This window comes from Streptomyces sp. NPDC002623, assembly GCF_053592635.1.
Map to the genome: position 1 here is coordinate 1 of NZ_JBSFWB010000027.1, position 56,465 is coordinate 56,465.

The 56,465-nt window shown below is 71.7% G+C and carries 51 protein-coding genes and 3 pseudogenes (1 of these 54 running past the window's edge); 25 read left to right on the top strand and 29 right to left on the bottom strand.

Annotated elements, in window-relative coordinates; translation table 11 throughout:
- The 5 genes and pseudogenes from ACWD4O_RS35820 to ACWD4O_RS35840 all read right to left on the bottom strand — a co-directional run.
- Positions 1-392 (bottom strand): annotated as a pseudogene (locus tag ACWD4O_RS35820) (fumarylacetoacetate hydrolase family protein); the annotation flags it as partial.
- Between the two features lie 223 nt (positions 393-615).
- Positions 616-918, bottom strand: coding sequence for a DUF4193 domain-containing protein (locus ACWD4O_RS35825; RefSeq protein WP_451286452.1), 303 nt, complete (start codon positions 916-918; stop codon positions 616-618).
- Positions 919-1,029: 111 nt separating this feature from the next.
- Entirely contained in the window at positions 1,030-1,395 is a 366-nt protein-coding gene (locus ACWD4O_RS35830; protein WP_451286453.1) for a hypothetical protein, read from the bottom strand.
- 88 nt (positions 1,396-1,483) lie between these two features.
- Positions 1,484-3,448: a primary-amine oxidase gene (locus ACWD4O_RS35835; protein ID WP_451286455.1), complete on the bottom strand. Its 1,965-nt coding sequence runs from the start codon at positions 3,446-3,448 to the stop codon at positions 1,484-1,486.
- Positions 3,449-3,488: 40 nt separating this feature from the next.
- On the bottom strand, positions 3,489-4,646 hold the full coding sequence (locus ACWD4O_RS35840) for a serine hydrolase domain-containing protein (protein ID WP_451286457.1): 1,158 nt from the start codon (positions 4,644-4,646) through the stop codon (positions 3,489-3,491).
- A gap of 236 nt (positions 4,647-4,882) precedes the next feature.
- Here ACWD4O_RS35840 and ACWD4O_RS35845 point away from each other — a divergent pair, with 236 nt between their 5' ends.
- The gene (locus tag ACWD4O_RS35845; protein ID WP_451286459.1) at positions 4,883-5,473 is read left to right on the top strand and encodes a TetR/AcrR family transcriptional regulator; all 591 of its coding nucleotides are present in this window, start codon (positions 4,883-4,885) and stop codon (positions 5,471-5,473) included.
- On the opposite strand, the gene ACWD4O_RS35850 is transcribed toward ACWD4O_RS35845, so the two are convergent.
- From ACWD4O_RS35850 to ACWD4O_RS35880, 7 genes are all read right to left on the bottom strand, one after another.
- A complete protein-coding gene (locus tag ACWD4O_RS35850; protein ID WP_451286461.1) occupies positions 5,474-5,635 on the bottom strand; it encodes a hypothetical protein in 162 nt (53 codons plus the stop codon).
- Between the two features lie 155 nt (positions 5,636-5,790).
- Complete coding sequence (locus ACWD4O_RS35855) at positions 5,791-6,927, bottom strand: hypothetical protein (protein ID WP_451286463.1); 1,137 nt, start codon at positions 6,925-6,927, stop codon at positions 5,791-5,793.
- Positions 6,924-7,232: a helix-turn-helix domain-containing protein gene (locus ACWD4O_RS35860; protein ID WP_451286465.1), complete on the bottom strand. Its 309-nt coding sequence runs from the start codon at positions 7,230-7,232 to the stop codon at positions 6,924-6,926. The genes ACWD4O_RS35855 and ACWD4O_RS35860 overlap by 4 nt, the downstream gene beginning before the upstream one ends.
- On the bottom strand, positions 7,229-7,969 hold the full coding sequence (locus tag ACWD4O_RS35865) for a hypothetical protein (protein WP_451286467.1): 741 nt from the start codon (positions 7,967-7,969) through the stop codon (positions 7,229-7,231). The genes ACWD4O_RS35860 and ACWD4O_RS35865 overlap by 4 nt, the downstream gene beginning before the upstream one ends.
- A 244-nt stretch (positions 7,970-8,213) precedes the next feature.
- Positions 8,214-9,011, bottom strand: coding sequence for a hypothetical protein (locus ACWD4O_RS35870; RefSeq protein ID WP_451286468.1), 798 nt, complete (start codon positions 9,009-9,011; stop codon positions 8,214-8,216).
- Between the two features lie 110 nt (positions 9,012-9,121).
- Positions 9,122-9,823, bottom strand: a complete 702-nt coding sequence (locus ACWD4O_RS35875; RefSeq protein ID WP_451286470.1) for a Crp/Fnr family transcriptional regulator — start codon at positions 9,821-9,823, stop codon at positions 9,122-9,124.
- A 149-nt stretch (positions 9,824-9,972) separates the two neighbouring features.
- Positions 9,973-14,439, bottom strand: coding sequence for a hypothetical protein (locus tag ACWD4O_RS35880; RefSeq protein ID WP_451286472.1), 4,467 nt, complete (start codon positions 14,437-14,439; stop codon positions 9,973-9,975).
- A gap of 612 nt (positions 14,440-15,051) precedes the next feature.
- Here ACWD4O_RS35880 and ACWD4O_RS35885 point away from each other — a divergent pair.
- From ACWD4O_RS35885 to ACWD4O_RS35900, 4 genes are all read left to right on the top strand, one after another.
- Positions 15,052-17,046: a serine/threonine-protein kinase gene (locus tag ACWD4O_RS35885; protein ID WP_451286473.1), complete on the top strand. Its 1,995-nt coding sequence runs from the start codon at positions 15,052-15,054 to the stop codon at positions 17,044-17,046.
- 913 nt (positions 17,047-17,959) lie between these two features.
- Positions 17,960-18,952 carry a dihydroxyacetone kinase subunit DhaK gene (gene dhaK / locus ACWD4O_RS35890; RefSeq protein WP_398424870.1) on the top strand — a complete coding sequence of 331 codons (993 nt, stop codon included), beginning with the start codon at positions 17,960-17,962 and terminating at the stop codon, positions 18,950-18,952.
- A 70-nt stretch (positions 18,953-19,022) separates the two neighbouring features.
- Entirely contained in the window at positions 19,023-19,622 is a 600-nt protein-coding gene (dhaL, locus tag ACWD4O_RS35895) for a dihydroxyacetone kinase subunit DhaL (RefSeq protein ID WP_450949888.1), read from the top strand.
- A gap of 11 nt (positions 19,623-19,633) precedes the next feature.
- Entirely contained in the window at positions 19,634-20,044 is a 411-nt protein-coding gene (locus tag ACWD4O_RS35900; protein WP_451286476.1) for a PTS-dependent dihydroxyacetone kinase phosphotransferase subunit DhaM, read from the top strand.
- Positions 20,045-20,051: 7 nt separating this feature from the next.
- On the opposite strand, the gene ACWD4O_RS35905 is transcribed toward ACWD4O_RS35900, so the two are convergent.
- Positions 20,052-20,702 (bottom strand): TetR/AcrR family transcriptional regulator, encoded by a 651-nt coding sequence (locus ACWD4O_RS35905; RefSeq protein WP_451286478.1) that lies wholly within the window; start codon positions 20,700-20,702, stop codon positions 20,052-20,054.
- 174 nt (positions 20,703-20,876) lie between these two features.
- Here ACWD4O_RS35905 and ACWD4O_RS35910 point away from each other — a divergent pair, with 174 nt between their 5' ends.
- Positions 20,877-21,638, top strand: coding sequence for an SDR family NAD(P)-dependent oxidoreductase (locus tag ACWD4O_RS35910; RefSeq protein WP_451286480.1), 762 nt, complete (start codon positions 20,877-20,879; stop codon positions 21,636-21,638).
- Positions 21,639-21,819: 181 nt separating this feature from the next.
- On the opposite strand, the gene ACWD4O_RS35915 is transcribed toward ACWD4O_RS35910, so the two are convergent.
- Complete coding sequence (locus ACWD4O_RS35915) at positions 21,820-22,626, bottom strand: glycoside hydrolase family 75 protein (RefSeq protein WP_451286481.1); 807 nt, start codon at positions 22,624-22,626, stop codon at positions 21,820-21,822.
- A gap of 397 nt (positions 22,627-23,023) precedes the next feature.
- On the opposite strand from ACWD4O_RS35915, the gene ACWD4O_RS35920 reads away from it, so the two are divergent.
- Both ACWD4O_RS35920 and ACWD4O_RS35925 read left to right on the top strand, forming a co-directional pair.
- Positions 23,024-24,007: a fibronectin type III domain-containing protein gene (locus tag ACWD4O_RS35920; RefSeq protein ID WP_451286484.1), complete on the top strand. Its 984-nt coding sequence runs from the start codon at positions 23,024-23,026 to the stop codon at positions 24,005-24,007.
- Between the two features lie 184 nt (positions 24,008-24,191).
- Positions 24,192-24,731, top strand: coding sequence for a hypothetical protein (locus ACWD4O_RS35925; RefSeq protein WP_451286486.1), 540 nt, complete (start codon positions 24,192-24,194; stop codon positions 24,729-24,731).
- Here ACWD4O_RS35925 and ACWD4O_RS35930 read toward each other — a convergent pair.
- From ACWD4O_RS35930 to ACWD4O_RS35945, 4 genes are all read right to left on the bottom strand, one after another.
- Complete coding sequence (locus ACWD4O_RS35930) at positions 24,728-25,291, bottom strand: PadR family transcriptional regulator (RefSeq protein ID WP_451286488.1); 564 nt, start codon at positions 25,289-25,291, stop codon at positions 24,728-24,730. The two genes, ACWD4O_RS35925 and ACWD4O_RS35930, sit on opposite strands and share 4 nt — an antisense overlap.
- A gap of 32 nt (positions 25,292-25,323) precedes the next feature.
- Complete coding sequence (locus tag ACWD4O_RS35935) at positions 25,324-27,339, bottom strand: FAD-dependent oxidoreductase (RefSeq protein ID WP_451286490.1); 2,016 nt, start codon at positions 27,337-27,339, stop codon at positions 25,324-25,326.
- 99 nt (positions 27,340-27,438) lie between these two features.
- Entirely contained in the window at positions 27,439-27,807 is a 369-nt protein-coding gene (locus ACWD4O_RS35940; RefSeq protein WP_451286492.1) for a hypothetical protein, read from the bottom strand.
- A 127-nt stretch (positions 27,808-27,934) separates the two neighbouring features.
- On the bottom strand, positions 27,935-28,846 hold the full coding sequence (locus ACWD4O_RS35945; RefSeq protein WP_451286494.1) for a hypothetical protein: 912 nt from the start codon (positions 28,844-28,846) through the stop codon (positions 27,935-27,937).
- A 244-nt stretch (positions 28,847-29,090) separates the two neighbouring features.
- Between ACWD4O_RS35945 and ACWD4O_RS35950 the strand changes: the two genes are divergently transcribed.
- Together ACWD4O_RS35950 and ACWD4O_RS35955 are read left to right on the top strand one after the other, a co-directional pair.
- Positions 29,091-31,157 (top strand): SpoIIE family protein phosphatase, encoded by a 2,067-nt coding sequence (locus ACWD4O_RS35950; RefSeq protein WP_451286496.1) that lies wholly within the window; start codon positions 29,091-29,093, stop codon positions 31,155-31,157.
- Between the two features lie 125 nt (positions 31,158-31,282).
- A complete protein-coding gene (locus ACWD4O_RS35955) occupies positions 31,283-32,011 on the top strand; it encodes a hypothetical protein (protein WP_451286498.1) in 729 nt (242 codons plus the stop codon).
- Here ACWD4O_RS35955 and ACWD4O_RS35960 read toward each other — a convergent pair.
- The gene (locus ACWD4O_RS35960; RefSeq protein WP_451286500.1) at positions 32,004-32,843 is read right to left on the bottom strand and encodes a putative protein N(5)-glutamine methyltransferase; all 840 of its coding nucleotides are present in this window, start codon (positions 32,841-32,843) and stop codon (positions 32,004-32,006) included. The genes ACWD4O_RS35955 and ACWD4O_RS35960 overlap by 8 nt on opposite strands.
- A 260-nt stretch (positions 32,844-33,103) precedes the next feature.
- Here ACWD4O_RS35960 and ACWD4O_RS35965 point away from each other — a divergent pair.
- A pseudogene (locus tag ACWD4O_RS35965) lies at positions 33,104-33,538 on the top strand (MarR family winged helix-turn-helix transcriptional regulator); the annotation flags it as partial.
- Here the strand turns inward: ACWD4O_RS35965 and ACWD4O_RS35970 are convergent.
- Both ACWD4O_RS35970 and ACWD4O_RS35975 read right to left on the bottom strand, forming a co-directional pair.
- Positions 33,505-34,266: a GNAT family N-acetyltransferase gene (locus ACWD4O_RS35970; RefSeq protein WP_451286502.1), complete on the bottom strand. Its 762-nt coding sequence runs from the start codon at positions 34,264-34,266 to the stop codon at positions 33,505-33,507. The pseudogene ACWD4O_RS35965 and the gene ACWD4O_RS35970 sit on opposite strands and share 34 nt — an antisense overlap.
- Positions 34,263-35,195 carry an NADP-dependent oxidoreductase gene (locus ACWD4O_RS35975; protein ID WP_451286504.1) on the bottom strand — a complete coding sequence of 311 codons (933 nt, stop codon included), beginning with the start codon at positions 35,193-35,195 and terminating at the stop codon, positions 34,263-34,265. The genes ACWD4O_RS35970 and ACWD4O_RS35975 overlap by 4 nt, the downstream gene beginning before the upstream one ends.
- Before the next feature lie 207 nt (positions 35,196-35,402).
- Here ACWD4O_RS35975 and ACWD4O_RS35980 point away from each other — a divergent pair, with 207 nt between their 5' ends.
- From ACWD4O_RS35980 to ACWD4O_RS36000, 5 genes are all read left to right on the top strand, one after another.
- Complete coding sequence (locus ACWD4O_RS35980) at positions 35,403-36,008, top strand: sulfite oxidase-like oxidoreductase (RefSeq protein WP_351911991.1); 606 nt, start codon at positions 35,403-35,405, stop codon at positions 36,006-36,008.
- Complete coding sequence (locus ACWD4O_RS35985; protein WP_451286506.1) at positions 36,001-36,783, top strand: ferredoxin reductase; 783 nt, start codon at positions 36,001-36,003, stop codon at positions 36,781-36,783. The genes ACWD4O_RS35980 and ACWD4O_RS35985 overlap by 8 nt, the downstream gene beginning before the upstream one ends.
- 132 nt (positions 36,784-36,915) lie before the next feature.
- Positions 36,916-37,503, top strand: a complete 588-nt coding sequence (locus ACWD4O_RS35990) for an Rv1733c family protein (RefSeq protein ID WP_451286508.1) — start codon at positions 36,916-36,918, stop codon at positions 37,501-37,503.
- A 107-nt stretch (positions 37,504-37,610) separates the two neighbouring features.
- A complete protein-coding gene (locus ACWD4O_RS35995; protein ID WP_451286510.1) occupies positions 37,611-38,579 on the top strand; it encodes an acetylxylan esterase in 969 nt (322 codons plus the stop codon).
- Between the two features lie 110 nt (positions 38,580-38,689).
- On the top strand, positions 38,690-39,856 hold the full coding sequence (locus ACWD4O_RS36000) for a serine hydrolase domain-containing protein (RefSeq protein WP_451286512.1): 1,167 nt from the start codon (positions 38,690-38,692) through the stop codon (positions 39,854-39,856).
- 70 nt (positions 39,857-39,926) lie between these two features.
- Here ACWD4O_RS36000 and ACWD4O_RS36005 read toward each other — a convergent pair whose 3' ends face one another.
- The 4 genes and pseudogenes from ACWD4O_RS36005 to ACWD4O_RS36020 form a co-directional block, all read right to left on the bottom strand.
- Positions 39,927-40,652 carry a class I SAM-dependent methyltransferase gene (locus ACWD4O_RS36005; protein WP_451286650.1) on the bottom strand — a complete coding sequence of 242 codons (726 nt, stop codon included), beginning with the start codon at positions 40,650-40,652 and terminating at the stop codon, positions 39,927-39,929.
- Between the two features lie 720 nt (positions 40,653-41,372).
- Positions 41,373-41,870: pseudogene (locus tag ACWD4O_RS36010) on the bottom strand (histidinol dehydrogenase); the annotation flags it as partial.
- Positions 41,871-41,932: 62 nt separating this feature from the next.
- Positions 41,933-42,865: a VOC family protein gene (locus ACWD4O_RS36015; RefSeq protein ID WP_451286514.1), complete on the bottom strand. Its 933-nt coding sequence runs from the start codon at positions 42,863-42,865 to the stop codon at positions 41,933-41,935.
- Positions 42,862-43,830 carry a fumarylacetoacetate hydrolase family protein gene (locus ACWD4O_RS36020; RefSeq protein WP_451286516.1) on the bottom strand — a complete coding sequence of 323 codons (969 nt, stop codon included), beginning with the start codon at positions 43,828-43,830 and terminating at the stop codon, positions 42,862-42,864. The genes ACWD4O_RS36015 and ACWD4O_RS36020 overlap by 4 nt, the downstream gene beginning before the upstream one ends.
- A 253-nt stretch (positions 43,831-44,083) precedes the next feature.
- Here ACWD4O_RS36020 and ACWD4O_RS36025 point away from each other — a divergent pair, with 253 nt between their 5' ends.
- From ACWD4O_RS36025 to ACWD4O_RS36060, 8 genes are all read left to right on the top strand, one after another.
- Positions 44,084-44,380 carry an antibiotic biosynthesis monooxygenase family protein gene (locus tag ACWD4O_RS36025; protein WP_451286518.1) on the top strand — a complete coding sequence of 99 codons (297 nt, stop codon included), beginning with the start codon at positions 44,084-44,086 and terminating at the stop codon, positions 44,378-44,380.
- Between the two features lie 43 nt (positions 44,381-44,423).
- Positions 44,424-45,548 (top strand): FAD-dependent monooxygenase, encoded by a 1,125-nt coding sequence (locus ACWD4O_RS36030; RefSeq protein WP_451286520.1) that lies wholly within the window; start codon positions 44,424-44,426, stop codon positions 45,546-45,548.
- Between the two features lie 56 nt (positions 45,549-45,604).
- Positions 45,605-46,612 (top strand): amidohydrolase family protein, encoded by a 1,008-nt coding sequence (locus ACWD4O_RS36035; protein ID WP_451286522.1) that lies wholly within the window; start codon positions 45,605-45,607, stop codon positions 46,610-46,612.
- Positions 46,609-47,577 (top strand): cyclase family protein, encoded by a 969-nt coding sequence (locus tag ACWD4O_RS36040; RefSeq protein ID WP_358806970.1) that lies wholly within the window; start codon positions 46,609-46,611, stop codon positions 47,575-47,577. Before ACWD4O_RS36035 ends, ACWD4O_RS36040 begins: the two co-directional genes overlap by 4 nt.
- Before the next feature lie 8 nt (positions 47,578-47,585).
- Complete coding sequence (locus ACWD4O_RS36045; protein ID WP_451286524.1) at positions 47,586-48,950, top strand: FAD-binding oxidoreductase; 1,365 nt, start codon at positions 47,586-47,588, stop codon at positions 48,948-48,950.
- A gap of 3 nt (positions 48,951-48,953) precedes the next feature.
- Positions 48,954-49,910, top strand: a complete 957-nt coding sequence (locus ACWD4O_RS36050) for a fumarylacetoacetate hydrolase family protein (RefSeq protein ID WP_451286526.1) — start codon at positions 48,954-48,956, stop codon at positions 49,908-49,910.
- Between the two features lie 148 nt (positions 49,911-50,058).
- Complete coding sequence (locus tag ACWD4O_RS36055) at positions 50,059-51,033, top strand: LysR family transcriptional regulator (RefSeq protein ID WP_451286528.1); 975 nt, start codon at positions 50,059-50,061, stop codon at positions 51,031-51,033.
- Positions 51,034-51,071: 38 nt separating this feature from the next.
- Positions 51,072-51,896: an SDR family NAD(P)-dependent oxidoreductase gene (locus ACWD4O_RS36060; protein WP_451286530.1), complete on the top strand. Its 825-nt coding sequence runs from the start codon at positions 51,072-51,074 to the stop codon at positions 51,894-51,896.
- Here the strand turns inward: ACWD4O_RS36060 and ACWD4O_RS36065 are convergent.
- The 4 genes from ACWD4O_RS36065 to ACWD4O_RS36080 form a co-directional block, all read right to left on the bottom strand.
- Positions 51,886-52,776 (bottom strand): hypothetical protein, encoded by an 891-nt coding sequence (locus ACWD4O_RS36065; RefSeq protein WP_451286532.1) that lies wholly within the window; start codon positions 52,774-52,776, stop codon positions 51,886-51,888. The genes ACWD4O_RS36060 and ACWD4O_RS36065 overlap by 11 nt on opposite strands.
- A gap of 128 nt (positions 52,777-52,904) precedes the next feature.
- Positions 52,905-54,434 carry an MFS transporter gene (locus ACWD4O_RS36070; protein ID WP_451286534.1) on the bottom strand — a complete coding sequence of 510 codons (1,530 nt, stop codon included), beginning with the start codon at positions 54,432-54,434 and terminating at the stop codon, positions 52,905-52,907.
- Positions 54,431-54,856: a VOC family protein gene (locus ACWD4O_RS36075; RefSeq protein WP_451286536.1), complete on the bottom strand. Its 426-nt coding sequence runs from the start codon at positions 54,854-54,856 to the stop codon at positions 54,431-54,433. The genes ACWD4O_RS36070 and ACWD4O_RS36075 overlap by 4 nt, the downstream gene beginning before the upstream one ends.
- A 6-nt stretch (positions 54,857-54,862) precedes the next feature.
- Positions 54,863-55,633 (bottom strand): SDR family NAD(P)-dependent oxidoreductase, encoded by a 771-nt coding sequence (locus ACWD4O_RS36080; protein ID WP_451286538.1) that lies wholly within the window; start codon positions 55,631-55,633, stop codon positions 54,863-54,865.
- Between the two features lie 456 nt (positions 55,634-56,089).
- Between ACWD4O_RS36080 and rho the strand changes: the two genes are divergently transcribed.
- Positions 56,090-56,465, top strand: the beginning of a protein-coding gene (gene rho, locus ACWD4O_RS36085; RefSeq protein ID WP_451286540.1) for a transcription termination factor Rho. It continues 767 nt past the right edge of the window; the window shows 376 of its 1,143 coding nt (coding positions 1-376); the start codon lies at positions 56,090-56,092; its stop codon lies off the right edge, out of view.

The following is a 56,465-nucleotide window of genomic DNA, read 5'->3' on the forward strand; positions in this document are numbered from 1 at the left end:
TAGTGCATGTCCCACTTCATCTCGTCGGTCGAGCCGTCCTGCACGACCTCGCCGTTGACGTAGGTCCGCAGCCGCTTGCCGTGGAAGTCCCAGTCAGTGACCAGTCCGGGGCCGAGCGGGCACAGGGTGTCGGAGCCCTTGACCCGGAGCATGGAGCCGGCGTCGGTGTCGCGGAAGTCGTGCAGGCCGTAGTCGTTGGCGATGGTGTAGCCGGCGATGTACTCCCCCGCCTCCTCCGGTGAGATGTTCCGCGCGCTCTTGCAGATGACGATGGCGATGGCGACCTCGCCCTCGCCCTCGTAGTTGAGCCACTTGCAGCCCTCGGGGCGCACGATCGCGCCCGGTCGGCACGGCGTCTGCCTCTGGGTGGGAACCGCACCTGTCCCCAGGCCTTTTGGCGCAAGCACGTCGACGGCTGAAGAGGGGCGAGCGGGCCGGGGGACCGGGGGACTGCTCGCTCGCCAGGTCATGGAGTCCGGCGCGCGATTGGGGCGTTGCCGACGGTCCCGTTTCCGACCGGGCTTCAGGACGAGCGCGCTCGTGAGTGCAGCACGCGTTCTTCTGGCTCTCTGACGGGGATCGGTGGAAGGTACCGGGGCGGTGGTCGCCGCGACGTCAGGTGTAGTCGCAGTCGCGGCAGATTGACGTCGTGCCGCTTCCACCGGCCAACTGACTGCGGTGGCACACCAGGAAGCAAGTCGCGCAGATGAATTCGTCCTCCAGCTGCGGCAGCACCCGGACGACCAGCTCCTCGCCGGAGAGGTCGGCGCCGGGCAGCTCCAGACCTTCGGCAACCTCGAACTCGTCGAGGTCGACGCCGGAGACAGCGGGGGCGGCGTTGCGCCGGTTCTTGAACTCCTCGATGCTGTCGGAACTGACGCTGTCGTTGGTGCGTGGGGTGTCGTAGTCGGTTGCCATGCCACTTTCCCTGTCTGAGGGCTCATGCGTGCTGCTGGTTCATGCGGCGCTCAGCGTCACGCGCATGCGGAATCCGAAGCGGGGGTGATCCCGTCATGCCGACTGGACGCCTCATCCTCGGCGAGTGCTCTCGGTCTGCCAGTCCGGTGCGAGTTCTGAGAAGAGACCGACCACTGCTGCGAAGAGCTCCGCCACGGCTAGGGCGAGGGCCGCGTGCATCAGCGTCAGGTCGTCGCCCTGGTGTGGAAGATGGTTCATATGGCTCATCCGGTCCGGCGCGGACTCGGGCGACCACCACAGGACGTGGACCGTCAGCATCGCGGCATTGAGCAGCATCATGATCAGCCACTCGTGCGGCCCCGACGACCGCCACAGCATGGCCGCACAGCCGAGACACCCCAGGGCGAGCAGCAGGGCGACGGCGGACATGTAGGTGTGCTGACGCAGCATGGCCGCGTGGACCAGGGCGGAGATCACGGCGACGCTTGCGGTCGCTCGCCGGAAGATTCCGAAGGCGGTGGTTGCACGGCACGTGGTCCGGCGTCCTGTGGTGGCCGTCATCGCCTCACGACCCGTGGCAGTGGGAGGTCGTGCCGCGCGGGGCGTCGAGTGCGGGGTTGCGGTCGAAGAAGCCGACCGGCTTGAGCTTGAAGCCGGTGTAGTCGACGGGCATGACCGGCCAGTCCTCGGGGCGCGGGAAGTGGGTGAGGCCGAAGGTGTGCCACAGGACCACGTCCTCGCCGTCCAGCGGGCGGTCGCCGGAACCGAAGGCCGCCACGCCGTCGTCGCCGGTGCTCTGGTTGACGACCTCGCCGGCCGGCCACTTCTGTGCCGGGTCGTACTGCGTGACCCACAGGTGTTGGGTGGCGAAGGCACCGCGCTGGGCGATCACGCTGGACGGGTCGGCCAGCAGGGTCGGCTGCCCTTCCGGGAACAGGGCGTAGGCCACGTCCTCCCCGAGGCGGTTCTGCCTGTCGGGGTTGCTGACCAGCCAGGTGCGGGAGCGCAGGTTGTCCGCCTCGCGGCGCGCATCGGCTTCGGAGGTGAGACGGGTGCGGGCCTGGCGGAAGCCGCTGCCGTGCGGGTTGGTGTCGCTGACCGGGAGCCGTACGGCGTCGACCTCGTCGACGGCCTGACGGGTCCCGTCGACGGCCATGTCGAGGCGGGCGCAGAACAGGTGCTGGTGGAAGGGAGCGCCCAGGCCCGGGGCCAGCTGGGTGGAGAAGCCCTCGGGGCCGGTGTAGGCGGAGGTGAAGACGATGCCCGTCGCCTTGGCCTGCAGTTCCACGGTCCCGTCGAGGTACAGGGACCAGTAGAAGCCGTAGTCGTAGTTGCCGATGGTGAGGAAGAAGGAGATGACCAGGCGGCGCGAACGCCGGGTCTCCGCCATGCCGTTGAACATGTCGGTGTGCTTCCACAGCACGCCGTAGTCCTCTTCGTGCAGGCAGATCGCGTTCCTGAGGACGCGAGGGCGGCCCTTCTCGTCGCTGATGGTGGCGTCGAAGTAGGTGATCTCGCCCAGGCAGTCGCAGCCCAGCTCCAGGGAGTTGGTGTAGCGGCCGAACATGTACTCGCCCTGGTCGAAGTAGTTGATCCAGTAGCGGGACGGGGACGGGTCGCCGTAGGGGACGACCATCTCGGGGATCGAGGCCCGGTGCACGACGGGCCGGACCTCGCCGCCGTCCTTGAATCCGAGCTGGTGCAGGACGAGCCCCTCGCGGACGTCGAAGGTGAAGCGGAAGGACCAGTCCGCCCAGGTGATCAGGTTGCCGTCGACGGTGAAGCTCGGGCCGTCCGGCTGGGTGATCTCCAGCGCCCTGAGGTCAGTCCGCTCGGGTGAGGCGTGCGGTGCGGCGTCCCACTCGCCGCGCTCCATCGGCACGGCCAGGTCGGCGTTGTCGACGACCTTGAAGACCTCGCGTGCGGTCAGGTCGACGTAGGCGCACACGCCGTCGATGGGATGGGCCCACGGCAGGTCGGTCGCGTCGAGCTGATAGAACGCCAGCACGCGGCAGACCCGCCGGCCCTTCTCGTCTTCCAGGCCGAAGTTGCCCGCGGACAGCGGGACGGCGCGGACCTTCTCCGGGTCCAGGCCCCGCTTGCCCATCGCCTCGCGCCACTCCCCGCTGCCGAGCAGCATGGCCTCGATGTCGTCGAACTCCTCGTCGAGGATGGGCGCTTGGCCCTCCGCCACCGAGTCCAGCGTCCTGGACTCGACGATCTCGCCGGTCTCGCCGGTCTCGCCGGAGGTGACGTCGGCGGTGGCGACGGTGCCGACACCAGTCGTCCGGTCCAGCAGGATCATGTTCACCCTGCGGCGTACGGCGTCGCCGTCGCGGTGAGCGAGGATCTCGGGCTTGGCGGCCTCTTCCAGTCCGACGTACACGAAACGCGTGGTGTCCGTCGTCAGCCCGGCGCGCTCGGCGGCCAGGCGCGCGGTGTCGATCTCCTCGGCGGTGAGGAGCGACAGGGGGTGCGTGACCGGCCCGGACGTACCAGTACGGTCGGTGGATGCAGTGGCGTGGGTCATGGCGCTTCTTTCCCCGGGGTTGCGAGACATGAGGAACGACTCAACTGCCGTGCTGGGCGATCGCCCGCAGGAAGGCAATGGTTTCCATCTCGCGGTTGGTGGATTCCTCCGTGGAGGTTCCGTACCTGCGGTTGGCGGAGAGCTTGACGATGGTGGTGCCGACCGTGGGGTCGACGTAGACGAACTGGTTGTAGACGCCGATCGCGCTGAACTCGCCGCGGTCACCGTCAGGCAGCCACCACTGGTAGCCGTAGCCCATCTGGAAGTGGTGTCCGCCGACGATCGGCTTGCCTGCCTCCAGGTGCGGGGCGGCCACAGTCACCGAGTCACGCACCCATTGCGCCGGGACCAGCTGCTCGCCCTGCCATACACCGTCGTTGCGGTACAGCTCTCCGAGCTTGGCGTAGTCGCGTGCGGTGAGGTTGAGCCCGGCGTAGGCCACCTCCGTGCCTGCGGGGTCGAGCGCCCAGTAGCCGGGGGACTGCATGCCGAGGGGCTCGCACAGCTTCTCCTGCATGTAGTCGGCCACAGTGCGGCCGGTGGCCGAGGCCAGCAGGGCGCCCAGGATCTGTGTCTCACCGGAGTTGTAGCGGCAGATTGTGCCCGGCGCGGTCTCGCGCACCATGCCGGCGACGAATTCGTTGAGGGTGCTGCCGATGCCGACAGTGGCCATGGTGAGGAGGAAGATGTCCGAGTTCGGGTCGTTGTAGTCCTCGTTCCAGCGGGCGCCGGACGACATCCTCAGGACGTTTTTGATGGAGACGCCGTCGTACGCGGATCCGGGCTGCACCGGCACGTAGGTGCTGATCGGTTCCTCGATGCTCGCGATGTGACCTTCGGCGATCGCGATGCCGACGAGCGCCGAGATGAAGCTCTTGCCCACCGACATGGACAGCCACGGGATGTCCGGTCCGCCGGTAAGGGCGTAACGCTCGTAGCGGACGGTACCGTCGATCAGCACGAGCAGCGCCGCCGTGTCGGTATCGACCATGAACTCCTCGCCCGAGCGGGAGGTGCCCTCGTACTCGAACGTCTCGGGCAGGGCGATCGGGGCCCTCTGCGGCCAGCTGCAGGGCTCTGACGATGCGGCCATCTCACGTGTATCCACCAGTTCGTTCATCCGGCAGAAGTTCTCGTGTTGCGGCGCGCCGGTAAACAGTCCGAACTCGCCCAGGTTCCGGGACATCTGATCGGTCATCGTCGTCCTTCTTTCGATGAGGAGAAGGGAAATCAGCACCGAGTGGGGAGGGGAGCCGCCAACCCGGTTCACGGGAGCTCTCGCGCCGTTGCAAGAGGCGCCGATACGGGCGGGCAGAGATCGCTGACATGGGTGGATTGCAGGCCCGATACGCGGAAAACTAGCAGTACCAATCGGTTAGGACAACCGACTGGTACGCTTAACTTCACCGTAACGCGCAGTGAGGACTGGTGGCGATGACCGACAAACGGGTCGACGGACGGACGCTCCGTTTCCAGCACCGGCGGCCGGAGCTCCTGGCCGCGGCGACCGAGTACGTCCTGGCCCACGGGGTCACCGACCTGTCCCTGCGTCCGGTGGCCCAGGCGCTGGGCGTGACCCACGCGACGCTCCTGCGGCACTTCTCGTCGAAGGACGAGCTGATCATGAGCGTCCTGGAGAAGATCCGTACCGACCTGGCGGACCTGATGAACTCCGACAAAGAGTTCCGTGCAGCGGGCTCGACGGCCGAGCTGGTGAGGGCTGTGTGGCGACGCCTGTGCGAGCCCCAGGAACAACGCCAGTTCCTGCTCCTGTTCGAGCTGGTCGGTCACCACGGCTGGAAACCCGAGGGTGACCGGGACCTGGCCCAGTCGATCATCAGCGGCTGGCTCGACGTCCTCGCCGAACGGCTCGTCCAGGACGGCTGGCCGGCAGAGGATGCTTCCGCCGTGGCCACGCTCATGCTCGCCCAGGTGCGGGGGCTCCAGCTCGACCTTCTCGTGTCCGGTGACCGCGACCGGGTGGACCGGGCGATCGATTTCTCGCTGCGGATCCTGGAGAGGTGATCAGGCGGCCTCGGGAACGGGTGGCGCGACGGCGTCCTCGGTGTCCTGCGGGCGTCGACTGAGCGCGAGGAGCGCGCCGATGGTGAAGGTCGCAACAGTCATGGTGCCCAGAACGGTCGCCAGCACCGTCGAACCATCGATCAGCAAGAACTTGACTGCCACAAGGAAGCTGCCTCCGTGAGATTCCGCAGCGCACAGGGGCGTCACCATCATCCCTGACGGCCACAGAGATGCACCGGCACCGCCTTGGACGACACCATCTGCTGCGGACACAGGACCCGGGCCTCTGAGGAGGTCCGGGTCCCTGCGAAGCAGTGTCATGCGTTGTCACTGCGAGCCAATGCGCGGGCCTTGGCCGACCACTCCCCCATTCTCGTGATGGCGGCGGTCAGTTGGGTCACCGCCGAGGAGATCTCCTTCACCGGCTTGCGGAGGTGCCGGCTCACCCGGACCATGGCGCCCGCCGACGCGCCGAAGGAGCCGATCTGTGCCAGGCTGTCCCGCGCGGCCTCATCCAGCGACATCAGCTGCTCCAGGAACGCCACCGCTCCCTCGCCTCGCTCGTCGGGTGGCGTCATCTCGATGAGCCCCAGCACGGCCCGCACCCCACTGTCAAGCTTCACCATCCGCTCCCCGAACGCGGCGGCGATGATGTTCAGTTCGCCCGCCGGTGCGCTGATCGTCTCCGCGTACCGGGCGATGGCGGCGAGCCGCGCGCTCGCGGGAGCGTCGGCCTGGGTCAGTTCGAGCATCTCGGTGGCGGAGCGCTCGGTCAGGACTGCGATCGTCTCGATCGTCTTCGTGATCGCCTCCATGTCGGCGGTCGTCTCGTCCAGCCCGTCCTCGATCACAGCGAAGTCGTCGAGCAGACCGGGCAAATCCATGTCCTCCCCGTTCTCCCCGTCGCTGACCTCTGAGGCGGAGGCCGGTCCGTCACCGGTCTGGAGTCCGCGCAGTACCCGTGCCGGTGTGAGGAGCTCGAAGCCGTCGCGGAGCCCGGCCTCCAGAGCGCTCTCGATCTCCTTGCACGCTCCCGCCAGATGACTGCGCGTCCGCTGGTAGCGGATGGTCCTGATCGAAGCGATGTCGAAGGGCAGCTGCCCGGCCTCCCCGATGTGGATCGTCGGCTTGCCGGTGATGTGCCGCAGCCCCAGCTCGTACATCACGTTGGGGTTGCCACCGCTGACGTCCGCGACGACCAGGTCGGACTCGACGACGTGCCGACAGATCTGCTCGTTGATGTCACCGGCGTGCGCGATGCCGTCCGCGCGCACGGCGGTGATCCCGTACTTCTCGCAGGCGGGGGCGATCACCTGCTCGAAGATGCCGAGGTGGTGCTCGTACGCCTCACGCTCGGGGCTGCCGTGCGCGGCGTGCGGGTCGCCGATGGGGCCGACGACGAAGCACCTCCGAGGCTGGTCGGACTCCTGTCGGAGCGTCTGTGACGTGATCATGCGGGAACCTCCGATGCGTGGGGGCGGATGTCGTCGGGCCGGGCTGCGGGCGGGGCGTCGTCCTCCAGGGGGACGGCGTACACCGGACGCTCCTCGATGCCGAGGGTGCGCAGCAGATATGCGGTGGGTATGCGGTAGCGTCCGCCGACCCGCAGCACGGGGCACGGGAATGCGCCGAGTCGGATCAGCTTGTACGCCGTCGCGGGGCAGATACCGAAGGCGCGGGCGGCTGTGCGCAGATCGACGCTCAGGGGCAGGTCGAAGGCTTCCGCGAAGCCGAGCGGTGGTCCGGACCGCCCGCTCATCGCCGGGCTCCCGCGGGGCGCAGGACCAACGTGCCGATGAGGTCGGCCTCCTCGTGGCGGCGGGCCCGGAACACCAGGTCGTGCAGGCGGGTACCGGTGCGCCGGCCGCCTTGCCGGGAGCATGGCTCGGCGAAGCGGAGCGTGGCGTACAGACCCTCGCGGCGAGGCGGGGGCGTGATGTGCAGTTCCCATCCCTCGGGCGGGAGGGGCCGTTCCTCCAGGGAGGCAGTGGCGTTGCGGGCCTCGGCAAAGGCGCCGACGTCGACGACGGGGACCTCGCGGGTCACGCTCTTCGCATAGGCCCACATCTGATTCACCGCCTCCTTGATCAGGCGGCCGCCCGTGTCCGGGCCGTCCGGGTCCGCCGTGTCGAGGGCGGCGAGCACGGCCAGCACGGCCTCCGACTCCAGATCCGCCCGGTCGATCCGCCAGAGGCGCAGGATCCGGTGCAGGTTCCGGTACAGCCCGGGGAGGGCAAGCCAGAGCACGAGCAGCCGTCCGGTGCCGTCGCCATTGCGCGGCTCCCGCCGGGCCTGGGCGACTGCCTGTCGCCAGACCGCCGCGCCCAGCACCGCGTCCCGTCGCGATCCGTAGAGCGCCCTCCTGCTCTCCTCCGGGGAAAGCAGGATCGGACAGGAGCCGACGTGCACCGTGAGGGACGGCCACGTGCCGCCCGGCGCTCCGAGGACGCCCCGGTCGATCCGGGCAAAAACGCCCCCGGGTCCGGTCAATGTCATCTCTTCTCCTTTCCGGCCTCATCGGGCCGGAGGTGCGCCAGTGCTGCGGCGACTCGCTCGCAGGCACGTGCGAGGTCGGTCAGGGCCGACTGCGCCGTCCCGTTCCGAAGCCGGGACCGTGCGGCAGGCGAGGCGGGCGGGTGGAAGTGAATGCCGCCGTACACGGCATGGCCGACATTCACCCCGTAGTCCGCCCACTGGCTGTCGCCCCGCTCGCGCCAGGACCGGGTCTGGTGGGGGGCCGTCACCTGGCGAGCCCGGGACCAGTCGGCGGAGGGGGCACGGGCAGGCCGACGGTGAGACCGCCGACGACGTCCCGGCCGACGGCGGCACCCTGGTGGACGTACTGGGACAGGGCCACCCGGCTCGGGGCGTCGCCGTCCGACGGGGGCTCCGGTGTCGGCTCCGGCTCCTGTGCCACGGCCGACCGCACGTCGTCCGGCGCGTGGCCCGGCACGCGGATCCAGCCGTAGCCGCCGAACTCCTTCACCTGTACATGGGCCCGCGCGTACTGCGCGGGGTCGAGGTCCGGCCGTCCGGACCGCACGACATCCTGGTAGAGCTGGTCCGACACGATGACCGCGAGATCCGCCGCGGTGAGGGTGGCGAGTACGGCCCGGAGCTGGGGTGCGTTGACGTAGCGCGCCACGGCGACCGGGGCCGGACCGGCGTGGCCGAGAGCGGCGTCCGCGACCACGCCCGTGTCCACGGCCATCCGCAGCCTGATCCGCTCGGCGGCCGGGCGGGCATTGCGGTCTCCGAGGCGGACCGCCAGGTGGTGGACGAACGGGCCCAGCACGGCGTCCTCCGGCGTCGCCTCGGGGAGGACGGCGAACTCCAGATCGCCCTGCGGCTGACGCTTCCAGGCTGCCCGGTCCAGCCTGGTCAGCGCCGCCGCCTCGTCCAGCAACCGGACCAGCTCGGACTGGACGGCTGACTGCGTCCGGGTGTCGAGACGGCTGTACTGCTCCACGTCCACGGCCAGGCACAGCCGGCGGTGCGGCAGGCCGTCAGGCGGCCGGCAAGAAGAGATCCCTTTCACGACAACTCGCCACCTTCCAAGAGGGGTTGGGTGCGGTGCACGCCAACTGTGAGAGGAAGGGGCAAGGCCAGCCAAGTAAGCCGCATCAATGCGGTTTACTTGCCATGACCCTAGATGTCCGAGACACCCAGCCGGGCTGCCTTGCGCAGGCGGGCCAGGTCCCGCACGTATGTCTTCCGGAGGCCGGTGGTGATGATGTCCTTGTCCCGCAGCTCCGCAAGTGCTTTGTGCACGCTGCGCGTTCTGGCTCCGGTGAGGGCGGCGAACTCGGGCTGGGACAAGTTCACGTCGATGCGCAGCGAGTTCCGTTCGGGCTGCCCGTACGTGGCAGCCAGTTCGACGAGGACACGCGCCAGTCGGACCGGGACCGGGTATCCGCGGAATTCGAGCCGCAAGCGGTCGGATCGGCGCAGTCGGCCGCAGACCATCTCGATGAGCGAGAGAGACATCTCGGGATGGGCGAGGAGGAATGCCTCCAGCTCAGGTCTCGGGACGACAGTGGCGACCACATCGCCACAGGCAGTGACCGTGGCCGATCGCGGTCCGACGCCCATAGCCGCCACCTCGCCCACGACATCCCCGGCGATCCTGATGTCCATGAGCGACACCCGGTCACCGTCCAGCCGGGCGGTCACCTTCACCAGGCCCTCGTGGAGGACCACCAACTCCTGTGCCTGATCGCCCTCGTGGATGAGTACGTCTGCCACGGCGTAGCGGCGTCGAGCACCGAGCCGGGTGAAGGCCGCGCGTGCTTCAGGTGACAACGTGTCGAGGAAGGCCGCGCGACCGTTGGGGTTCGAGCCGTGCATCATCTACACAGCACAGCACTCGACCACCGCAGTGGCGAACGTTTCCGCCCGGTCCGCCGGTGCGCCGGACACACGCCGGGGCGCGCGGAGGCGCACAGCCGGAGCACCCCTCGTACTTCACGTGGGGCGAAACCGGGAAGGTCCGGTCGCGTTCAGGGCCGGTCGGAGTCGTTGATCGCCTTGGCCACGCCGTAGGACCCGAGGAGCAGCAGCCGGTCCAGGAGGTCGAGGATCTCGGACCGGCGCGCGGGAGACGTGGCCTGGACGTAGGCACGAACCAGCAGGCGACCGATGTGGCGGGCGTCGGCCGCGGCACCGCGGGCCAAGTCGGCCGAGGCGGATCCGAACACCGTGACGAAGCGCTGCACGCACGTCAACACCAGTTCGTCGACCCGGTCAGGGGCGTGTTCGAGCGTGATCAGCAGTTGCGGCAGGGCCGACTCGAAGGCGTGGGAGTCGATCAATGCGGTCAGTGTCCGCCGGTAGGGCCTCAGACGTCGACCGCGCAAAGCAGCAGCCACCGCAGCAGCGGCCTCCCACACGTCCTCCTCAGGGTCGTGGAAGAACCGGACGAGCGCGTGGTGGGCAAGCGCCGCGTCACCGGTGTTCAGCAGGCGCTGGGCGCACACGTCTGCAGCTCCCTGCCGCTGCGCCGGGTCGTTGCCGGCGAGTACCTTCGCCAGCAGGTCCGGCATCTCCCACTCCATCGCTGCCAGCGCGGCGACCCGCCCGCCGACCCGGCGCACCGACACCACCGGGGAGCACAGCATCCGTTCCGTCAGCGGTCCGGCCGACGCCGGGTCTCCGTGCATCAGGGCGACGGCCAGGCGGGGCACGTACGGTGACGCCAACAAGTGGTCGGGGGCCTGGACGAGCACCGCGAAGGCGTCAGCGGCCGCCGGACGGTCGTGACGGATCGCCGCACGCAGCACGTGGGCCACACAGGCCCGGACGTCGAGGGAGGGGTCGGCTGCCAGCCGGCCGAGGTGAGGGACGACCACAGCGGCGCGAGACCCGTCCGCGTCGTGGACGAGCACATCGCCCAGGATCTCGGCCGCACTGCCCCGTACCGTGTTGATCCCGGCGGTGAGCAGGTCGCGCGTCACGTCGTTCCCGTGCTCGCCGGATGTCTGCGCGCCGGACAGGTCGTCGGCCTCGCTCGGCTCACCGGAATCGAGAGCGCGACTCAGGAGCGCCTCCACCAGGTCGAGCGGCACGTGGTCGAGGTACTTCCGCAGGGCATGCCCCAGCCACCGGTCCTGCGCCGGCCTGCCCCTGGCGGCGAAGTGGCGCACCGCCGCGAAGACAGTCTCCGGGTCGTCGTACTGCTCGGCCTCCCCGAGGCCGAGGAGCAGCGATGCACCGTAGGCCGGGTGGGTCCCAGCGTCGATCCGCAGGGCGAGCCGCGCGAACCGGCCGGGGTCCGCCACCGTCATGCTCCGCAGCACGTGGGACAGCTCGCGCGCCCCGCCGGTATGGGTCGCCCAGTCGGTTCGGTCCCGGCTGTGCTTCCTCATGGCCTTCAGCCACTGGTCGTCGCTCATGTGCTGGGCCGCTTCCGACCGGATAGGCGGTCCGACCCACCCGCCCGTGCCCCCCTCCGGTTCGTCCGGCGCCTGTCGATCTCCGTGGAGCCGGCGGAGTTCGCCGAGCCGACGCGTCGCCCGCTCGGAGAGCCGGACTTCGGGAAGGGCCGTCAGCAGTGTGAACTCGTGCCAGGGCGAGAGTTCACTGTCCGGGGGAAGCCGCAGATGGAGCAGGGACTCCTCAAGCAGCCCGAAGGTGTCGTCGGGCAGGGCACCGCCGACGGCGCGGAGGACCTCACGGGCACCCCACACGGCATTTTCTGCGTAGCCGGACAGCAGACGGTGTCCGCCCTGGAGAAGGATCTCGGCGGACCACGGAGCAAGGGCGGGTCCCGCTGCAGCCAGCGCCTGGTAGAGCAGCCACTGCGCTGCCTCGTACGGCTCGCTCGCCAGATGTTCCACAAGCTGACGCGTCCGCGAGGCGTCCCGGCCCGCCGTGCTTCGCAGGGCTTCGGCCGCGCCCTGCAACAAGGCGTCACCCAGGTCGCTGGGGTCGTCGCCGGGATGGCGGTGCCAGAAGTGGCGGTCGCGGACGGGCCGTTCGGTCCGTGCCGAATAGGCGGTCAGGCTCATGACGTCCAACAGGACCGGCAGCATCCGGACACAGAACTCCTCCGGAGCGCCGACAGCGGCGGCGGTCACCATCCGGAGTGCCGCGTGGTCCCGGATCAGCAGCACCGCCACACTGCCTCGATCGTCCAGCCGGAGGGCGTCTGGGCGTTCCGCCAGCAGTGCGCCCAGCAACTCGACCACCCAGACGGGTTCTTCAGCCGCCAGGTCGCCCGCCGGATCCCAGAGGGCGTGTTCGACACCGCTGAAGAGGCCCGCTCGCACGCCGTCGAGTAGTAGGTCGAAGAGCGGCCGGCTGTCGGCGAGGCGGGCGTGGGGAACGATCTGGGCCAGCCAGGCGCTGTACCGAAAGTCCGCGGTGTGCGGCTCCAGGAGACAGGCCACCCGGTCGGGTAAGGCGTCGGCGACCGCCACCAACAGCCTTACCGCCCGGTCCTGTTCTCGTGTGTCGGCGCTGCCGAGCCAGTTCTCGACGACTCCCTCGTCGTCCGCGCGACGGAACCAGGCAGGTAGGCCGACCAGGTCGAACAGGCGGTCACGGAAGGGCGGGCGCGTGTCCAGCACACGTGCGATGGCACCCCACTCAACAGCGGTGGGAGCGTCCAGCCCACGCAGCACGGCCAGGGTCAAGTCCTTGAGGTGATAGCGAATATGCGAACTGGTCAGCAGCGCCTCGATCTCCTCGACGAACCGTTCCGGGTCGAGATCCCGAAGATGATCGAGCACCTGTCGAAGCTGTCCGCGGCGGAACAGTTCCTGCTCCCCGCCGGTGAGGAAGGCGACCAGGCTCTCGTCGCGCCGGAGCCAGTCGCGGGCGAAGGCGTAGTCGAAGAAGCTCTCATGGAAGAAAGCCAGTTGCCGGCCGTCGCGCACACAGACGTGTTCCGACTCCAGTACCGTCCGGCTGGGTGCGAGGTCGTCCGTGTCGAGCAGGCTGTACGGCACGGACAGCCGCTGGCGCGCACTCATGGCGGCTACAACGGCCGAGACTGCGTCGTGGAAGCGCACGGGGGGCCGGCGCCGGGCGCACTCCGCCTGTCTGGTGTCCCAGAAGGCGTCGAACAGCTGCCGGGTGGTGTGGAAGCAGAGGGCCTCCTCCTTGTCCGCCACCTGGGCAAGGAGGACGAGATGCAGCGGTGAGCGCAGTAACGCTCGCTGCGGCTGGGCCAGTCGGGAGACGTCCAGGCCGATGCTGGTGACGGCCGCGTCGACCTGGGCGTCTGAGAGTGGCCCGACCTCGACGCGTGCGCACCGGTCCGGAGCGGTGAGCCGACGGATGCGGGCGTCGGCCTCGGCGTCGAAAGCGCGGCAGGCCAGGATCACCCGCATGCCGGGATGTGCCGCAGCCTCGTCCACCAGGTCGGCCACCGCGTCGAAGGTGTCCGGGATGCGTCCCGACGCCATGCTGACGGCATCGAGCTGATCCACTACGAGGACGCAGGGACGCCCGTCCGCGACGGCGCCGAGGGCACCGACCGGGGACATGGGCAGGCCGACGCGCTGCCCCAGTTCGTGGGTCGAGCCGAAAGGTTCCAGGCGGTCGAGACGGAAGGCGAGAACCGGCGTGGCCGCCTCGTCGAGAGCGGTGAAGGCCTGGTGCAGCACCGCGCTCTTCCCGCCGCCCGCGGTACCGGTCAGCAGAATGAGCCGTCGGGTGCCGTCACCGACCTCCGCCACGAGGCCGGCGGCCTCCTCGCGGGGGATCGTGGACCTGAGCAGCGTACGTTCGACACTCCCCGCCCACCGGCACGTCACAGTGCTCACCGCGTCGGACACTGCGGCGACGTCGGCCCGCACAACACCCCGCAGTCCGTACGGAGCCAGCCGTGCGGTGAGGGCCGCAGCGTCGAGCGTAGAGCCCAGGTTGTCGAGGAGGAGTTGGCCGAGGGCGAGTGCCGACAGACGGCCCGGAGCTCCGGCCAGGACCCGTTCGGCCAGGACGGCGTTGGTGTGCACGAGGTCCCGTTCGTCGTGCCACTCCACGCGGAGCCCTCTCAGCATCAGCCAGGCGGTCGCGGCCGAACCGTAGATGTCGGCTGAGGCGAGGGCGTCGAACGGACCCCTCAGTTCGTCCGTCAGCCACTCGGACTGGAAGGCGGCAAGCTCGTCGGAGCGGCGGGCGCGGTCGGCGAGTTCGTCGAGCGCACGGGCAGGAAGCAGGGAGACAAAATGAAACGCCCGCCCTGCCTCGACGTGCGAGCGCAGGCTCTCCCACACTCCCTTGTCGCGGAGGGAGGCCACGTTCCAGCTGTTCGCGTTGCGGTTCTGCCGCTTGACCTGGTGCACCTCCGTCCCGTGGTCGTGCCGGTAGACGAACTCGACCCCCTCGCCCAACGGCCCGCCCGGCTCGACGCAGAGCGACGTCCCTGAGCCCAGTAGTACGTACAGGGCATGTCTGACTGTCCAGGCTCCCTCGTAGCGGTTGCCGAACTTGTCCGTCTCACCACCCGGTCGCGGTGCCACCGTTCCCCCTCTGCCCCCTCCGGCCAGGCCCGACCGGGCCGCGCGCGTACGCGGACGCTACCGCGTGCATGCCAGGCGCGCCGAGACCGCTGAGCGAGCCTCCTGGCGGCCGTCCGCCTTCTGCGACAGGCTGCGCGGCGTACCTTGCATGAAGCCGTGTACTGCTCGCGCTCCATCGACGAGCCGGGCGCCCCCGGGCTCGCTACAACCTTGAGCGCCCGTCGCGCATCCAGCGATCAGCTTCGAGTGCCCGGCTTTCACAGCTGGTTCGGCGTCGGCCTCACCGGTGTACATAGCGAGGGTGCCTGCCAGCTCAAGGACGGCGTCCCGCACCGCTCGTTGTTCGTCCTCTTCGACATACCCCGAATACCCCGAAAGCCTGAGCCACTTCGCCTCATCGTCCGGCGTCATCCATCCATAGCCGCCACGGACAGGCCCCTACTGGCCGAGACACCGGACAGATAGCATCCAGCCTCACATGCTTCGCCGCCCTGAACGATCGGACCGTCTGTGAGTCCTGCTGGTTCCGGCGAGCGGATCCAGCCCGCTCGCCCTGGTGACCCCTCCTGCGTCGGCCCCTACCGTGTAGTGGGCCGGCTCGGTGCGGGCGGCATGGGAACCGTGTACGCCGCGCTCACCGACGGCGGAGAACGGGTCGCGGTGAAGGTGATCCACTCCGTACAGGCCGACGATCCGGAGTTCCGGGCCCGGTTCCGGCGCGAGGTCCGCCTCTCCGCCCGCGTACAGGGTCCCTTCCTGCTGCCCCTCCTGGCAGCCGACCCCGATGCCGACGCCCCCTGGCTGGCGACCGCCTACGCCCCGGGCCCCACCCTGGCCCAGCACCTGACCGTCCACGGCCCGCTGACCAACGGCACCCTGTATGCCTTCGCCACCGGCACCGCCCAGGCCCTGGCCTCGATCCACGCCGCCGGCGTCGTGCACCGGGACGTCAAACCGGAGAACGTACTGCTGACCCCGGCAGGCCCCCGCGTTCTGGACTTCGGCATCGCGCACGCCGCCGACGGCACGAGCGTCACCCGCACCGGCGTACTGACCGGCACCCCGGGCTGGATCAGCCCCGAGCACTACCGCAGCGGCATCACCGCGGCGGAGGGCGATCTCTTCACCTGGGGAGCGCTTGTCGCCTATGCGGCGACGGGCCGTCTTCCCTTCGGCACCGGAGCGCCCGAAGCAGTGGCCTACCGCGTCACATCGGGCCGACCGGATCTGGACGGCTTACCCGAGGCGCTGAAGGAGATCCTCGAACGGTCCCTGTCCAAGGAACCCGCCGAACGGCCGGACGCCACCGAGGCGGCCGAAACCTGCGCACGGCTGCTTGCCGCCGAGTCCACCCAGGTACTCAACGGCCAGGCTGCAACAGATGTGGGCATCAGTCCCACGCTGATCGGAGAATTGGTCACGGCGCAGTGGTCCGTTCCCACGCCGGAGGACCTCCCGTGGCCCGGTCCTGCTTCCACCTCCGGGAGATCCTCCCGGCGTCGGGTCGTCGTTGCCATCCTGGCCGCAGCAGCGATCGTCGGCGCCGGTGCGGGCGGCGCGCTGGCTTTCCGCCACGACGAAAGCCAAGCCACCGGCGGTTCCGCGGCTGTCAGCTCGACGTCGGCCGCGGGCGCCGACGACTCCAGCACCGCATCCGGCCAGACAGCCTCCGCCGTGCCTGGCACCAGCGTGACCGGACAGGCGGCAACCGACCCACGCGCCGTCCCGGTCCCCACCGCCCCGCTGGCCGACGTGGACAATCCCGCTTTCACCCGCGCCGACGACGTGACGCAACCGATCCCCGGCGAGTGGAGCGCCAGCCGGAACGCCGCCGGCACCGCGGAGCAGGACACTGAGGCCGCCATCCGCGACCAGGTGACGGCCATGCTCGCCACGAAGGACATGTCCTTCATGACGCCCACGGTGACCTTCAACCGACAGGCACAGACCGTGATGGTGACCGGCGGGCCGATCTCCACGCTGACCGACGACTACAAGGAGGTCTTCCGCAGAGCAGGCGAGATGGCCTCCTGCATCGTGCTGGCCCACCGGCTCAAGGACGCACCGACCAGCTGGCCGTACGGACGGTTCTCCGCCTACTGGAAGGACTACGACGGCCAGGACGAGGCCACCATCCTCGGCTTCGGCAAGGCCACCGACGGCTGCTACACCGAGGACGCGGGACGGCGTCAGGGTACGGACGAAGGCATCGTCACCGCCGGAATACCCAGCAGCGACAAGGACGAGATCCGCATCGCCGCCGACACGGTAAAGGCGATCGCAGCCGCCTGGAACGCTCGCGTCGCCGAGGGACACGGCCTGGAGCCCTTCGACCGCAACGACGCCATCACCCTCGGGTTCGACCCCGTCGAAAGGGTCATGTACGTATGGGCGTTGGACGGCTCAGGCGCCCTCGTCGGCCGCGCCCAGCAAACCCACTTCCAAGATGTCGTCAGCAAGATCACCTGCCCGAGACTGCTGTCCGAGTACAACACCAACAAGCGATGGACCTATACCCACTGGGCCACCGCCGCCTACCAGGGCAACAGTGCATGGCCCCAGCTCTTCACCTCCGGCGACTGCCTGCCCTCGGCAGACCGCCCATGACACCGCCGCCCCTGGTGGCAGCGCCCTTGCCAAGCATCGGGCGATGGTGACAACCAGAGCGACGGCACCTTGGCTCGCGCCGGACCACGAGAAAGACCAACCTTCGTTGGTCTGGCCACCAGTAGGACCCGTTAGATCTTCCTCTTGGCCCTGTTCGGGGGCATGTTCGAGGTGTGCACGCACATGAAGTGAACCGTGCTCGGGTGACGTTGGCGATATTCGTAGCTGACGTGTTCGCGTCGGTGCCGCGCAAGGATCACGCTTCCATGAACCTCCCGCGCGCCGAGTACTGACGAAACACCCAGACTCGCAGGGGGCGCCCATTTCGCCGATACTCATCTAGCCCTGGATGATTTGCGGCTGTTCCATGGCCTCGACGTGCAGCAATCCAGCCACTGGACGTTCCCTGACATGGCGGCAGCTGCCCAACGCGCCGACTCTCCGCCCCACATCTGGTGGCCGACCGGGATTTCGGGGATGCTCTGTTCAGCGGGCCACAACAGGGGTCTCCACTCCCGAACCCGCATGTAAGCGAACCGTGCCCGAGCCTGGGATTGAGACGCGAAGTGTTTACGACGGTCACCATGAACGCCTCCACGCTTCTGGTGAACCGTCCCACAGGCAGCGCCTCCACGCTTCCCCCTCCGGCAGGACCACCACTGGTGTCACCGTTCGCATTCGCGCAGATGATCACTGCATCCCTGGCCCGGACGCGGGAGGCGAAGGCCGATCCATGCCCGCGCCGCGCCCACCTGACGACCCGTCACAAAAGTCAGCATCTGGTCAGCATCGGTACCGGCAGAACCCGCTCCATGCCGCCGTGAACCGCCAAGATCGCTGACTGGCTTCACCCAGCCTGACCTGCAAAAATGGAGGCCAGGGGCCCATCTGTTAGCCTCACAGGAGGTATCCGATGAAGATGTTGATCAACGTTCCGGAGACCGTCGTCGCCGACGCGCTGCGCGGCATGGCGGCCGCGCATCCCGAGCTGATCGTGGACGTCGAGAACCGGGTGATCGTGCGGCGGGACGCTCCGGTGGCCGGGAAAGTGGCGCTGGTGTCGGGCGGCGGGTCCGGGCACGAGCCGTTGCACGGGGGGTTCGTCGGACCCGGGATGCTCTCCGCGGCCTGTCCCGGTGAGGTGTTCACCTCGCCCGTGCCCGACCAGATGCTGCGTGCCGCGGCGGCCGTGGACAGCGGGGCCGGTGTGCTGTTCGTCGTGAAGAACTACACGGGCGACGTGCTCAACTTCGACATGGCGGCCGAGCTGGCCGAGGACGAGGGCATCCAGATCGCGAAGGTCCTGGTCGACGACGACGTCGCCGTCACCGACAGCCTCTACACGGCCGGGCGGCGCGGTACGGGCGGCACGCTGTTCGTGGAGAAGATCGCGGGGGCCGCGGCCGAGGAGGGGCAGCCGCTGGAGCGGGTCGAGGCGCTGGCCCGGCAGGTCAACGAGAGCTCCCGCAGCTTCGGCGTGGCGCTCAGCGCCTGTACGACGCCGGCCAAGGGCAGCCCGACCTTCGACCTGCCGCCCGGGGAGCTGGAGCTGGGCGTCGGCATCCACGGGGAGCCGGGGCGGGAGCGGCGGGCGATGATGACGTCCGGGGAGATCGCCGACTTCGCGGTCCAGGCGATCCTGGACGACCTCACGCCCCGCAACCCCGTGCTCCTGCTGGTCAACGGCATGGGCGCGACGCCCCTGCTGGAGCTGTACGGCTTCAACGCCGAGGTGCAGCGGGTGCTGACGCAGCGCGGGGTGACCGTCGCCCGTACGCTCGTCGGCAACTATGTGACGTCCCTCGACATGGCCGGCGCCTCGGTGACCCTGTGCCAGATCGACGAGGAGCTGCTGCGGCTGTGGGACGCGCCGGTGAAGACCGCCGGGCTCCGCTGGGGCGTGTGAGGCAGGGGGCAGGGCAGGGACAGGCGCAGGGACAGGCGCTCGGACGGACCCGACCAGGCAAGGAGATCCAGTGCTCGACGCCGACTTCTTCCGCCGTTGGATGACGGCGACCGCAGCATCCGTCGACCGTGAGGCGGACCGGCTCACCGCCCTCGACTCGCCCATCGGGGACGCCGATCACGGCAGCAATCTCCGGCGTGGCTTCGCCGCCGTGTCGGTGGCGCTGGAGAAGGAGGCGCCCGGGACGCCGGGCGCCGTTCTGGTGCTCACGGGACGCACGCTGATCTCGACGGTCGGCGGGGCCTCGGGGCCGCTGTACGGCACGCTGCTGCGCCGCACCGGGAAGGCGCTCGGGGACGCCGACGCGGTGGACGAGGCGCAGTTCGCCGAGGCGCTGCGCACAGGCGTGGACGCCGTGATGCAGCTCGGCGGCGCCGCGCCGGGCGACAAGACCATGATCGATGCGCTGGTGCCGGCCGTCGACGCCCTCGCCGACGGCTTCGGCGCCGCCCGGGTCGCCGCCGAGCAGGGCGCCGAGGCCACGACGCCGCTGCAGGCCCGCAAGGGCCGGGCCAGTTATCTCGGCGAGCGCAGCATCGGCCACCAGGATCCGGGCGCGACCTCGGCGGCGCTGCTGATCGCCGCGCTCGGCGAAGCCGACGGGACGTGAGTCAGGTGCCGGTGAGCGACGAGAAGCTGGTCGGGATCGTGCTGGTCTCGCACAGTGCGGCGGTGGCCACGGCCGTCGCCGAGCTGGCGCGGGGGCTGACGGGCGGCGGCCCGGCCGTGCCGGTCGCCGCGGCGGGCGGTACGCAGAGCGGCGGGCTGGGCACGAGCGCCGAGCTGATCTGCGCCGCGGCCGCCTCGGTGGACCGGGGCGCCGGGGTCGCGGTGCTCGCGGATCTGGGCAGCGCCGTCCTGACGGTCAAGGCGCTGCTCGCGGAGGGCGACGAACTGCCCGACACCGCCCGTCTGGTGGACGCCCCGTTCGTCGAGGGCGCGGTGGCCGCGGTCGTCACGGCGGCGACGGGCGCCGACCTCGACACGGTCGAGGCGGCGGCCGCGGAGGCGTACGCCTACCGCAAGGTGTGACGCGGGCTCAGTTCACTCCCTCCGACGCCACCACGAGGGCCGCGCGGATGGCCTCCGCCAGTTCGGCCCGTACCGTCGCCGGGTCCGCGGCGGTGTCGGCGGCGGTGTCGGCGGCGCGCCACGCGTGGTGCTCGACGGCGGCGCGCAGGGCCGCGTTGAACATCGCCGCCTGGATGGCGGGCCGGAAGTCGCCGGCCGGCACTCCGGCGCGGTCGGCGAGGGCGCGGGCGAAGGCCGGCTCGGCCTCGTCGTAGGTCTGGAGCCAGACCGCGCGCAGGGCCGGTTCGGTGCGGGCCAGCCGTACCAGGGCCCCGACGGTGGCCGGGTCGGGGCCGCCGACGAGACGCTGGTCGGTCTCGAGCCGCCGGGCGAAGGCCTCTCCCAGGGGGCGGCCCGGCTCCCACTCGCGCAGACAGACGGCGATCGCGTCGATGCCGGCCGTGAGGAGCGGGCGCACGCAGCTCTCCTTGCTCGGGAAGTACCGCCAGACCGTCCGTGCGGAGACCCCGACCGCCTGGCCGATCTGTTCGCCGGTGGTGGCCGCGACGCCCTGGTCGACGAACAGGTCCACCGCGGCGCGGGCGATCTCCAGCCGGATCTCCGCCTTGCGCTCCTCCGTGAGGGGCGGTCGGCCCGTGCGTCCTTGGGATGCGGTCATCCGGTCCTCCGGTCTCGGTCACCTTTCACGAACTTCGCGCGCCGAACTCCGTGCGCCCTGAATTCTTCACCACGACTTTATGTCACTCACAGACATTAAGTCGTAGGGTTACCCGACAAGCACTTCCCGGGGACGCCCCCCACCCCGCACATCGCAGCAAGCTAGGAGCACCTCATGGCCACTGGACTGGAAGGCCGCAGCGTCGTCGTCACCGGAGCGGGTTCGGGCATCGGGCGCGCCACGGCCCTGGCCTTCGCCGCCGAGGGGGCGCGGGTCTTGGTGGCCGACCTCAACGCCGAGGGCGCGCAGGCCGTCGTCAAGGAGATAGCGGAGGCGGGCGGCACGGCCGTCGCCGTCACCGGCGACCTCAGCGAGCAGAGCGTCGTGGACGAGGTGGCCGCCACCGCGGTGGAGCGGTTCGGCGGGGTGGACGTGCTGGTGAACAACGCCGGGATCATGGACCGTATGTCGGCACTGGCGGACGTGAGCGACGCGGAGTGGGAGCGGGTCATCCGGGTCAACCTCACGGCCCCGTTCCTGCTCACCCGGGCGGTGCTGCCGCACATGCTGGCGGCGGGCAAGGGCGCGATCGTCAACACGGCGTCCGAGGCGGGTCTGCGCGGCAGCGCGGCCGGCGCGGCGTACACCGCGTCGAAGCACGGCGTGGTGGGGCTCACCAAGTCCCTCGCGGTGATGTACCGGGGCAAGGGCATCCGCGCGAACGCGATCGCGCCGGGCGGCACGAAGACCTCGATCGTGGTGGAGGCCGAGCAGGGCGCCCACGGCCCGACGGCGCTCGGCCCGCACTTCGTCAACGTCGGCAGGCTGGCCGAGGCGGAGGAGCAGGCCGCCGCGATCGTCTTCCTCGCCTCGGACGCGGCGAGCAACGTCAACGGCGTGATCCTGCCGGTCGACGACGGCTGGTCGGCGGTCTGACGACCCACGGGTCGTCGGACACCCCCTGCGTCGGACGGCAGCTCGGCCACCCACCTCGGCCGTCCGACCGACGGTGGCCGCCGGATCCCGGGTTCCACGCCCCGATCACGGCGGCCACCGCACGAACACCTCCCGGCACGCTTGCCCAGTCCCCCCAGTCCCCCCAGTCCCCCCAGTCCCCCTAGTCCCCCTCGCCCCCTTCGCCGATCTCGGCGTCCAGGACCTCCTGAGCCTGCTGTGGGGTCTGCGGCTGCACCGACGGCCGGGCGGGCGCCCCGCCCGCTCCCGCGCGCTGGACGAACTGCCGGGCCAATCGCTCGCCCACCTCCACCGCGGAGGCGTGGCTCTCGATCGGGGTCGCGCGGGAGTCCTTGAAGACGATGTACGTGACGCCGGAGGGGGTGCCGCCGCCGCGTGGGTCGGGGTTGATGCCGAGCGCCTCGGCGGTGGCATACGACGCCTCGCCGATGATGCCGGTGGGGCCGGTGTCGCCGACGACCGCGTACTGCACCCGGTCCTGGTGGACGACGGCAGCGACGGCTCCCCCGCGCACCCCGTGCGCCCGGTGGTCCCAGATCGCGCTCACCCCCGGCACCACGATGTAGGGCAGGGTCGCGGCGTCCAGATAACGGCCGTCGGACTGGGTGTAGGACGTGGCGGCGGAGAACACCGGGTCGGTGCCGCTGTTGCACTGCGGGCTCGGGCGGCCGTCGCAGTCGATGTCCATGTCGGCCGTCCAGAACACCGCCTCGTCGGTGCCGCAGACCGGGATCGTGGCGGGCGCGCCCGCGTCGGTGCGGTACCGGCCGTCGGAGACGGGGGTGCAGTCCCGGACCCGGGACAGCAGGTCGGCGGCGAGGACCGAGCCCTCCTGCCGGTGCGCCGGCGACCCGGGGGCGCCCAGGGACGGACGAGCGGCGGCGGACGGGGCGGCCGGGACCAGCAGGGCGAGGCCGGCCGCGGCCAGTGTCAGCGACTTGGCGTGCACGATACGGACCCTCTCATGGGGACATTGACGGACACCCGGAACAATCTGGTGTCACTGCCTCCACGCGGCCACTCCGAGGGGGCCGTACGGTGCACGAGGCCCGGCCTCGCGCGAGGCGAGCGGGTGACAGGGGGCCGGGGCCCGGCGCCGTGTCGGCCTCCGGGCCCCGGGCCACTCCGCCGGCGCGGGAACAGCGACGACAGCGGTCCGCGCCACCGGCATGAACTCATGAGCACGCAGGTTGAGTTCAGCCGCGAGGTCTTCAGCATACGTAATTTCCGGAAGTGGTCCTCGACGGCAGCCCCGGAGCCGCTCGCCCTCTTGATGTGCTCGCGCCACCACGTCATATTGGTCCGGACCATTGCCGCCGTGCCGGGCTGGGAGGCGAGGCGAAGCCGTGCGACGCGTTGCGCTGTGGGTTGTGGTGTGGGGGCTGGTGACGGCCCTGTCGTGCGGGTGCGCCGTCGGCGGCGCCGACGACGACGCAGGTGCGCCCGGCGCTCCGACGGGGGTCACCGCGGAGGCCGGCAGCGCCACGAGCGTGCACGTGATGTGGAACGCGGTCGCCGCGAACCCGGCCGTCGACGCCTACGAGGTGTACCGCGGCCGCACCAAGGTCGGAGACGTGCCGGGCTCCGCGCACATGCTGGACGTCGTCCGCCTCTCGCCCGCCACGAGCTACGTCTTCACCGTGCGGGCCCGCGACGCGGTGGGCCGGCTCGGGCCGCGCAGCCGTGAGGTGCGGGCCACGACGCCGACGGCCGGGGCGGCGGACCGCTCGGCCCCGACCGCACCGGGCGGGGTGACCGGCCGGGCCGCCGGGAGCCGGGCCGTCCAGCTGTCCTGGTCGGCGTCGACGGACGACCGGAAGGTCGTGTCGTACGACGTCCAGCAGGGCGGTGTGAAGATCCACAGCGTCGGCGGGGGCCAGACGGCGACCGTCGTCACGGGGCTGCGGCCGGGCACGCGCTACTCGTTCACCGTCCTGGCCCGGGACGCGGCCGACAACGTCTCGCCCGCCGGCCCGCCCGTGCGCGTCACCACCGAGCCGGGCGCCGAGGACGGGTCGGACACCGCGCCGGCCGACTTCCGGGCCGGCGCCCGCCTCACCGACGGCGCCTACTACATCGACCTGTCCTGGGTGCCGCCCCGGGTGGACGGCGTGGTCGCCGAGTACCAGATCCAGCTCGACGGACAGCCGGCCACCACGCTGGTGTGGGGCGGGAACCCGCCCGAGGGGAGGGCGACCTACAGCTTCTACGCGGGGCGGGCGGACGAGGCAGCGGCCCGGCATCGCGTGCGGCTGCGGGCCCGGCTGCCGGACGGGACGTGGGGGGCCTTCTCGGCGGAGCGGACGGTGACCACCGGCACCCGCCAGTGACGGCTCCCGCCTGTGACGGCCCCCGCATGGGCCGTCCGATGGAATCCGTCACCTGCCCGGTCGCGGTCCGCGTGCGGACCGGGGCCGGGGCACGTTGGCTTCCCCTGAGGCAGCACGGGCGTACCCGACCCCTCGGCGGCGCAAGGGATGTACCGCTGACCGTGCCGCCGCCGGAGGACGTCCGATGCGCATTCCTCGTTTTCTCGTACGCTCAGGACTCACCGTGGCAGCCGCCGCCGCGCTGCCCCTCGCACTGGCCCCCGGGCCGGCCACCGCCCGGGTCTCGGGCATCTCGGTGAGCACGACCGGCTCCACGGTGTCGGTGGTGACCAGCGCCTGCACACTGATCAACGGCAGCTGGGGCACGGCCGCGCTGCTGAGCAGCGGCCAGGGGAGCTTCTCCCAGGGGCGTCAGGTGGCCCTGTCCGGGACGACCGCCGGCCAGTCCGCGGCCTGGTCGGCCGTCTCCCCGGGCACGTACACCGTCGTCGTCATGTGCTCCAACGGCAGCACCGCGGGCACCCAGTCCGTGATCGTCTCGGCCCCGTCCACGCCGACGATCTCGGCGACGGCCTCGCCCTCGCGCGGGGTCATGGGCGGTCTCGGCGGCGCGGCCCGTGACGTCGGCCCCATCACCATGGGGGTGGGCGGGGCGCTGGTCGGGGCGGGCGTCATCGCGGCGGCCTGGTTCCTGCGCCGCCGCTCGAAGCCGTACCGGCTCTAGGACAGGTCCTGGTCCCCCGCGTCCGCCACGGTGGCGGGCAGACCCGCCAGGGCCTCGGTGAGCCACTGGGTCCAGAAGGTCTCCAGCTCGATGCCCGCGCGCAGGACCAGGTGTTGCAGTCTGGCCTGCGCGCTCTCCTCGCCCGGCGGGAAGTCGCGCTTCTCGATCTCCTGGTACTCGGTCAACTGCCGTCGGTGCAGCTCGAGATGGCGGCGCAGGTCGGTCTCCAGGCCCGCGGTGCCGACGACGGCCGCGGCGCGCAGCCGCAGCAGCATGGCGTCGCGGTGCGGCTTCGGGTCCTGGGCGGCCGCCGTCCAGCGGGCGAGTTCGGCGCGGCCCGCGGGCAGGACCTCGTAGGCCTTCTTCTGCCCGCGGGCCGGCGTCTGCGTCGGCAGGGCCCGGATCTGGCCCTCGGCCTCCAGTTTTCCCAGCTCGCGATAGATCTGCTGGTGCGTCGCCGACCAGAAGTAGCCGATCGACCTGTCGAACCGGCGGGTCAGATCCAGCCCCGACGAGGGCCTCTCGAGCAGGGCGGTGAGGATCGCGTGCGGGAGTGACATGCCAGCCATCCTAGGGACGCGCCCGGACGGCCCTACAGCGCCGCCGCCAGCTCCGTGCCCTGCTGGACGGCGCGCTTGGCGTCCAGTTCGGCCGCGACGTCGGCGCCGCCGATGAGGTGCACGTTGGCGCCCGCGGCGACCAGCGCGTCGTACAGGTCCCGGCGCGGGTCCTGGCCGGTGCACAGCACCACGGTGTCGACCTCCAGGACGGTGCTCTGCTCGCCGACGGTGACATGCAGTCCGGCGTCGTCGATCCGGTCGTAGCGCACGCCCGGGACCATGGTGACGCCGCGGTGCTTTAGCTCGGCGCGATGGATCCAGCCGGTGGTCCTGCCGAGGCCCGAGCCGACCTTGGTCGTCTTGCGCTGCAGGAGGTGGACCGTGCGCGGCGGGGCGGGGCGTTCGGGGGCCGCGAGACCGCCGGGGGCCTGGTAGTCCATGTCGACGCCCCACTGGCGGAAGTAGGTCGCCGGGTCCTCGTTCGCCTTGTCGCCGCCGTCGGTGAGGAACTCGGCGACGTCGAAGCCGATGCCGCCCGCGCCGAGGATCGCGACCCGGTCGCCGACGGGGACCTTGTCGCGCAGGACGTCGAGGTAGCCGACGACGCTCGGGTGGTCGACGCCGGGGATGTCGGGGGTGCGCGGGACGACGCCGGTGGCGACGACGACCTCGTCGTAGTCGCCCAGGTCGTCTGCCGTCACGGGCGTGTCGAGGCGGACGTCCACGCCGTGGGCGTCGAGCTGGTGGCGGAAGTAGCGCAGCGTCTCGTCGAACTCCTGCTTGCCGGGGACCTGGCGGGCGACGTTGAGCTGGCCGCCGATCTCGCTCGCCGCGTCGTACAGCGTCACCTCGTGGCCGCGCTCGGCCGCCGACACCGCGCAGGCGAGTCCGGCCGGTCCCGCGCCGACCACGGCGACGCGTTTGCGCAGCCGGGTCGGGGCGAGGACCAGCTCGGTCTCGTGGCAGGCGCGCGGGTTGACCAGGCAGGAGGTGATCTTCCCGCTGAAGGTGTGGTCGAGGCAGGCCTGGTTGCAGCCGATGCAGGTGTTGATGGCCTCGGGCCGGCCCGCCGCGGCCTTGGCCACGAACTCGGGGTCGGCGAGCATCGGGCGGGCCATCGACACCATGTCCGCGCTGCCCTCGGCGAGCAACTGCTCGGCGAGTTCGGGGGTGTTGATGCGGTTGGTGGTGACCAGCGGCACGGAGACCGCGCCCATGAGCTTCTTCGTCACCCAGGTGTAGGCGCCGCGCGGCACCGAGGTGGCGATGGTGGGGATGCGGGCCTCGTGCCAGCCGATGCCGGTGTTGATGATGGTCGCGCCGGCCGCTTCGACGGCCTTGGCGAGGGTGACGACCTCGTCGAGCGTGGAGCCGCCGGGCACGAGGTCCAGCATGGACAGCCGGTAGACGACGATGAAGTCCTCGCCGACCGCCTCGCGCACCCGCCGGACGATCTCGACCGGGAAGCGCATCCGGTTCTCGTAGGAGCCGCCCCAGTGGTCGGTGCGGTGGTTGGTCTGCCGGGCGATGAACTCGTTGATGAGGTAGCCCTCGGAGCCCATGATCTCGACGCCGTCGTAGCCGGCCTGCCGCGCCAGGCGGGCGGCCCGGGCGTAGTCGTCGATGGTGCGCTCGACGTCGGCGGCGGTCAGCTCGCGGGGCGGGAAGGGGCTGATGGGGGCCTGGAGGGGGCTGGGGGCGACCAGGTCCGCGTGGTAGGCGTAGCGGCCGAAGTGCAGGATCTGCATCGCGATCCGGCCGCCCTCGCGGTGCACCGCGTCGGTGATCGTCCGGTGCTGCTCGGCCTCGGCGTCGGTGGTGAGCTTGGCGCCGCCCTCGTACGGCCGGCCCTCGTCGTTGGGGGCGATACCGCCCGTGACGATGAGTCCCACTCCGCCGCGGGCCCGGGCGGCGTAGAACGCGGCCATGCGCTCGAAGCCTCGCTCGGCCTCCTCCAGGCCGACGTGCATCGAGCCCATCAGGACGCGGTTGGGCAGCGTGGTGAAGCCCAGGTCGAGCGGGCTCAGCAGGTGCGGGTAACGGCTCATGACAGGCCTCCGTGCGCGGCGGTAGTCCCTCCAGTTCTAGAGGACCGCGCACGGTTTATGCAACTAGTTGCACAATCGGATCCCGGACTGTGCCGCAGGTCACCGGCTTTCGAGCAGAACGTGCAGCTCGCGTTCCTGGTCCCCGGAGGCGGAGGCGAGGTCGCGCACCGCGAACAGGGAGTCCAGCGTGGAGCGCAGCCGCTCGATCGCCCAGTAACCGCCCTGTGCGTCGGCCTCCACGGAGGACGAGAGCCGGGCGGGCGGCGGGCACGCACGGGCGTCGGTGACCTCGAAGGTGCCGAGCCACACCATCGGCCGGGTCTCATGGAGCTGCTGCGGCGCCTCGTCGGGGCCCCGGTCGGACTCGAAGCACGTGTTCAGCGTGTCGAACACGATCCGGGCGTCCTCCTTGCTGCATCCACTGATCTCGAGGGAGACGGGCTCCTCGTGCAGACGCTCACGATCCATCGTGATCGCTCCTCTCGTGGCGGTGGCGCGGCTGCGCGCACGCGGCGGAGCCGCACGGCGATACGGCCGCGCGAACCGCGCCACAACCCCAGAAAAGCACTCCTGGCCGCAGGGGACCAGCGAGGGATCAGCTCTTGGTGAACCGGTAGGTCTTGCTGTCCGTCAGCACACAGAAGCCGGGCGAGACGACGATCACCCGCAGGGTGCCGGTGCGACGGTCGTAGTCGATGCCCTCGGTCTCGAACGTGCCCGAGCAGGAGCTGCGCAGCGGCAGCTGGCGCAGGGCCGTGACGTGACCGGTGACGTCGGAGGTGCCGTTCGGGGCGGCGGACAGGTCGATCTGCAGGAGCGGCTTGGTGATGCCGAAGAGGGTGCCCGCCGGGTCGTCGGAGGAGCACAGCAGGGTGGTCGGACCGGTGAAGTCGCAGCCCTGGACGTCCCGTACGGCGTGGTCGAGGCGGACGGTCGACACCTGGGGCAGGTTCGCCGAGGGCGAGGTGCTCGGGTTGGCGCCGGGGGTCGGGAAGACGAGGAAGCGGGTCATGGTGCCCCACTCGCCCGACAGCATCCACTTGCTGTCCGGGGTGATCGCCGACCAGGAGTTGTTGAGGGCCTCGCCCGAGCCGAGCGCGTGGACGTACTCCGACCAGGCGCCGCCGGGCGCCTGCACGCGGTACATCTTCGAGGTGCCCGAGTCGCTCTGGTAGGGCTCCACGTAGTAGCCGTCGTAGGAGGCGTCCGGGTCGCCGACGTGGTTCCAGCCCCGGGTGGACACGGAGAGCGGGATGGTGCCGATGCCGGTGTAGCGGTTCGCGCTGTTCGCCGGGACCTCGACCGACGCCAGCCCCTGGCTCTCGGTCAGCGGGTCGGCGCGGTCGGATCCGACCTCGGTCCAGGTGTCGGCGGCCGCGGCGGGCGGTGCGGCCGAGAGGGCGGTGACCGTGGCGACGGCCAGCGCGAGGAAGGCGGCGCGGAAGGTACGGGCGGTGCGGGCGGTGCGGACCACGGGGCGGCGGCTGCGGGCAGGGCGCAGGGACATGGGACTCCTCGTCGAGGGGGGTGGGGGCGCGCTCGGCGGACAGTCTGACGCTCCGTGATAGTCATGTACAGACCAATTCGGATCAACAGGTGTGGACCCTGAGGAGAACGGCGTGCGACTCCGAACCGGAGGAGCCTGAAGAAGGACGCCCAAGGCGTGGGAGAAAAGGGTTGAGCACGGTAGAACAGGGGGAGTCGGCACGGGGGACGGCGTGCCGCATCGACATGCGGAGGCGGTGCGTGGCATGAGTGCAGCCGGATCGTCCGCGGCCGAGGGCGGTGGCCCCACAGGGCCGAGCTGGCTGCTGGACGTGCTGAACGTGGCCTCGGTGGTGCTCGACACCGACGGCCATATCGTGCTGTGGAGTCCCCAGGCCGAGGAGTTGTTCGGCTACTCGGCGCAGGAGGCGCTGGGGCGGTACGCGGCCCGGGTGATGGTCCACGAGCGGCACGTCGACCTCGTCGTGAAGCTCTTCGCGGACGTCATGGCCACCGGCCAGAGCTGGGCCGGGGCGTTCCCCGTCCGGCGCAAGGACGGCACCACCCGGCTGGTGGAGTTCCGCAACATGCGGCTCCTGGACGACCAGGGCGGGATCTACGCCCTCGGTCTCGCCGCCGACCAGACGACGGTGCACCGGCTGGAGCGGGACGTCGCCCTGTCCACCCGCATGGTCGAGCAGTCCCCCATCGGTCTCGCCGTGCTGGACACCGAACTGCGGTTCGTCTCGGTCAACCCCGCGCTGGCCCGGATCAACGGACTGCCTGCCGAGGAGCACCTCGGCCGGCGGGTCCGCGAGCTGCTGCCCCGACTGGACACCGAGACCCTGGACGCGGCAGCCCTCGAAGTGCTGCGGACCGGAGTGCCGCTCGTCGCCTGGCACACGGTCGGACGCACCGCCGCGTCCCCGGACGACGACCACGCCTGGTCGGTGTCCATGTACCGCCTGGAGGACGGCCGGGGCACGGTCCTGGGCGTGGCCGCGTCGGTCGCGGACATCACCGACCAGCACCGGGCGGCCGTCGAGGCGGAGGCGGCACGCCGCCGGCTGACGCTGATCGCCGACGCCTCGGCCCGCATCGGCACCACCCTGGACCTGGAACGCACGGCCTTCGAACTCGCCGACGTGGCGGTGCCGGAGCTGGCCGACGTGGCCGCGGTGGATCTGCTCGACGCGGTGGTGGCGGGCCGGCGGACCAGCCTCGGGCCCGCCGAGTCGGCCGTGATCCGTGCCCTGGCGGTGCGGGCCGAGGACGAGCCGGACGCGCTGGCGGCGGCCGACCAGCCCGGGCAGGTGGCCCGCTACGCGCCCGACCGGCTCGTCACCGAGTGCGTGCGCTCGGGCCGGCCCGTCATGGTGGCGCAGGTCAAGGACGAGGACCTCGGACACATCGCCCGCTCCCCGGAGGCGGCCCGCCTGCTGGCCCGGGCCGGCGTGCACTCCTATCTGGCCGTGCCGCTCATCGCGCGCGGCGAGGTGCTGGGCGCCCTCGACCTCAAACGGACCCGCAACCCCCTGCCGTTCGGCCGCGACGACCTGCTGCTCGCCCGCGAGCTGGCGGCCCGCGCGGCCGTCCAGATCGACAACGCGCGCTGGTACCAGAACGCCCGCACCACCGCGCTCACCCTCCAGCGCAGCCTGCTGCCGAGCCACCCGCCCGTCACCGGCGGGCTCGAGGTCGCCTCCCGCTACCAGCCCGCCGGCGCCACGACCGAGGTCGGCGGCGACTGGTTCGACGTCATCCCGCTCGAGGACGGCAGGACCGCGCTCGTCGTCGGCGATGTGATGGGCAGCGGCATCGACGCCGCCGCCACGATGGGCCGGCTGCGCACCGCGACGACCACGCTGGCCTCCCTCGGCCTGGACCCGGCGGTGCTGCTGGAGCACCTCGACCGGATCACCCAGGGCCTCGACCACTCCATCGCCACCTGCGTGTACGCCGTCCACGACCCAGGGCTGGGGAGCTGCCGGATCGCCAACGCCGGGCATCTGCCGCCGGCCCGGGTGCGCCCGGGCCGGCCGCCGGAGCTGCTCGACCTGCCCACCGGCGCGCCGCTGGGCGTGGGCGGGGTGGCGTTCTCCACGACCGAGGTGGAGTTCGCCCCCGGCGACCAGCTCCTGCTGTACACGGACGGACTCGTCGAGACCCGCACGGACTCCCTCGACGAGCGCCTGGACGCGCTGCTGGCGCTGCTCGACGATCCGGCGCGGCCGCTGGAGGAGTTGTGCGACCTGCTGCTGGAGAGGTTGCACCACCCCGCCGACCACGACGACGTGGCCCTGCTGGTGGCGCGGGCGCTGATCCGGGAGTGAGCCGGGCGCGCCCCCCGCGCCCCGATTCACAGGCTTTTGTTACTGCTTCCTTACCGCGCGCCTCGGACAATCACAGTGAGGCGTGGCAGCGGCGGCGCCGTGGTGGGCGAGGAGAGTGAGCCGTGATGCAGGAGCCGAAAGGGCCGCAGAGGCCCGAAGGACCGGAAGGACCGGAGCGGCCGCACGAGGTCGAACTGCTCCCGGGATCGGTCGGCGAGGCGGACGAGGGTCGCGAGCGCACCGATCTGCGCACGCTGTGGCATCGCCGGTCGGCGCGCGGGCGCGCGGTGATCGCGGCCACGACCGTCGCCGTGCTGGCACTCGGCGGCACGGTGGCGTACGCGGCGACGTCGAGCGGTTCCGACGGCGGCTCTCCGTCGGCCGCGCCGTCCGCGTCCTCCTCCGACGGCCCCGGCGGCCGGCACGGACACGGCGGCCCGTGGTTCGGGCTCGGCGGGGACGCGGCGCACGGCGAGGCCACCGTCAAGGACCCCGACACCGGGGACTGGGTGGTCCGCGTCTGGCAGCGCGGCACGGTCGAGAAGGTGGCCGACGACCAGGTCACCGTCAAGAGCGAGGACGGCGCCTCGTGGACGTGGACGGTGGGTCCGGACGCCTCCGTCTCCGGCAAGGACGCCTCCGGCTCCGGCGCCGACACCCTGAAGAAGGGCGACACGGTGTACGTCGTCGGCTCCCGGTCCGGCGACAGGAACACGGCCGACCGGGTGCTGTCCGGCGCCTTCGACGACCGGGGCAAGGAGCACCGGCGCGGCGGCTTCCCGGAGCACGGCCCGTGGAACCGGGGCGACGCCGAACGCTCCCCCGACCCCACGGGCAGCGGCGCCGCTACCTGACGCCGGTCGCGGCCCTGGTCCCGACGAGCACATGGGCGTATCGCTCCTCGTCCTCGGCCACCCGCACCGCAAGACCGGCCCGGGTGAACGCCTCGACGGCGGCCGGGGTCTGGCGCTCACTGGTCTCGACGAGGAGACAGCCGCCGGGGGCGAGCCAGTGCGGGGCCCCGGCGGCGACCCGGCGCAGCACGTCCAGTCCGTCGCCGCCGCCGTCGAGTGCGGTGAGCGGCTCGTGGTCGCGGGCCTCGGCCGGCAGCAGGGGCACCTCGTCGGTCGGGACGTACGGGACGTTGGCGGCCAGGATGTCGATCCGGCCCCGCAGCCGGCCCGGCAGCGCCTCGAACAGGTCGCCCCGATAGGCGTGTCCGGCATAGGCGGCGACGTTGCGCCCGGCGCAGCGCACCGCGGCCGGGTCGATGTCCGCGGCGTGCAGCTCGACCTGCCCGAGGGACGCGGCGAGGGCGGCGCCGACCGCGCCCGAGCCGCAGCACAGGTCGACGACCACGCGGGCGTGCGGCGCGGTGGCGAGGGCCTGCTCGACGAGGAACTCGGTGCGGCGGCGGGGCACGAAGACGCCCGGCTCGACGGTGATGCGCAGACCGTGGAACTCGGCCCAGCCGACGACGTGTTCGAGGGGCAGGCCCGAAGCACGGCGTTCCACCATGGCGGCGGCCTCGTCGGGAGTCCGGGCGGCGGTGCGGATCAACTCCGCCTCGTCCTCGGCGAAGACGCATCCGGCGGCGCGCAGAGCGGCGACGTGGGCGTCGAACGAAGGGGACCCGGAGGAGAACGAGTCGGACGAAGAGGGTGAGGAACTGGAAAGTGGAGGCATGAAGCCGAGAAGCCTTTCGGATGCCGAAGGGCGCTCTCGCGGTCTCCTACGGGCGGCGGCCCACGCCGTCCCGGGAGGAGAGCACCCGACCTGACACTGCGGTAATGGGTCTCACCTCCTCGGCCGTGCACGACTGGGGACCTCCGCAGCCGGACGGCCACATTACCCCAACGATCAGATGCTCTTCGTAGTTTCACGCTCCCGGCATATCAAGTTGTACTATGCAACCAGGTGAGCGGGGAACCAGTGAGGGAGCGCCCGTGGACGCAGCCGAGGCCGTGGAGACGATCCAGCGGGAGATGACGGCCTTCGCGCGGCGGGCCCGCTCTTCGGCGGGCCGACTGCACCCCGAACTGTCGCTGGTGTCGTACACGCTCCTCGGCCACCTGGAGGAGAGCGGCGCCTGCCGGGCCACCGACCTCGCCGCGCACTACGCCCTGGACAAGTCCACGGTCAGCCGTCAGGTCGCCGCCCTGGAGCGCGCCGCCCTGATCGAGCGGCGCCAGGACCCCGAGGACCACCGCGTCCAGCTCCTCCACCTCACCGAGGCCGGACGCCGCCTCCTCGCCCAGGTCACCGAGAGCCGCCGCACGGCGTTCCGGGAACGGCTGGCGGAGTGGTCGGCGGAGGACCTGGAGCGGTTCGCGCAGTGTCTGGTGCGCTACAACGCGTGGACCGGCCCCGCCTCCGAGGCCGACCGACTCCAGCGCCCCGGCTCTTCCGGAACCCGTGCCGCCAGGAACGTCGTCCGGCGGCGCAGCCGGAAGCCCAACGACTCGTAGAGCCGAATGGCGTTGACGTTGCCTGCGGAGGTGTGGAGGAAGGGCGTCTCGCCGCGTTCGCGGATGCCGTGGGCGACGGCGAGGATCAGACGGGTCGCCAGGCCCTCACCGCGGAAGGCGGGGTCGGTGCAGACCGCGCTGATCTCGGTCCAGCCGGGCGGGTGGAGCCGCTCGCCGGCCATGGCGACGAGCGCGCCGTCCCGGCGGATGCCCAGGTAGGTGCCGAGCTCGATGGTGCGGGCCTCGAACGGCCCCGGCTGGGTGCGGGCTATCAGATCGAGCATCTCGGGTACGTCGGCGGGGCCGAGCCGGATCGCCTCCGGGTCGGGTGCGGCGGCCAGCCCGTCGTCGACGAACTGCACGCCCTCCATCCGGAAGGTGACCTCCCAGCCGTCCGGGACCTCCCCGCCGAACCCGGCCAACGCGACCTCCGCGCCGGGCCCGGCGAGCGCGGCGAGGTCCGCCCAGTCCTCCCCGTGCGGCTCGTCCGGCAGCGCCAGCCAGGGCGACACGTCGACGGGATACCGCAGGACCCGCCCCCGACGCTCGGCGAAGCGGGCGTGCGGCCCGGTGAGGGCGGCGCGGGCGGGGTTGTCGAGCACGTGCGGGGGCTCGACGAGGGGCGACTCAGCGGTGCTCATATGCCTGTTCCCATCTCCAGTACGACCTTGCCGCGGGTGTGGCCGCTCTCGACCTCGCGAAGGGCCTCGCCCGCCCGTTCCAGCGGGAAGGTGCGGGTCACGTGCGGGTCCAGGTCGCCGTGGACGACCAGTTCCGCCACCGCCCGCAGGACGGCCGCGTCACGGGCGCGGGCCACCCGGGCGCCGCCCAGCCGCTCGACCTCCTCGGCCGGGGCCCCGGCGGTGATCAGCCGGGAGGGGTCCCGCACCAGGGCGGCCGCCGCGTGCAGCACCTCGCCGCCGACGAGGTCGTAGACGCCGTCGACACCGTCCGGCGCTGCCAGCCGCGCGGTCTGCGCCCAGTCCGGGCCGGACGGCACGTGCACGGCGCCCAGCGACTCGAGGAAGTCCTTCTTGCCCTCGCTCGCGACGCCCAGGACGCGCAGTCCGAGGGCGTGGGCGATCTGCACGACGGCGACGCCGACACCGCCGCCCGCGCCGGTGACCAGCAGCGTCGAGCCGGCCGGCAGATCGAGCTGATGGACGCCGTCGTAGGCGGTCGCGGCGGCCACCGGGAGGGTCGCGGCGTCGGCGAAGGACAGTGCGGCGGGCTTGTGCGCGGTGATGCCGGCGGCCAGCAGCGCGTACTCGGCATAGCCGCCCGCGACCGCAGTGCCGAACACCTCGTCGCCGGGCGCGAACCCGGTGACGCCCTCGCCGGTCTCCGTCACGACGCCGGCCACCTCGTTGCCCAGGACAGACGGGAACACGCGCTCAGCGGTCTCGCCGGGCCGCCGGAAGCCCGTGCGCTGCTTCCAGTCGACGGGGTTCACTCCCGCCGCGCGCACCGCGACGAGCACCTCGCCGGGCCCGGGCCGGGGCCGCTCCAGGTCGACGAGCGCCTCCGTCTCGGGGCCGCCGTACCGGGTGAACACGTACGCCTTCGGCATTGCTCCCACTCTCCTTCGCCGGTGCCGAACCGCTCGATCGCCGATCCGGAACGACACGTGCAAGGGCGGGAGGGCCGATGACTATTCCCGGCCTTCGGGAGTGTTCATACGGCCTTAATGATCGCCGGACGGCCCCGGTGCGGAGCACGGCCGACTTGCACGTACGGTTGACGGCGTCACCCGACCGCCCCCTCACGCTGGAACCCCATGAACGTCACCCGAGGCTTCACCGGCCGCCCGCGCGTCCTCGATCCGGGGCTGCCCCCCGGCCAGTACGACGCGGGCGACGACTGGCCCGTGCTGTCCGCCGAGGTCACCCCCGATCTCACCCCCGCCGACTGGACCTTCCGCGTCGACGGGCTGGTCGAGGCCCCCCGCTCCTGGGACTGGGACGAGGCGCACACCCTGCCGGAGTCCGCGTACGAGGGCGACATCCACTGTGTGACCAGCTGGTCGAAGTTCGGGGTGCGGTTCGGGGGCGTGTCCCTGGACGCGTTCCTGGCGGCCGTCCGCCCCCTGCCGTCCGCGACCCACGCCGTCGCGTACTCGCACACCGGGTACACGACCAACCTGCCCCTCGCCGACCTGACCGGCGGGCGGGCCTGGATCGCCTGGGAGTACGACGGCAAGCCCCTCGCGGCCGAGCACGGCGGACCGGCGCGACTGCTGGTGCCGCATCTGTACTTCTGGAAGAGCGCCAAGTGGATCGCGGGCCTGCGTCTCCTGGACCACGACGAGCCGGGCTTCTGGGAGCAGAACGGCTACCACGCCCGGGGCAACCCCTGGGAGGAGCAGAGGTACTCCGGTGACTGAGACCTTCGCCGCCGCCCCTTCCGCCGGGGCCTTCACGCCCCTGACCCGGTTCGCCGTGCCGGGCCGGATCGCCGTGAGCAACCGCGCCGCCGCCGTGTGGCAGACGGCGACGCTCACCGAGATCCGCCGCGAGACCCCGCACGCGGCCACCTTCCGGTTCGCGGCGCCCGCCTGGGCGGGCCACCTGCCCGGCCAGCACCTGATGCTGCGGCTGACCGCCGCCGACGGCTACACCGCCCAGCGGCACTACTCGATCGCCTCCGCGCCCGACGAGGACGGGCACATCGAGCTGACCCTGGACCACGTCGACGGCGGCGAGGTCTCCGGCTGGTTCCACACCGTCGCGAAGCCCGGTGACGAGGTCGAGCTGCGCGGCCCGCTCAGCGGCTTCTTCGCCTGGCCCGGCGACCGGCCCGCGCTGCTGATCGGCGCCGGCTCCGGGGTCGTCCCGCTGATGTCGATGGTCCGTCACCACCGGGCGCGCGGCCTGGACGTGCCGCTGCGGCTGCTGGTGTCCGCGCGCGGCCCCGAGGAGCTGATCTACGGGCGGGAGTACGACGCGGAGACGACGCCCGTGTTCACCCGGAGCGCCCCGGCGGGCGTGCCCGTGGGACGGCTCGCCGCCGAGCACGTGGCCCCGCTGCTCGCCGAGCGGCCCGCGGGCGGCTGGGAGGCGTACGTGTGCGGCTCGAACGCCTTCGCCGAGCACGCCTCGCGGCTGCTGGTCGAGGCGGGACAGCCGGTGGACCGGATCCGGATCGAACGCTTCGGCTGACCGTCCCCGGCCGCCCGCGCCGCCCCGGAGGGCCGTCGAGGGGCCGTCGTGCACGATGCGTGAAACGATGTACTCCGAACGGGGTACGACCCTCATGAGGGCACTCGTACGCGTGACGGCGAGGAGGTCGACATGCGAATCCGGGTGCGTGACCGGCGCTGGCGGGACAATCCGCTGCGGCGCCGGTCCGACGTCTTGGAGGCGTGGACGGCGCTCGTCGTCGCCGTGCTGCTGCTGGTCGCCGTGCCCCTGGCCGGGGCGCTCGCCGGCCTGTGGGCGCACGGGGACGCGCAGACGGTCGCGGAGCGGCAGCGCGCCGAGCGCCACCGGGTGCGGGCCGAGGTCGTCGGCAAGGTTCCCGACACCCTGCCCACGGCGGAAGGCGTCCGCGGGCAGACGTACCGCGTGAGCGTGCGCTGGACGCCGCCCGGCGAGAAGGCCCGGACGGCCACCGCGCGGGTTCCGGAGGGGACACAGCAGGGCGACACCGTGGACGTGTGGTTCGACGACCGGGGCCGGAGCGTCGCGGCGCCGCCGAGCGACACGATGGTGTGGCAGCACACGCTCACCATGGCGACCTGCGCGGCCGGCGGTGCGACCGCCGTGGTGCTGCTGGGGCACACCGTCGTCCGGCGGGCGGCGATGCGGCACCGGCTGGGCGAGTGGGAGCGGGAGTGGGCCCGCACGGAACCGCAGTGGACCCGGCGCAGGCCCGCTTGAGGCTTCTGATCAGGCTCTGAAGCTCCTGATGAGGGTCTGGCGAGGGCTCCCGCCGCCCGCGTACGGTGTGATCATTCGTACGGGCACTTAACAAAAGGCGGTCCTTCATGCCCCTGTTCGACCTGTCCCTCGAAGAGCTCCACGAGTACCGCAGCGCGTCCATCGAGCCCGAGGACTTCGACGCCTTCTGGTCCAAGACCCTCCAGGAAGCACGCGAGCACGATCTGGACGCCCGCTTCGAGCCGGTCGACACGGGGCTGGCCACGGTGCAGGTGTACGACGTGACCTTCGCCGGGTTCGGCGGACATCCGGTGAAGGGCTGGCTGACGCTGCCGGCCGGGGCCGCGGAACCGCTGCCGCTGGTCGTGGAGTTCGTCGGCTACGGCGGCGGCCGCGGTCTGCCGCACGAGCACCTGCTGTGGGCGTCGACGGGCCGTGCGCACTTCATCATGGACACCCGCGGCCAGGGCAGCGCGTGGGGCGGCGGGGGCGGCACCGCGGATCCGGTGGGCGGCGCGCCCTCGTACCCCGGGTTCATGACCCGGGGCATCGACGCCCCCGAGCACTACTACTACCGCCGGGTGTTCACGGACGCGGTGCGCGCGGTCGAGGCGGCCCGCTCCCACCCGCTGACGGACGCGTCGCGGACCGTGGTCCTCGGCGCGAGTCAGGGCGGCGGCATCACGCTCGCGGTGGGCGGTCTGGTGCCGGGCCTGGCGGCGATCGCCCCGGACGTGCCGTTCCTGTGCGACTTCCCGCGCGCGGCGACGCTGACGGACCGTCACCCGTACCGCGAGATCGGCCTGTTCCTCAAGACGCACCGCGGCCGCACCCAGGACGCCCTGCGCACGCTCTCCTACTTCGACGCCGTCCACTTCGCCTCGCGCGGCTCGGCCCCGGCGCTGTTCTCGGCGGCCCTGGAGGACCAGACCTGCCCGCCGTCGACCGTGTTCGCCGCCTTCAACGCCTGGGCGCACGAGGACAAGACGATCGAGGTCTACGACTTCAACGACCACGAGGGCGGCGGCCCCTACCAGGAGGCGGCCAAGCTGCGCTGGCTGCGCTCGTACGCCTGACCACAGCCGAGCGGGTCGGGTGACTTCCCTCCGGTCCGACCAGTCGGTACGTTCGGGGTGCCCGGGTCGCAGCGTCGCGGTCCGGGGTCCCGGCGGACCACGGAGGCCCCATGTCCGAGCACGTGTCACAGGTTCACGGCCACTGCGACCCGCGGTTCGCCGCGGTGCGCACGGCCTTCGAGGAGAACTTCCGGGGCCGCGACGAGCTGGGCGCGGCGGTGAGCGTCACGGTCGACGGCGTGCCGGTGGTCGATCTGTGGGGCGGCTGGGCCGACGCGGCGCGCACGCGCGCGTGGGAGCGCGACACGCTGGTCAACGTGTGGTCCACGTCGAAGGGCCCGACGGCGCTGTGCGCGCACATCCTCGCCGACCGCGGGCTGCTCGACCTCGACGCGCCGGTGGCCGACTACTGGCCGGAGTTCGCCGCGGCGGGCAAGGAACGGGTGCTCGTGCGGCATCTGCTGTCCCACCGCGCGGGCCTGTCCGGTCTGCGCGAGCCGCACTCCCTGGAGGAGTTCTACGACTGGGAGCTGACCACCGCGCGCCTCGCGGCCACGGAGCCCTGGTGGGAGCCGGGCACCCGGTCCGGCTATCACGCCTTCACCTACGGCTTCCTGGTCGGGGAGGTCGTGCGGCGGGTGTCCGGGCTGCTGCCGGGGGCCTTCCTGGAGCGGGAGGTGACCGGTCCGCTGGGCGTCGACTTCACGATCGGGCTGCCGGAGAAGGAGGCCGGGCGGGCCGCCGAGCTGGTGCATCCGCCGGCCGCCTCCGCCAGTGAACAGGCGGCGATCTTCAGCCAGTTGGCCCCCGCCGCCATCGCGGCACTGGCCAACCCCGTGATCGGTGCGACCGAGGCCAACTCACCGGGGTGGCGGGCGGCGGAGCTCCCGGCCGCCAACGGCCACGGCACCGCGCGGGCCGTCGCCGCGCTCTACGGGATCTTCGCCGGCCGGGGCACGTACGACGGCCGACGGATCCTCTCCCCCGAGGCCGCCGAGCGGGTCCGCGAGGGACAGGGCGGCTGCCTGGACCTCGTCCTGGGCGCCGGGCTCGGGCACGAGACGGAGATCGGGCTCGGGCTGTGGCTGAGCGGCCCTGCGGAATCGTACGGACCCAATCCGCGCGCGTTCGGGCACGACGGCTTCGGGGGCTCCTGCGGGCTCGCCGATCCGGAGGCGGGGGTGTCGCTCGGGTATGTGATGAACCGGATGGGTCCGCACATCTCCGACGACCCGCGGAAGAAGGCGCTGGTGGACGCCCTGTACAGCGCGCTGTGAGCACGGGCGCGGCGGGAGGGCGGGGGGCGGGGCTCCGGCGCCCCGGGGCCCGGGGCCCGGGAGGGGCCGCTCAGTCCGCCCGTCGCGCCTCGACCAGCCGAACCCGTGGGCTTCCGTCGCTCCGGGTGCCGAACTCGGGCAGGGCGCGGAGGTCCACACGGAATCCGGCACGCTCCAGTTCGCGCCGGACCTCACCGAGCCGGAAGGCCCGGTAGTACATCACGAACGGCGGCCGCCACACGGCGTTGCGCGCCCGCATCACGGCGTCGAAGCCCAGGAGCATCCAGAAGGCCGGGGCGGACGGCCGGGGCGGTGCGAGGACCGGGAACGCGAAGGATCCGCCCGGCCGCAGCACGCCGTGCACCTGGGCGAACAGGCCCGGCAGCTCGCGCGGCAGGAAGTGCCCGAACGCGCCGAAGCTGACGACGAGGTCGAAGCGGGCCGCGAAGGGAAGGGCGCGGACGTCCGCCCGCACCCAGGACACCCGCGGGCCGGTCGGACGGGCCCGTCGGCGTGCCTCGTCGAGCATGCCCGCGCTGAAGTCGACCCCGGTCACGCTGCTCCGGCACACCGTGGCCAGGACGTCGACCCCGGCGCCCGTGCCGCAGCACAGGTCGAGGCCGTCCTCGTACGGCCCGGACTCCTCGATCGCCGAGGTGACCGCGTCCAGGACGGAGTCCGGGGTGCGGAACGGCGTGTGGTCGAACTTCGGCGCGAGAAGGTCGTAGCCGTGCTCGACGGACGACAGGGCCTGGACGGCGAGCTCGCGCAGGGTGGGGCCTTCGGGGCTGAACATCCATGCCACCTTACGGCGGCCCGCCGCTTCGGCAGCACGAGGGCTCGGCGGGAGGCGGAGCTCCGTGCCCGGGGTGAGGGTCGTCGGCGTGCCGTCGACGGTCAGGGTGACCGCCTTGCCGCACGGCGCCCGTACGGCGGCGGCGTCGGCCAGGGTCAGCGAGGTCAGGTACGAGGTCCCGGTGACCGTCCAGACGGAGCCGTCCTCCAGCCGGACGATCGCGCCGTTGTTGACGGCGGGCCGCACGGTGTTGGTGACGATGCCGAGCTCGTAGAACGTCGACGCGTCGATCGACGCCACCCGGTGCCGGGTCGTCGTCGCCGAGATCACGCCCCTGACCGTCGAGCCCGCGAAGGTGAGGACCATGTTCTTGCCGTTGCGCATGCCGTTGGAGAAGTCGCCCACGAGGTCGATGTCGGTGAAGGCGGCCGCGCCGTCGGCGGTGTGGGCGGCGGTGACGTCGAAGGAGGCGTCCGCTAGGCGGGCGCGACCATCCCCGCCGACAGGTCGATGTCGGCGCCGCACAGACCCGGCATGGCCGGCATCGCCACCAGCGCACGGGCGACTTCGTGCTCCTCCACCAGCCGGCCGAGCGCGGCGCGGGACGCGAAGTCGCGTTCGGCCTCCTCCACGGTGCAGCCGGTGAGTTCGGCCGTGAGCCGGAAGTTGCGCCTCGGCGGTCGCGGCGACGCGGAAGCCCACGGTCGAGGCCTGCACCCCGCCCAGCAGCCAGATCTCGTCCGCGCCCGCGAGGTGCATGGCGGCGACGGTCGCGGCCGGGATCTCGCCGTGGCTGGGCGGGGTGCAGGCCACCACCCGCGGTACGCCCGCCACCTTGGCGGTGACGATGGTCATGTGGGCGGAGGCGGTGAGCGGGTAGCGGCCGCCGGGGATGTAGGCGCCGGCGGCCTGCACGGGGATGTGCTTCTGCCCGAGCCGCACGCCCGGCAGGGTCTCCACCTCGAACTCCCGCAGGGAGTCCAGCTGGTGGCGCGCGAAGGCGCGGACCTGGTCCTGGACGAACCGGATGTCGTCGATGACCTGCTCGGGCACCGACGCGACGATCTTCTCCACCTCCTCGGCGGAGAGCCGGAAGGAGTCCGGGCTCCAGGCGTCGAACTTCTCGGAGTACGTGCGCACCGCCGCGTCGCCTCGTTCGCGGACGTCCGCGACGACCGCGGCGACGGTCGCGCGGACCTGGTCGAGGGAGGCGGCCACCTCGGCCCTGGGAACGGCGTGCTACAGGATCTCTGCCACAACGGCGGCCTTTCCGGGGGAGGTCAGACGGGCGGGGCGGTGAAGAGCACGTCCGGGTCGTTGAACTGCTCCTTGGCGACCGACTCGCTCATCGGGTCGGCGGTGCCCCACTGGTCCTGGGTGATCGGGTCGTCGACGTCATGGCGGCCCGGATGCCACAGGTCCTCTTCCAGGACGGCGAGTTCGGTCGTGTACTCCACGGTGTTGCCGTGCGGGTCGTGGAAGTAGGAGAAGGTGTTGTCGCCGGCGAGATGCCGGCCCGGACCCCAGGTGAGCCGGGTGCCGGCGCGCAGCGCCCGGCCGGTGCCGCGCATGTACTCCTCGACGCCCCGCATCTCGAACGAGGCGTGGTGCAGGGAGACATGGGGGCCGCGCGCGATGGCGAAGGAGTGGTGCAGGGGGCTGCACCGCAGGAAGTACATGAGGTCGCCCATGTGCGTGGAGTAGAGGGTGTCGGTGAGCCGGAAGCCGAGGTGCTCGACGTAGAAGTCCCGCAGCCCCTCGGGGTCGCGGGAGTTGACCACGCAGTGGGAGAGCCGGACCGGGATCGCCTCGCGCTCCTCGATCCTGCGGTGGGCGCGGGTGGCGACGTCGGCGGAGACCTCGACGACCCGCCCGTCGGGGTCGAAGAAGCGCAGGCCGTAGCCGCCGCCGGGGGTGTCCAGCACCTTGGGTTCGCCGATGAGCCGGATGCCGGCCCGGCCGAGGCGGACGGCGAGTTCGTCGACGGCCGCCGCGGAGACCGCCCCGAAGGCCACGAGGTCCATCCGCTTGCGCGCGTCCTCGCGGATCCGTACGACGTACTGCTCGGGGCTTCCCTCGGCGGCGAAGAAGGCGAGTCCGCCGTCGTTCGCGACCTCGGTGAGGCCCCAGGTGTCGCGGTAGAAGGCGCGTTGCCGGGCGAAGTCCGGTACGGCCAGGTCGACATGGCGGAGGTGGGTGATGAGGGTCGTCACGGTGCGCTCCTGACTGTGTTGCGCTGCCGGCCCAGGCCGGTGATCTCCGCCTCCAGCACGTCCCCGGACTTCAGGAAGACGCCCCAGTGCGCGCCGTTGCCCGCCGGGGAGCCGGTGAGCAGCAGGTCGCCGGGGTGCAGGGTGGTGGTCGTCGAGACGTATGCGATGAGCCGCGGGATGTCGAAGATCATGTCCTTGGTCGACTCGTCCTGCCGGACGACTCCGTTGTGGCGCAGGGTGATCCGCAGGTCGTCCGGGTCGCCGACGAAGGCGGCGGGCACCAGGAAGGGGCCGGTGGGCAGGAAGGTGTCGGCGTTCTTGGCGGTGAACCAGTCCGTGCCGATGGCCTTCAGGTCGGGCCGGTAGAGACGGTCGCGGGTGGTGAGGTCGTTGCAGACGGTGTAGGCGGCGACGTGGTCGTAGGCGTCCTCGGCCGCGATGTTCCGGCCCGGCCGCCCGATGACGAGGGCGAGTTCGAGCTCCCAGTCGTGCTGCTCGCCGAGCGCGGGGAGCACGATGTCGTCGTAGGGGCCGCACATCGCGCGCGGCGATCCGAGGAAGACGTACGGGACTCCGCTGCGGATCCGTTCGTCCATCATCTGCTCGGCGTCGGCGCGGGCCTCCTCGGGGGTGGCGCCGTGGACGCTCTCCTTCTCGGCGGCGACCAGGTCGACCACGTGCTTGCGGTAGTTGGCGCCGCTCTGCAGGATCTGCCCCGGTGTGATCGGGGCGAGGACCCGCAGGTCGGCCAGGTCGTGCCAGGGGCCTTTCGCGGAGCCCGCCAGGTCGTGCAGGCGGGGCAGCCAGGCGTCCCACTCCTCGACCAGGGCGCGGACGGACGCCACCAGGTCGGACAGGTCGCGCACACGCGTCCCGGTGACCAGTCCCGGGAAGACCGCGGAGTCGGCCCGGAACGTGCCGAGCGCGAAGGGCCCGGCGTGGGTGGGCAGGGAATCGTCTGGCACGGGCGGCTCTCCTCGTACGGTCCGATCGGATTTCCCCCGACGCTAGGAGTTGCGCGCCCGGTCGGGAAATGGCCGTTGGCGATGCCTGCCATCACCGGCGCGCCGGCCCCCTGGCCCGTCCGTCCGCGCGGGGCTCCATCGCCGTGCGGGATGGATGACGTGCCCCTTGGCGATGCCTCGATCCGTTGACCGCGGCACGGCCGCCGACCAGGCTCGGAGCATCCCCGTCCCGAGGAAGTCAACGGAGTCCGCCGTGATCGTCGAGCATGCCCAACTCACCGTCGAGGCCGGCCGGGAGGAGGAGTTCCAGGAGGTCTTCGGCACGGCGCGGCAGGTGCTCGCGGAGGCCGACGGCTTCCGGTGGGCGCGGCTGTTGCGCTGCGTCGAGCGGCCGCAGGGGTTTCTGCTGCTGGTCGGCTGGGAGTCCGTCGAGGCGCACACGGTGGGCTTCAGGGAGTCCGAGCGCTTCGGGCGCTGGCGTGCGCTGGTCGGGCCGTTCTTCGCCGCGCCGCCGGCCGTCGAGCACTACGACGCACCCGTCCCGCGCTGAACCCGATCCCCCGCATCTGTTCCTACGTCCGCAAGGATCGCCCATGCCCGTACAGAAGGTGCTCGTCGTCGGCGGCGGCATCACCGGAAGCGTGCTGTCCGTCGCGCTCGCCCAGCGCGGCGCCGACGTCGAGCTCGTCGAGATCTCCCCCCAGTGGTTCGGCGTGGGCCACGGCATCACCCTCCAGGGCAACGCGCTCAAGGCGCTGCGGACCGTCGGCGTCCTGGACCGGGTCCTGGAGCGGGCCGTGCCGTTCGACGTGCTGCGGCTGCTGCGCGCCGACGGCACGCTGATCGCGGAGCTGCCCACTCCGCACACCGGGGGGCCGGACCTGCCCTCGACCGCGGGTGCGCTGCGGTCGGACCTGCAGGACGCACTGTGTGACGCCGTGCACGCGCACGGCGTCACCGTGCGGCTCGGCCTCAGCGTGGAGCGTCTCGATCAGTCCGCCGACCGGGTGGACGTCACCTTCACCGACGGGTCCACCGGCCGCTACGACCTGATGGTCGGGGCCGACGGGATCAACTCCCGGATGCGTGAGCTGATCGGCATCGGCGCCAAGCCGTCCCCGGTCGGCATGTCGATCTTCCGGGTGATCGCGCGACGGCCGCCGGAGATGGTGTGCCACGAGGTGTACTACGGCGGCCCGCGCTTCAAGGCCGGGTACAGCCCGATCTCCGCCGACCGCTGCTACGCCTACCTCCTGGACGAGAACCTGGACGCCTCCCTCATCGGCCCCCGGGCTTCGCCGGCGCTGCTGCGGGAGCGCGGCGCCGGGTACGGCGGCATGTGGGGGAAGATCATCGCTGCGCTGCCGGACGACACGGCGGTCGACTATCGCTGGGTCGAGGCGGTGCTGGTCGACGAGCCCTGGCACCGGGGCCGGACGATGGTGATCGGCGACGCCGCGCACGCCTGTCCGCCGCTCATCGCGCAGGGCGCGGCCATGTGCATGGAGGACGCGGTGCTGCTGGCCGAGCTGGTCACCGGGGACGAGCCGCCGGCGCAGGCCCTCGACCGGTTCATGGCCCGGCGGCTGCCGCGGGTGCGGATGGTGCTGGAGAACTCGCTGCGGCTGGCCGACTGGGAGATCCACCCCGACACGCCCGGCGCGGACCCGGCCCGGATCATGTCGGAGACGCTGCACTCCCTGACGGCGGCGGCGTGAACGGCGCCGGTGTGAGCGGCGGCGGTCCGAACGGCCGTGGTCTGAACGGCCGTGGCGTGAGCGCATCTCCCGTGGTCGACTTCCACGGCCACCTCGCCGTCCCGGCCGCCGACGCGATCGTCGCGGGCACCCCCGGCTTCGCCGCCGAGCTGGCCGCCGAACAGCGCGCCCACTCGCCCGCCTCGCTGGCCGCCAACCGCGCCCAACTGGAGCGGCTGCGGGTCAGGTTGACGGATGTGGCGGCGCGGCTGGCCGACCTGGACGCGATGGGCGTCGACGCACAGGTGGTCGGTCCGATGCCGATGCACCACTACTGGACCGGCCGGGCGACGGCCGCCCGGCTGGCCCACACCGTCAACGAGGCCGTCGCCGCGCACTGCGCCCTGGCGCCGCGGCGGCTGCACGGGCTCGGCACGGTACCGCTCCAGCACCCCGACCTGGCCGTGACCCTGCTGGAGGCGGCGGTCGGCGAGCACGGACTGCACGGCGTCAGCGTCTCCACGACGGTGAACGGCAGGGAACTCGCGGACCGGGCGCACGACCCGGTGTGGCGGGCGGCCGAGGAGCTGGGGGCGGTGGTGTTCGTCCATCCGTGGGGCTGCTCGCTGGGCGACCGGCTCGCCACGCACTATCTGGGCAACACGGTCGGCCAGCCGGTGGAGACTGCGGTGGCCCTGTCGCACCTGATCTTCACCGGGGTCCTCGACCGCTTCCCGCGGCTGAAGCTGGTGGCCGCGCACGGAGGCGGCTATCTGCCGACGTACATCGGGCGCTCCGACCACGCCTGGCGGGTCCGGGCGGACGCGCGCGGCTGCGCGGAGCCGCCGAGCGCCTATCTGCGGCGCATGTGGTTCGACGCGCTCGTCTACACCCCGCGCGCCCTGCGCGCTCTGGTGGAGGAGGTGGGCGCGGACCGGGTCGTGCTCGGCACGGACCATCCCTTCGACATGGGCGTCGACGACCCGCTGGCCCGCCTGGACGCCGCCGGCCTCGCCCCGGCCGACCGGGCGGCCGTCGCCGGCGGCAACGCAACCGACCTGCTGCTGAAAGGACACCCGCGATGACCCTCGGTCCCATCGAGGAGGAGCTGGCCAAGGCCCGTTCCGCGTACCGCAACTGGGGTCGCTGGGGCGAGGACGACGTGCTCGGCACGCTGAACTTCCTCGACGACGCGATCCGGGCCCATGCGGCGGGGCTGGTGCGCCGGGGGCGTTCCTTCTCCCTCGCCCTGGAGTTCAACGAGGCGGGGCCGCAGCGCGGGTTCCGCGGCCGGATCAACCCCGTGCACTACATGAAGGACACCGGGTCCGACGCGGCCGCGGGCACCCAGGGTTTCCCGCACGGCTTCGGCGGTGCGGACGACCATGTGGTGATGCCCCTCCAGGCGTCCACGCAGTGGGACGGGCTGGGCCATATCTTCGACAACAAGCAGGCGTGGAACGGCCGTTCCTGCACCATCGTGAACGGCGACGGGGACTCGGTCACCGGCATCGAGCACATGGCGGACGCGTTCACCGGCCGTGGCGTCCTGCTGGACGTGGGCCGCGTCCTCGGAGACGAACACGGCGAGCTCCCCGACGGCTTCGCCGTTCTGGAGGAGCATCTGCGCGCCACCGTCGAGGCGCAGGGCGCCACCTCCACCGTGCGGCGCGGCGACCTGGTGCTGGTGCGCACCGGCCAGCTCGGCCGGGTGCGGCGGCTCGGCTCCTGGGGCGCCTACGCGGCGGGGGACGCTCCCGGTCTGTCCTTCACCACCCTGGGCTGGCTGCACCGCACGGAAATCGCGGCGATCGCCACCGACACCTGGGGTCTGGAGGTACGGCCGCACGAGTTCGCCGAGCCGGCGATGTCCCCGCTGCACCAGATCGCCATCCCCAACATGGGCCTGCCGCTGGGCGAGATGTGGGACCTGGAGGCTCTCGCCGAGGACTGCGCGGCGGACGGCGTCCATGAGTTCCTGCTGGTCGCGGCCCCGCTGCCGGTCACCGGCGCGGTGGGCGCGCCCGTCAACCCGATCGCGATGAAGTGAGGGCGTCCGTGAACAGGTTCTCCGGCACCCTCCACCTCGCCGGCGACGACGACTTCGAGGAGGCGTGCCTGGGGCGGGTCTTCAACGCGCGCCGCCCGTCGGACCGGCTGCCCGCCGCCGTGCTGGAGGCGCGGACGGAGGACGACGTCGTCGAGGGCGTCCGGCTCGCCCTGGAGCGGGGCTGGCAGGTCGCCGTCCGCTCGGGCGGGCACAGCTGGGCCGCCTGGTCGGTGCGCGCGGACGCGCTGCTGATCGACCTCGGGGGCTTCCGGGAGCTGGCCTACGATCCCACCACCGAGATCGTGACGGCGACGCCCAGCGTCCGGGGCGGCGACGAACTCAACCCGTACCTGGGCGAGTTCGGCCGCTTCTTCAACGGCGGGCACTGTCCCTCCGTCGGCATCGGCGGCTTCCTGCTGCAGGGCGGGCAGGGCTGGAACGCGCGCGGCTGGGGCTGGGCGGCGGAGAACATCGTCGCCATCGACGTCGTCACCGCCGACGGTGAGCTGGTGCGCGCGGACGAGGAACGCAACAGCGACCTGTTCTGGGCGGCGCGCGGGGCGGGCCCCGGCTTCTTCGGCGTCGTCACCCGCTTCCATCTGCGCACCCGCCCGCTGCCGCGGCATCTCGCGCACACGGTGCACGCCTACCCGGTGGAGCTGTTCGACGAGGTGATGACCTGGCTGCACGGCATGCACCACACGGTGTCGGACCTGGTGGAGATCGTCGCGCTGACCCAGACCCCGCCCGGCGCCGACGCGCCCGTGCTGCTGGTGACGGGCGTGTCGATGACCGACACCCCCGCACAGGCCGCGCAGGCGCTGGCCCCGCTGCACGCCAATCCGTACGCCGAGCAGGCGCTGCTGCGTATCGAGGCCCAACCGACGACCCTCGCCGAGCAGTTGGCGAACCAGCGCACCGCCAACCCGGAGGGCCACCGGTACCTGGTCGACAACGCCTGGCTGACCGGTCCGGCGGAGCGGGTGGTCCCGGCGATCCGCGAGGCGTTCACCGCGCATCCGACACCGGGGACCTTCACCATCTGGTTCTCGATGGCTCCCCTGCGCGAACTCCCCGACATGGCCTTCTCGTTGCAGTCGGAGATCTACTGCGCCACGTACGTCGTCCACGACGACCCGGCCCGGGACAAGGAGCTGCGGGCCTGGCTGGACTCGGCGATGGCGGCCATGGAGCCGGTGACCGTCGGCCAGTACCTCGGCGACTCCGACTTCACCGTGCGGCAGTTGAGGTTCATGGGGGACGCGCAGTGGCGGCGGCTGCAGGAGATACGGGCCGCCCGGGACCCCGACGGCCTGTTCGCGGGCCACCTCAGCGCCGGGGCCGTCACCAACACCAACCACTGGGAGAGTTGAGCGATGCGGTTCGCGACATACGAGCACGAGGGCATGGAGCGCGCCGGCGCGGTGCGGGACGGCGTCGTCCACCCGCTGCCCGAGGGCGGCACCGTCCTGGCGCTCCTCGAACAGGGCATCCTGCACGAGGCGGGAGCCGAAGCACTGGAGCGGCACAGCGAGTTGACGGTGGATCAGGTACGGCTGCTGCCGCCGCTGAAGCCGCCGTCGATCCGGGACTTCGTCGGGTTCGAGGCGCACATCGAGGGTGTGTCGAAGGCCCTCGACGGCCTGGAGCACGTGCCGGAGGAGTGGTACCGGGCGCCCAACTTCTACTTCACCAACCCCCACGCAGGCTACGGCGCCCATGACGACGTGCCGGTGCCGGCGGGCTGCTCGGTGCTGGACTTCGAGCTGGAGGTCGGGGCGGTCGTCGGACGCAGCGGGCGCGACCTCACGCCCGAGCAGGCGCGCGAGACAATCGTCGGCTATCTGGTCTTCAACGACTGGTCGGCCCGGGACCTGCAGAAACCGGAGAAAAACCTGGGGCTCGGCTTCTCCAAGGGCAAGGACTTCGCCAACACGCTGGGCCCGTTCCTGGTCACCGCCGACGAGGTCGCGGACCGGCGCGACCCGGACGGCTTCCTGGACCTGGAGATGACCGTCGCCCTCAACGGGAGGCTGATCGGCCGGGACACCCTGGCCAATGTCTCCTGGACCTTCGAGGAGATGGTCGCCTACGCCTCCCGGGACGCGTGGGTGCGCCCCGGCGATGTCCTCGGCTCGGGCACCTGCGGGTGGGGCGCGCTGGCCGAGCACTGGGGGCGGCTCGGGGAGCGCACCCCGGCCCCGCTCACACCCGGCGACGAGGTGGAGCTGACCGTGGAGCGGCTGGGCACGCTGCGCAACCGGATCGTGGCGGGCGCTGCGGACGCGTATCTTCCGCGTGCCCGCAAGCGCGGCAGGACGCCTCGGCCGTAAACAGTGTGACCTGCGGGTATCCCTGGATTCGATGGCTGCTGTCGGATCGCTGTGAGTTGTGTCGCGCGGTCTTCCTCGGCGCGCCGCCGGTGGTTACGCTCCGGTCCACCGGGCTTCAAGGACGCGGCGCGGCCGGAAGGGGACATACGTGGGTCTCGGAGCGATCGACCTGAATCTTCTGGTGGCGCTGGAAGCGCTCCTGGAGGAGCGGAACGTCACCCATGCCGGTGTGCGGCTCTCCACCAGCCAGTCCGCGATGAGCGGCTCGCTGGCCCGGCTGCGCCGCCACTTCAACGACGAGCTGCTGATCCGGATGGGCCGCGAGTACGAGCTGACGCCGCTCGCGGAGCGGCTCCTGCCCGTCGTCCAGGCCTCGCTGTACAAGGCCGAGGAGGCGCTGTCGCTGACCCGGCACTTCGACCCGTCACGCAGCAGGCAGCGGTTCTCCGTGGTCATGTCCGACTATGTGATGACGGTGATGGTGGAGCCGCTGCTGCGGGTCATCGCGCAGGAGGCGCCCGGCGTGCGGATCGATGTGCACCCGATCGTCGACGGTCAGCTGGAGACGGAGACGCACCTGCGCTGTCACGACCTGATGGTGGTGCCGCTCGGCTACCAGCTGCCCGGCGTGAGCGAGGCCGTGATGCACGACCGGTTCGTGTGCATCGTCGACCCCGACAACCCGCGGCTGGTCGACGGGCGGCTGTCGCTGGCCGACCTGGCGGAGATGCCGCACGCGGCGTCCGCGATCGGCAAGAGCCTCACGCCCACCGACCGCCAGCTGGAGACGCTCGGCATCGTGCCGAGGGTGCAGGTCAGCACCCCGGGTTTCAGCGTCCTGCCGTTCCTGGTGGCCGGCACGGACCTGGTGGCCCTGGTGCCCGAGCGGCTGGCGCTGCGCTACGAGGGCTTCGCGCGCTGTGCCGTGATCCCGACGCCGTTCCCGGACGTGCCGCTGGTGGAGGCCATGTACTGGCACCACAACCGGCACGCGGACCCGGCGCACAGCTGGCTGCGGGAGACCGTGCGCAGGGTGGGCGCGTCGCTGGACGACCCGGTGATCGCCGCCGTCGATGCCAGCCATGGCGAACACGCGTTGGTGGAGCTGACCGCGGCTCCCTAGCGTGGACGGGCAGCAGTCCCGCACCCCATGGAGGAGCCGTGAGCCGTACGCGTCTGGCGGGCCGTACCGTCGTCGTCACCGGAGCAGCGCAGGGCCAGGGAGCCGCGGAGGCGACGGCGGCCGCCCGCGAGGGCGCGCGGGTGATCGCGACCGACGTCCTGGACGAGCCCGGCGAGAAGCTGGCCGCGAGCCTGCGCGCCGACGGCCTCGACGTGCGCTACCGGCGGCTGGACGTGTCGTCGCCGGACGACTGGGCCGCCCTCGCGGACGAGCTGGAGATCGTGCACGGCCTCGTCAACAATGCCGGCATCGCGATGCGGGCCCGGCTCGGGCAGGTCGAACTCGCCGACTGGGAGCGGGCGTTCGCGGTGAACACGACGGGTGCGCTGCTCGGCATCCAGGCGCTCGCTCCGCTGATGCCGCCCGGCTCCGCCATCGTCAACGTGGGCTCCGTCGCCGCCCTGACCGCTCATCACGCGGTCGCGTACACGGCCAGCAAGTGGGCGTTGCGGGGCCTGTCGAAGGTGGCCGCGCTGGAGCTGGCGCCGCGTGGGATCCGCACGAACCTGGTGCATCCCGGGTACATCGAGACCCCGCTGATGACGTCCGCGAACCCGGTGTTCGTCGAGGCGCATCTGGCGATGACCCCCCAGGGGCGCGCCGGGTCGGTCCACGAGGTGGCGCCGCTCGTCGTCTATCTGCTGTCCGACGAGGCGTCGTACGTCAACGGCGCGGAGATCACCGTGGACGGCGGGTACGCGGCGCACGGCGGGGTGAAGGCGATCACGAACGCGCTCGACGCGCCGGTGGCCGACCGAGGGCCGGCCACCGCACACGAGCCGGGAGCGGGCGTCAGTCGCTGAGGGAGTCCAGGGTGGCCCTCGTGTCCGTCTTCAGCCAGTCGATCACTTCGTCGAGCTCCGGCGGGTCCTTGTCGTCGTCGTACGAGGACAGATAGGCGCTGTAGCCCATGGTGTACGTGACCCAGCCGTCGCGGACCGCGAGCGTGGCGTAGCGGGAGCCGGTGGTGGTGCCGCTGGTGGTGTCCTCGCTGACGATGTAGGCCTCGTCACCGATGGTGGTGACCTCCTCCACGTCGTAACCCGTGTGGCTGTCGCCGTAGTTCTTCCAGGTGGCCGTGAACTCCGGCCCGGGGTCGGTCTTCTTGTGCAGGTCCAGCTGGACGGAGAGGTACGCGTCCGCGTAGCTGGACCCGGTCTTCTTCAGGCTGATGCTGCAGTACCCCGAGTCGAGGGCGGTGTCCTCGAGGGTGTTGTGCGTCGGGGTGCCGTCGTCGTCCGGGTACTCGTCCTGGAACGACGAGTAGTCGGCGGAGTTGCAGAGGTTGGACGGGGCCGAGTAGCCGCGCAGGTCCGGGTCGTTCCCGGCTTTGACGAGGAAGACTCCGGCCGCCCAGGCGGCCGACGCCACGACCGCGCCGACGACGGCCCACAGGACCGCCTTTCCGGCGCCGCCGCCCCCGCTGGGCGGCGGGCCGACGACGGGGTACTGGCCCGGCTGGGCGTACGGATTGCCCGGCTGGGGCTGGGCGGGCTGCCCGACCAGGGTCGGCTGGGCATAGACGCTCTGCTGACCGGCTTGGGTCGCGGGCGCCGCCGGCGGGAAACCCAACGGCCCGCCGGGGGACGGCGACTGCGGATTCGGATAGGGGTACGCGCTCGGCTGGGCCGGCGCCCCGGACGGCTGCTCCGGCTGCTGCGGAGGCTGAGGCGGCGTGGACATGACGTGAAGATAGTGCAGTAATAGCTGTCAAGTCCCTGGCCGTCACGGATCGTTACCCTCTGGGGACATCTGTGGCAAACCTGAAAGAGGCCGGGACTTCCGCCCGGCCTCTTCGGTGTGCTTCGGCGCTACGCGAGCGGCTGGACGGCCGCCGTCTGCGCGGGCGCCGCCGCCGTCGAGCGCGCGGTGCTCTTGCGGACCAGCAGCAGGGTGACCAGCGCGCCCAGCAGGGAAGCGCAGCCGCAGATCACCACGCCGACGGCCATGCCGTGACCGAGGGCGGTCTGAGCGGCCGCGCGGGCGCTGTCGCTGCCCGCGTTGACGACCGCGAGGGGTCCCGCGGCCGCCTCCATCCCGGCGTCGGCGCCGCTCAGCTTGCCCACCAGCGCGGCGGACGCGGCGCTCATGGCGACGGTGCTGATGACGGCGGGGCCGAGCCCCTGGCCGAACTCGCGCACCAGGCTGGTCGCGCCGCTGGCCATGCCGGTCATGTTGAGCGGTACGGCGTTCACGGCGGCGGAGGTGAGCGAGGAGACCACGCAGATGAAGCCGACGCCCAGCAGCAGCACCGGGCCGATGAAGGCGGCCAGCGAGGTGGTGGTGATGGGCAGGGCGGCGATCCAGAACTGGCCGGCGGCCATCGGCAGCAGACCGCCCATGAGCAGCCAGCGGGGTTCGACGCGGGTGAGCATCCGGCTCAGGACCGGCGCGAGGAGCAGCGGGACGAGTTGGAGGATCACGAACGGCATACCGGCCCGCAGCGCGCTGAGGTGCATGACGGCGCCGAGGCGGATGGAGACGCAGTAGGCGGTGCCGATGAAGCCGAACATGCCGGCCAGCGCGACCACGGCGGCGGCCGCGAACGACGGGATCTTCAGCAGGTCGAGGTTGAACATCGGCGAGGCGGCCCGCTTCTCCGCGACGACGAACGCGACGAGCGAGACCGCGGCCAGGGTGAGGGAGCCGACGATGGCCGGACTGCTCCAGCCTCGTTCACCGCCCTCGATGATGCCCCAGAGCAGGGCGGTGAGGCCGACGGCCACGGTGATCTGGCCGGTCCAGTCCAGGGCGCGGCCCTCGGGTGCCTTGGAGTCGGTGACCATGAGGTGGCTGGTGACGGCGACGACGAGGCCGAGGACCACCGGGGGCACGAACGCCCACCGGAAGTCGGCGACCGTGGCGAGCACCCCGGAGGACAGCGGGCCCGCCGCCGAGGCGAGGGAAATGCTGAGCGCCCAGGTGGAGACGGCCTTGGCCCGGTCCTTCTCGTCGGGGGTGGCGGCCGCGATCACCGCGAGGGAGCTGGGGAAGAGCGCGGCCGCGCCGATGCCCGCGAGGGCCTGGCCGACCCAGAGCATGGTGATGCTCTGCGCGGTGGCGTTGAGGAGTTCGCCGAGCGCCAGCACCAGCCCGCCGAGCACCAGCAGGCGTTTACGGCCGAAGAGATCGCCGACCACACCGAAATTCAGCTCGAGAATGGCGGTGGGCAGAATGAAGGCGGAGGTGACCCAGGCGACCTGGGATCCGGAGGCCCCGAATGCGGCCTGTATTTCTCCGTTGATGGGCGAGGGGACAGTAATGCACAGCTGCGCGGCGGCAACGGCCAGACAGCAGGCTATGAGTGTTCCCCTGTCGAGTCTTTTCAGCACGCTCGTCATTCCGTACTCCGTCGCTCTAGTCGCTCTATGAGTTCGATGAGATTTCCCTCTGGGTCGGTGACCCAGGCCATGCGCACTCCGGGTTCGGGGGACGGTCCGGGTGCGAGGGCCTCGCCCGCTCCATGGGCCAGCAGGGCCGCATGGACGGGATCGAGTTCGGGGGTGGTGACCGCGAAGTGCCCATAGCCTTCGGTGAGGGCCGCGGTCAGCGGATCCGGGGCCCGCAGGCCGGGGGCGGAGCCGGGGCGGGCGAGCAGTTCGATGCGCCAGCCGTACGGGTGTTCCAGCACCACGCCGCTGAGGCCGGGCCCGTCGAGCCGGAACTCGAAGACGGTCTTCAGGCCGAACGCGGCCTTGTACCAGGTGGTCTGGGCGTCCAGATCGCGCACGTTGACGCCCACGTGGTCGAGTCGGGTGGTCATGTGCGCTCAGCCCGCCATGGCGCTGTCGCCGCCGTCCACCATGAGGTTGGCGCCGTTGACGAAGGCGGCCTCGTCGCTGCAGAGGAAGGCGGCGACCCGGGCGATGTCCTCGGGTTCGGCGATCCGGCCGACGGGGATCCGGGCCTCCAGCTGCGCCCTCGGCCCCTCGGGGTCGTCGAGGAAGGGCGCGGTGGCCGAGGTGCGGGTCATGCCGGGGGCGATGGTGTTGACCCGGATGCGGTGCGGGGCGCCGGCCGCGCACAGGTGCTTGCTCATGGCCAGCACCCCGCCCTTCGCGGCGCCGTGCGGCACCATCGGCAGGAACGGCGCGCCGCGCACGGCGGCCACCGACGCGACGTTGAGCACGGTCCCGCCGCCGCGCGCGATCAGGTGCGGCCAGGCGGCGCGGGTGCAGAAGTACGGGATGTCGAGTTCGTTGCGGAGAGTGAAGTACCAGTCCTCGACGGGCTGGGTGTCGAACGGCCCGTTCCGCAGCGCCGAGGCGTTGTTGTAGAGGATGTCGATTCCGCCGCAGGCCGATATGCCGGCCTCGATCCACTCCTTGGCGCCCGCCTCGGTGGACAGGTCGACGGGGGCGTGGGAGTGCATGACTCCCCCGGCCTTCGCGACGAGTTCGACGGTTTCCGCGTCACCGTCGGCGTCGATGTCGCAGCCGAATACACTTGCCCCTTCCGCCGCGAATACCAGTGCCGCCGCACGTCCTATTCCGGCTCCCGTGCCGCTGATGAAGGCGATTTTCCCCGCCAGTCGACCCATGATTGCCCAAGTCCCTTGTTCATGCCGCCCAAGTGCGGTGGTGGCAGCGTAGGGAGGGCCTTTCGCCGGAACAAGAAATGCGTCGCTCCGCGGGCATCGGGGGTTCGTATGGCTGGTATGCGGCGGCGACAGGTCGGCGTCCGGGAACAAGCGGCGTCCCGGTCGTGTTGAACCCGGTGAGACCGACCGGAGTGCCGAAGGTGTGCTACAGTGCCGTCAGCACTTGTGTACGCCCCGTTCCGGGCTCCGGTGCCAGTTCATTCTCCTTCCGCCGTGTCACCCGCCGTCTCCGGCCGGTGCAGCGGCTTTCCCGCACCATCTCGACCGGCGCTTCAGTTCTGCCGTGGCCGAGGTGCTGTTCCCGCCGCCCGAGGCGCGCCGTGCGCCCTCCCTTCGCGGCTGCTCTCCCCCTCTTCGCATGCCTCATGCCTTCCGTCCGTGAAAGGACCGGCCACCATGACCACCACACTCGAACACCCCCATGTACAGCAGCAGCCTCCGGCCCGGGTCGCCGCCGGTGTCCTCGACATCGACGCGAGCGGGAAGGGGCAGCTGCGCTCCGCGGACTGCCTGCCCACGCCCGGCGACCTCCAGGTCCCGGCCGCGCTGATCCGCCGTCACGGCCTGCGCAAGGGCGACCTCGTGGAAGGGGTGCGCGGAACCCAGCGCGCCCTGACCGAGGTCGCACGCGTCAACGGCCGTACGCCCGAAGCCCTGCGGGGCCGCCGGGACTTCCGTGACCTGACCCCCGTGTACCCGCACGAGCGGCTGCGGCTGGAACACCCGGCGGCCGGGCTCACCGGTCGGGTCGCCGACCTGATCTCCCCCGTCG

Bases quoted from the DNA above. Each gene is read 5' to 3' on its own strand.
- ACWD4O_RS35825 (WP_451286452.1), bottom strand. From the start codon at position 918: ATGGCAACCGACTACGACACCCCACGCACCAACGACAGCGTCAGTTCC.
- ACWD4O_RS35835 (WP_451286455.1), bottom strand. From the start codon at position 3,448: ATGACCCACGCCACTGCATCCACCGACCGTACTGGTACGTCCGGGCCG.
- ACWD4O_RS35840 (WP_451286457.1), bottom strand. From the start codon at position 4,646: ATGACCGATCAGATGTCCCGGAACCTGGGCGAGTTCGGACTGTTTACC.
- ACWD4O_RS35845 (WP_451286459.1), top strand. From the start codon at position 4,883: ATGACCGACAAACGGGTCGACGGACGGACGCTCCGTTTCCAGCACCGG.
- ACWD4O_RS35855 (WP_451286463.1), bottom strand. From the start codon at position 6,927: ATGATCACGTCACAGACGCTCCGACAGGAGTCCGACCAGCCTCGGAGG.
- ACWD4O_RS35860 (WP_451286465.1), bottom strand. From the start codon at position 7,232: ATGAGCGGGCGGTCCGGACCACCGCTCGGCTTCGCGGAAGCCTTCGAC.
- ACWD4O_RS35865 (WP_451286467.1), bottom strand. From the start codon at position 7,969: ATGACATTGACCGGACCCGGGGGCGTTTTTGCCCGGATCGACCGGGGC.
- ACWD4O_RS35875 (WP_451286470.1), bottom strand. From the start codon at position 9,823: ATGATGCACGGCTCGAACCCCAACGGTCGCGCGGCCTTCCTCGACACG.
- ACWD4O_RS35885 (WP_451286473.1), top strand. From the start codon at position 15,052: ATGGGAACCGTGTACGCCGCGCTCACCGACGGCGGAGAACGGGTCGCG.
- dhaK (WP_398424870.1), top strand. From the start codon at position 17,960: ATGAAGATGTTGATCAACGTTCCGGAGACCGTCGTCGCCGACGCGCTG.
- ACWD4O_RS35905 (WP_451286478.1), bottom strand. From the start codon at position 20,702: ATGACCGCATCCCAAGGACGCACGGGCCGACCGCCCCTCACGGAGGAG.
- ACWD4O_RS35910 (WP_451286480.1), top strand. From the start codon at position 20,877: ATGGCCACTGGACTGGAAGGCCGCAGCGTCGTCGTCACCGGAGCGGGT.
- ACWD4O_RS35925 (WP_451286486.1), top strand. From the start codon at position 24,192: ATGCGCATTCCTCGTTTTCTCGTACGCTCAGGACTCACCGTGGCAGCC.
- ACWD4O_RS35930 (WP_451286488.1), bottom strand. From the start codon at position 25,291: ATGTCACTCCCGCACGCGATCCTCACCGCCCTGCTCGAGAGGCCCTCG.
- ACWD4O_RS35935 (WP_451286490.1), bottom strand. From the start codon at position 27,339: ATGAGCCGTTACCCGCACCTGCTGAGCCCGCTCGACCTGGGCTTCACC.
- ACWD4O_RS35940 (WP_451286492.1), bottom strand. From the start codon at position 27,807: ATGGATCGTGAGCGTCTGCACGAGGAGCCCGTCTCCCTCGAGATCAGT.
- ACWD4O_RS35945 (WP_451286494.1), bottom strand. From the start codon at position 28,846: ATGTCCCTGCGCCCTGCCCGCAGCCGCCGCCCCGTGGTCCGCACCGCC.
- ACWD4O_RS35950 (WP_451286496.1), top strand. From the start codon at position 29,091: ATGAGTGCAGCCGGATCGTCCGCGGCCGAGGGCGGTGGCCCCACAGGG.
- ACWD4O_RS35955 (WP_451286498.1), top strand. From the start codon at position 31,283: ATGCAGGAGCCGAAAGGGCCGCAGAGGCCCGAAGGACCGGAAGGACCG.
- ACWD4O_RS35960 (WP_451286500.1), bottom strand. From the start codon at position 32,843: ATGCCTCCACTTTCCAGTTCCTCACCCTCTTCGTCCGACTCGTTCTCC.
- ACWD4O_RS35970 (WP_451286502.1), bottom strand. From the start codon at position 34,266: ATGAGCACCGCTGAGTCGCCCCTCGTCGAGCCCCCGCACGTGCTCGAC.
- ACWD4O_RS35975 (WP_451286504.1), bottom strand. From the start codon at position 35,195: ATGCCGAAGGCGTACGTGTTCACCCGGTACGGCGGCCCCGAGACGGAG.
- ACWD4O_RS35980 (WP_351911991.1), top strand. From the start codon at position 35,403: ATGAACGTCACCCGAGGCTTCACCGGCCGCCCGCGCGTCCTCGATCCG.
- ACWD4O_RS35990 (WP_451286508.1), top strand. From the start codon at position 36,916: ATGCGAATCCGGGTGCGTGACCGGCGCTGGCGGGACAATCCGCTGCGG.
- ACWD4O_RS35995 (WP_451286510.1), top strand. From the start codon at position 37,611: ATGCCCCTGTTCGACCTGTCCCTCGAAGAGCTCCACGAGTACCGCAGC.
- ACWD4O_RS36000 (WP_451286512.1), top strand. From the start codon at position 38,690: ATGTCCGAGCACGTGTCACAGGTTCACGGCCACTGCGACCCGCGGTTC.
- ACWD4O_RS36005 (WP_451286650.1), bottom strand. From the start codon at position 40,652: ATGTTCAGCCCCGAAGGCCCCACCCTGCGCGAGCTCGCCGTCCAGGCC.
- ACWD4O_RS36030 (WP_451286520.1), top strand. From the start codon at position 44,424: ATGCCCGTACAGAAGGTGCTCGTCGTCGGCGGCGGCATCACCGGAAGC.
- ACWD4O_RS36040 (WP_358806970.1), top strand. From the start codon at position 46,609: ATGACCCTCGGTCCCATCGAGGAGGAGCTGGCCAAGGCCCGTTCCGCG.
- ACWD4O_RS36050 (WP_451286526.1), top strand. From the start codon at position 48,954: ATGCGGTTCGCGACATACGAGCACGAGGGCATGGAGCGCGCCGGCGCG.
- ACWD4O_RS36065 (WP_451286532.1), bottom strand. From the start codon at position 52,776: ATGTCCACGCCGCCTCAGCCTCCGCAGCAGCCGGAGCAGCCGTCCGGG.
- ACWD4O_RS36070 (WP_451286534.1), bottom strand. From the start codon at position 54,434: ATGACGAGCGTGCTGAAAAGACTCGACAGGGGAACACTCATAGCCTGC.
- ACWD4O_RS36075 (WP_451286536.1), bottom strand. From the start codon at position 54,856: ATGACCACCCGACTCGACCACGTGGGCGTCAACGTGCGCGATCTGGAC.
- ACWD4O_RS36080 (WP_451286538.1), bottom strand. From the start codon at position 55,633: ATGGGTCGACTGGCGGGGAAAATCGCCTTCATCAGCGGCACGGGAGCC.